Source organism: Streptomyces flavotricini (genome assembly GCF_020639365.1).
GTDB lineage: Bacteria > Actinomycetota > Actinomycetes > Streptomycetales > Streptomycetaceae > Streptomyces > Streptomyces flavotricini.
Window position 1 is genome coordinate 2355705 of sequence record NZ_JAINUL010000001.1, and the last position, 47342, is coordinate 2403046.

Here is a 47342-nt window from a genome sequence, read left to right on the forward strand (position 1 = left end):
CCCCCATGCGTCGGCGCCGCGGACCCAGGTGAATCGTAGGGGGCGCGGGCGTCGAATCGAAAGCCGGACTCCCGCTTCCTGTACGGGAGTTGACTGTTCGACCCGAATGGACGACACAAGATGGCGCGCCTCGACCGCTTCTGTGCGGTCGTGCCAGGAAGATGCCCGGTCCGGGCCGTCGCCGAACACCGGCTACCGGGACCGGCCGCTCAGGGCGTCCACTTTTCGGTCAAGGGCGGCCAGGGCGGCTCGGAGGGCTGCGATGTCGGACTTGTCCGCCGATTGTTCGGGTTCCGCCAGCTGGACCACCAGGGCGCCGCCCGGTTCCAGGGTGACCTCCGTGGTCTCCGCGACGTCGTCGCCGCCCTGGTGGCGGACCGCCGCGTCCAGGTCCGCCCGGCGCAGGCCGTTGCGCCGGATCACCGGGGTGAGCCAGTGTCCGTCGCGGGCCAGGGTGGTGGGGGTGCCCTCCAGGAGGCGCCCCAGCCATTCGTAGCGGGCGGCCGCCCGGACGACCACGTTGTTGACCGCGAGCAGTACGGCGGCTCCGAAGGCCGCCCCGAGGACCGAGTCGTCCGGGCCGATCACGGCGTTCTGCACGACGTTGGCCAGCAGCAGCATGACCACCAGGTCGAACGTGCTGAGTTGTGCGAGCTGGCGCTTGCCGACGATCCGCAGCAGCAGGAGGATCAGTACGTAGACCCCGATGGTGCGGAGCGCCTTCTCCAGGTACGGGATGTCGCCGTGCAGGAACGGCGTGAGGGCGTCTTGGGCGGCGTGCACCCCGTCCACGCTGGCACATCCGCCGCGGCCGGTGTCAGCGACCCGCCGTGTTCGAGCGGAGCAGGACCTCGGCCGCGGTCAGTCCGCTCTGCCCGCCCCAGGTGAAGGTGAGGCCGCGCTCCTGCGCGGCCTCGGCCAGCCCGCTGCCCAGGACCTCCGCGGCCAGGGCCAGGGCCTGGATCCCGTCCACCCCGTGGATCTCGTACGTGCTCTCGGACAGGCCCTCGAGCCGGCACGGGCAGATCCAGTCGCCGGCCGGGTCCGGATCGGGGTACGGGGCGCCCAGCTGGAGGGTGACCGGGAAGGTCTCGCCGTCCCGTGTCACCGCTTCCAGGTGGCGGGTGGCGATCACCAGGTGGTTCTTCATGCGTTCGGCCTTCGGTCGACTTCGGTGGGGCCAGTCTGACCTGGTACGCGTCGGTTCCCCGTAGGGGCGGCCGCCCGACCCGCCGGGGGACGGGCGGCCTCGTGCGTCACGGCTTCGGCAGGGTGCAGCCCGCGCGGGTCAGGTCGATCTTGTTGCCCGCGCCGATGCACGGGACGATGATGTACGTCTCCTGGGCGTAGTTGATGCCCTGGCGGACGGTGACCTTGCCGGTCTCGTCCACCTCGCACGGGTTGTTCTCCGTGCAGCGCTGCCCGTCCTCATTGCCCGTGTTGTTGACCGCGACGACCTTGCCCGTCGTCGTGTCGATCACCGGGGAGCCCGAGGTGCCGCCGATCGTGTTGCAGGACGAGGTGTAGCGGACCGAGTCCTTCCAGGTCCACTCCCCCTCCTTGAGCCGGTACGCGAAGCCGTCCACGTTGCAGCTGTAGATCCGCTTCCAGTACCCCGACACGACCTTGATCGCCGTGCCCTGCACCGGGCGGGCGTCGTTCAGGGTGAGCGCGGCGATGCCGTACTGGCTCTGGATCTGCGCGTACGTCTTGGTCAGCTGGTAGATCGAGATGTCCGTGTCGGTCATCGTCGCGTACGCGATCTTGCTCGCCCGGAGCGTCGCCACGCGCGAGCCCGACGCGTTGAGCAGCGAGAACGAGCGGCTGGACGACTGGTCCTTGACGACCTCGCCCGGCCCCGGGAAGCCGGATTCGATGCAGTGCCCGTTGGAGAGCACGAGCGCGGGGTCGTCCGGCTGGGAGCCGGGGGCGCGGACGACGGAGCCGGAGCAGTTGCTGAGCGCGACGGTGCCCGCGTAGTTCACGGTGACGGCCGGCGCCGCCTTGTCCCGGGATGTCGAGGCCACGGCCGGTGCCGCCGCCGCTCCTATCAGGAGCAGCGACAGCACGGCGCCGACGAGAGGCTTGCGCATGTGGGGGTTCCCCTCTGATGACGATGCAACCGAAGATCCTCCGGTTGTCATGTGCATTGTTGGGACCTGCGCATCAACAGGCAAGGATGTGGCCAGAGTTGGCGGGTTTCGGGTTTCGAAGGGCTCCCGTCAGCGCAGGAGGCGGTCCCGGAGCCGGGCCGCCGTCGCCGGGGTGATCCCGACGCGCTCGGCGAGGTATTCGGCCGGGGAGCCGTAGCGCGTGGTCAGGTCGGCGAGGACGAGGGACAGGATCTGCGCCGGGGCGCGGCCGTACGAGGGCCAGCGCATCGTGCGGCCCGGGTTGGCGGCGTGCCAGTCGGCCGTGAGGCGGGTGGTGGCCAGTTCGGTGAGCGCGAAATCGGCCAGGACCTCCTCCTCGGACACGTCGAGGAGAATCAGCACGAACGCGGCGATCAGGCCGGTGCGGTCCTTGCCGGAGGTGCAGTGGAAGACCGTCGGACCGGGGCCGGCGGCGATGAGCTCGATGGTCCGGCGGATCTCGTCGACGCCGTCCTCGGTCACCTCGGCGAACCGGTCGGCCAGATACCGCCAGGGGTCGGTGTCCGGATCTATCGCGGCCTGGTCGTACGGGCGGTGCTCGATGCTGAGGTTGGCGTACGCGAACCGCTCGGGCTCGGGGATCCGGCCCTTGGCCTCGATCTCCCAGGGGTAGCGCAGGTCGATGACCGTGCGTATGCCGAGGCCGAGGAAGCGGTCCCAGTCCGCCCGGGCCGCGGGCCCCGCCAGCTTTCCGAGCGAGTCGGACCGGTAGAGCGCGCCCCAGGCGACGGTACGCCCGTCGGCGGAGCGGTACCCGCCCAGGTCGCGGAAGTTGTGCAGGCGGTCGAAGTCGACGTGGCGGTGGCGCGTGGGCACGTTCGGGTCGGGCAACTGGGGCTCCTCGTAGGACGGTCGAGTGCCCCAGGATGCCCGATCGCTCCTCAGCGCTTGCGTGCGAGCGTGAGGCCGTCCGCGATCGGGAGCATCACCGACTCCATGCGCCCGTCGGCGCGCACGTGCGCGTTGAACTCCCGGATGGCCAGGGCGTTGCCCCGGGCCCCCGCGTCCACCGCCTCTCCCCCGTACAGGACGTTGTCGGCGGCGATCACCCCGCCGGGCCGCAGGCGGGGCACGAGCTCGTCCCAGTACGCGCGGTAGCCGGGCTTGTCCGCGTCCAGGAACACCAGGTCGATCACCGGCTCGTGCGGGAGCGCGCGCAGCGTCTCCAGCGCCGGGGCGATGGCGAGCTCGATCCGGTCGCCGACCCCGGCCGCCTTCCAGGCCTCCTGCGCGATCGACGTCCACTCCTCGGAGACGTCGCAGGTCAGGACCCGCCCACCCGGGACCAGACCCGCCGCCAGGGCCAGGGTGGAGTAGCCGGTGAAGGTGCCGACCTCCACGATCCGGCGGGCCCCGAGCATCTTGCCCAGCAGGGTGAGGAAGACGCCCTGCTCGTGCGGGACCTGCATCTGCGCCTCGCGGCCGAGCGCGCGGGTCCGCTCGACGAGCTCCTCCTGCACGCGGCCCGGCGGCTCGGCCTGAGCGACCAGGTACGCGTACACCTCGTCGGTGAGGTGCACCGTCTTCACTTCGTCGATGTCCCTGTCCATGCCGTACGTCCCTTCGCGCGTCCCGTGCGTACGCCTTCGGGACTGCCCAACGACGGCGCCCCGGGACGGCAACGGCCCGCCCCGGGCCGGGCCGTCAGGCCACCGGGTGGAGCGCCGCGTACTCCAGGGGGGCCGACGGGTCGATCGTGAGGGTGAGCGGGGCGGGCGGTGCGTCCGCGCGGACCAGGAGGTCGCCGATCGCCGCGATCATCGCGCCGTTGTCCGTGCACAGCGTCATCGGCGGCACCCTCAGTTCGATCCCCGCCGAGGCGCAGCGCCGCTCCGCCAGGGCCCGGACGCGCGAGTTGGCCGCCACCCCGCCGACCACCACCAGCGTCTTCACGTCGTGGGCCGTGCAGGCCGCGACCGCCTTGCGGGTCAGCACGTCGGCCACCGCCTCCTGGAGCGAGGCCGCCCCGTCGGCGACCGGCAGCCGCTCCCCGCGCTGCCGGTGGCCCTCGGCCCAGCGGGCCGCGGCCGTCTTCAGCCCCGAGAAGGAGAAGGAGTACGCGTACGGGTCCTCCCCGCGCGGCCCGCCGGTCAGCGGGCGCGGGAACGGGACCGCCCTCGGGTCGCCGCCGCGCGCCGCCCTGTCGATGGCCGGCCCACCCGGGTACGGCAGGCCGAACACCCGGGCCACCTTGTCGAAGCACTCCCCCGCCGCGTCGTCCAGGGTGTCCCCGAGGTGCAGGATCGGCTCGCGCACGAGGTCCCGTACCAGCAGCAGCGAGGTGTGGCCGCCGGAGACGATCAGCACCACGCACGGCCGGGGGAGCGGCCCGTGCTCCAGGGTGTCGGCGGCGACGTGCCCGGCCAGGTGGTGGACCCCGTACAGCGGTACGCCCAGCGAGTAGGAGAGGGCCTTGGCCCCGGCCAGTCCGACCTGGAGCGCGCCGGAGAGGCCGGGGCCGGTGGTGACGGCCACCGCGTCGAGCTGGTCGGCCCGCAATCCGGCCCGGTCGAGGGCCTGGCGGACCACCGGGTTCAAGGAGTGCAGGTGGGCGCGGGCCGCGATCTCGGGGACGACTCCGCCGAAGCGGGCGTGCTCGTCCATGCTCGACCCGACGACGTGCGCGAGGAGCCGGCCGCCCTGCACGATGCCCGCGCCCGTCTCGTCGCAGGAGGACTCGATGCCGAGCACCACCGGAGAAGCAGCCATCCGACCCGCACACCCGACCCTTATTGCGAATAGTTCGCAATAAGGGTACTAGGGCGTGTCCGGCGGATCAGGGTCGGGTGGGCCCTAGCCGCGCGGGACCACCGTCGCCAGCACCGAGGGCAGTGGGTACCAGTCCGCCGAGGCGATGGACGCGTGGTGCGCGGCCATCAGGCCCACCCGCTCGCGGGCCTGGGCCTCGGTCGGGTGCACCCCGTCGATGGCGGGCGCCACGCCCTGGGCGTCGGTGGCGATCAGCAGGTAGTGGTTGCGGTCGTACCAGGCGGTGTCGATCGAGCCGCCCGCGTACGCGCTCGCGTCCCCGTCGAAGACCACGAACCACGGACGGAGCGTCGCGTCCGCGTACCGGGCGCGCGGGTCTCCGGCCTCGGCCCGGTGCACGGCGGGGAAGGCGGCCGCCTGGCCGAGCCGGCCCGCGGCGGCGAGGGAGCGCAGGTACTGGCCGTACTCCCGGTCCGTCCACAGCGTGTCGCCCGTGTTGCCCTCCTCCAGGGTGCCGGGGATCAGCTCCACCAGGAACCTCCCGGCCATCGCGGCGCGGCTCGGCCAGGCACCGGCCCGGGCGGCGGTGTCCAGGTCGGGGTGGCCGGCGGCGAGCTGGCCCGGGCGGTAGACGGCGTCGCCGAGCTTCGAGTTCAGCAGCGCGTCGAGTTCGGCCGGGCCGCGCCCGAGGTTGGCGGCGAAGCCGTCCTTGAGCTCCAGCTTGAGGACGACCGGGCGGTGGCCGGGGTGCGCGTCGTGCCAGCTGCGGATGTCGGAGAGGCAGCCCGCGAGGTTCTGGTTGCGGGACTTGGTGCGCAGCTGGGCGGGGCTGGTGGCGTTCTCGCAGTTGTTGTCGTTGCCGAAGGGGTTGTCGTGCGAGACCCGCCAGGAGCTGCCGAAGAAGTTGGTCCACACGTCGAGTTCCAGCATCGCCGCGCCTGAATCGAGGGCGTCCGCGAAGTACGGGTACTTGGCCTTCTCGTACGCGTTGTGCACGCCGACGCCGGTCGATCCCGCGTACGGGAGGTCGGCGCCTGCCCCTGCCGCCCCGGCCGGGGCCGTACCGAGTACGAAGGCCAGTGCCGCCAGACCCGCCGTCACCGCGCCCGCCATCCGGTTCCGTAATCTCATGCTTTCGGCTCCTGTCCGCCCAGTCGGTGCGCCATGGTTCGACTCGCCGGGAGAGTAGGCGAGTTGGGTGACGGGCGGAAGGACGCCGGATGACGGGGACGGCCGGACGCCCCCGGCTGTGAGGACGGACACGTTCCGGTCCGGAACTGCCGCCGCCGCGCCGTCCGTCGAACAGGGAGCCGGTCGGGACGCCGATCGGAACGCCGATCAGCGTTTCCGGGCGGGAGTGCCACATGTTCACCAAGGTCCGCGGGCGGATCGTACGGGTCTGCCTGCTCGTCGGCGTCGGCTGCGCCGTGCTGATGGGGTGCGCCGGGCTCCTGTGGAAGCTGCACGGCATGGCGGCGTACGTGGCGGACGGGGATCCGGCCGGGGGGAGCTACGCACAGGACCCCGAGCAGGCCGACCGCGCGGCGGCGGCCGTACTGGACGGCCCGGCGCGGGAGGTCCCGGCCCGGGCGCCGCGGGCCGCGCAGGGCACGGGCGGCCCCCCGGCCGGCGTGCACTGGCGGTCCGGCGGCTGGCAGCCCTCCGACCCGCTGGTCGCGCGGCCCGCCGCGGCGGAGCCCGCGATCGGGGCGCTGTTCTCCCCCGGCGAGGACGCGGACCAGGACCACCATTGCTCGGCGAGCGTGGTCCACTCCCCCGGCGGCGACCTCGTCGCGACCGCCGCCCACTGCGTGTACCGCGGCGTCCTCGGCTTCCGTACGAACCTGGTCTTCGCCCCCGGCTACCGGGACGCCACGGCCCCGTACGGGGTCTGGGTGCCCACGCGGATCGACGTGGACCCCCGCTGGATCGAGGACCAGGACCCCGACTACGACGTGGCCTTCCTGAGGATGCGCCGGCCGGGGCACCCCGGCGAGCGGCTGGAGGACGCCACCGGGGCCCAGACGATCCGGTTCGGGCCCGGGCTGCCCGCTCCCGCCCGGGTCGTGGGCTATCCGAACGCCACCGAGTACCCGGTGGAGTGCTTCAACACCGCCCGTGCCGAGGGGCCCACGCAATTGCGGCTGGATTGCGCGGACGTACCCGACGGCACGAGCGGTGGTCCGGTGCTGACCGACGCGCACACCCTGATCGGGGTGGTCGGCGGCCGCGACGGGGGCGGCGACGAGACGACCTCGTACAGCAGCCTGTTCGGCGACGGGGTGCGGGCCGTGTACGAGCGCGCCGTGGCGGCCCGCTGAAGGGTGTCCCTACGCCCCCGAGTCCGCCGGGGCGTTGTGGTGCGGCGGGTAGTCGGCGGTCTCCGGGGCCGTCGGCAGGCGCCACTTGGACAGGACCCGTATCACCGTGCCCGGGCTCAGCAGGACGTTCGGCGCGAGCGCCAGCGACAGCACGCCGAAGAAGGGCCGGGAGATCTCCGGGTCGGCGTTGGCGCCCACGATCACCCGGGACATGTAGGCCTGCAGGACCTTGGTCGCCCGGTCGGGCGGCGGCCCCTCGGTCTCCGGGTACCGCATGTCCTCGCTGGTGGCGATCTGCCAGGCCACGTCGGAGGCGGCGGCCGTGCGCCGCTGGATCCGCCGGGCGGCCGCGGCGATCTCCCGGGGCGCGAGCCCGCGGATGGCCCCGGCCAGCGCGTCCGCCGCGAGCGCGGCCACCGTCATCCCCTGCCCGTACACGGGGTTGACCCGGCAGACGGCGTCGCCGAGGACGACGAATCCGGCCGGCCAGCGGTCGAGGCGCTCGAAGTGCCGCCATTCGTTGGCGGTGTTGCGGTAACCCGTCGGCGTCGAGAGCGGTTTGGCGTCCCGGAGCGCGTCGTACAGCACCGGCGAGCGCAGGGTCCGGGTGAAGTCGAGGAACTCCTCGTCCCCGGTCGGGGGGGCGTGTTCGCCGTTGCCGGTCAGCGTCACGAGCCAGCGGCCGTCGTCGAGGGGCACCAGCACGCCGCCGCGCGGATTCTCGGGGCGGCCCTGGACGTAGATCCCCTGCCAGCGGCGGGCGGGATCCGGCGGGATCTCGTAGTAGCGGCTGGAGTAGCCGAGGCGGGAGTCGTAGCGGGTGGTCGCCGGGGCCGGGTGGCCGAGGGCGGCGAGCCAGGCCGGGGCCCGGGAGGTCCGCCCCGTCGCGTCGACCACGAGGCGGGCCGGCAGCGGGTCGCCCTCGCGCAGCCGTACGCCGGTGACGGAGCGGCCGTCGGGCCCGGCGACGAGCCCGGTCGCCGTCGAGCCGGAGCGGACCCGGATGCGTTCGTCCCGCAGCACCTCCCGGCGGACCGTCCAGTCGATCAGCTCCCTGCTGCCGATCAGGATCCGGGACCCCGGAACCGGGTGGAACCAGTCGGCCGGGCTCAGCCACAGGAAGTCCCGCGGGGTCTCCATCAGCGCCGCACCGGCCGCCAGCAGTTCGCGGGTCACCCCGGGCAGCAGCCCTTCCATCAGCTCCAGGCCCCGCGACCACAGCACGTGCACGTGCCGGGACTGCGGCACGCCGGGCCGGAAGGCCGGTCCGGTGTCCGGCAGTTCGTCCCGTTCCACCACGGTCACGCGCGCGAACCGCTGCGCGAGTGCCCGCGCCGCCAGTAGCCCCGCCAGGCCTGCGCCGAGGACCACCGCGTGATCGTGGGCTTCGTGGACTTCTGGGTGGTTGTCCGTGTCGTCGTCCATGGCGCCGAGTCTCCCGCGCCGGCGCCGCGGCGGATCAGGTCCCGCCCGGGGCGCCCCGAGGCACCCCGGGGGCGGACGGGGGGCTCACGCGGGGGCGCCCCCGCCGGACCCGTACCCCCGCCCGCTCAGCGGGCGGGGATCCCGTACGGGACGGAGGTCAGCTTCTCCGAGAGCGCCCAGAGCCGTTCGCCGGACGCGTCGTCCAGGGTCCACTTCGCCCGCCAGGAGCGGGCCGGCGCCCCGCGCCAGCCGAGCCGCGGTCCGTAGAAGGCGTCGGGCCGCACCCCCGGCGCGGTGGCCGCGTACAGCGTGGGCAGCGCGCCGGAGGCGGCGGACTGGGCGAGTACGGCGGCGCCGAGGCCCATCAGCCGCGACATGGGCCGGTGGCCCTCCTGCCGCGAGGCCCCGGCGTGCAGGTTGGTCGAGGCGTAGCCGGGGTGCGCGGCGGCTGCGACGATCCCGGAGCCGCGGGCTTCGAGGCGCCGGGCCAGCTCGTGCGTGAAGAGGAGGTTGGCGGTCTTGGAGCGGCCGTAGGCGATCCAGCGCCGGTAGCCGTGCTCGCCGTTCGGATCGTCGAGGTCGACGTCGCCGAGCGCGTGGAAACCGCTGGAGACGGTGACGATCCGGGCCCCCGGGGCCGCGGCCAGCAGCTGGGGCAGGAGCAGTCCGGTCAGCGCGAAGTGGCCGAGGTGGTTGACCCCGAACTGGGTCTCGAAACCGTCGGCGGTCCGCCCGTACGGCAGCGCCATCACGCCGGCATTGTTCACGAGCAGGTCGAGGGAGGTGCGGCGCTGCCCGTGGACGTGCGCGAACTCCCTTACGGAGGCCAGGTCGGCCAGGTCCAGCGGGATGAACTCCACCTCGGCGCCCGGGACTTCGGCGCGCAGCCGGACCACGGCGGCCCGGCCGCGCGCCGAGCTGCGGCAGGCCAGCACCACGTCGGCGCCGCGCCGGGCGAGCTCGCGGGCGGCCACGTACCCGATGCCGCTGTTGGCACCCGTGACGACGGCGGTGCGGCCGCTCTGGTCGGGGATGTTCTCGGCGTTCCAGCCAGTCATGTGAGCTCCCTCGCGACGTGGGGTCAAGACGGTCGAGCCGTGGGGCGTGGGGCCACGGTCTCGGTCACCGTGGGGTTACCGAGGGTAGACCTCTCCCTTCGCGGGGGTGGAGCCGGGGGCCGGTACCCCGGCCAGTAGGCTGCGGGTCCACCCGCCCGCTCCCCTTCCCGTTCCCGAGGTACCGCGCAGTGAGCTCCGCACCGCCGCCCCCCAGACCCGTGTCGGTCGTCGGCCTCGGCGCCGACGGCTGGGCCGGGCTCACCGCCGCCGCGCGGTCCGCGCTGACCGGCGCCGAGGTGCTGATCGGCGGGCCGCGCCAGCTGGACCTGCTGCCGGCCGGCGACTGCCCGGGCGAGCGGGTGGCCTGGCCGAGCCCGCTGCGGCCCGCCGTGCCGAAGCTGATGGCCGAGTACGCGGGCCGCCGGATCGCGGTGCTCGCCAGCGGCGACCCCATGTTCTACGGGATCGGCCGGGCGCTGGCCGAGGAGCTCGGGCCGGACGCCCTGCGGGTCCACCCGCACCCCTCCTCGGTCTCGTACGCCTGCGCCCGCCTGGGCTGGCCGGTGGAGGACACCGAGGTGGTCACGGTGGTCGGCCGCCCGGTGGCCCGGCTCGCGGCCGCGCTGTACGAGGGCCGGCGGGTGCTGGTGCTCAGCGCCGGAGCGGTGACCCCGAACGAGATCGCCGCTCTGCTTCGAGAGCGGGGCTTCGGCCCGAGCCGGATGCGGGTGCTGGAACAGCTCGGCTCCGAGCGCGAGGACACGTACGAGGGACGGGCCGAGAGCTGGGACCACGCGCCGGGCGACCCCCTCAACGTGGTGGCCGTGGACTGCCGCCGGGACGGGCACAGCGCCGTCCCGCGGCTCGGCGCGACCCCCGGCCTGCCCGACACCGCGTACGAGCACGACGGCCAGCTCACCAAGCGCCACGTCCGGGCCGCCACCCTGTGCGCCCTCGCGCCGGCCCCCGGAGAGCTGCTGTGGGACATCGGCGGCGGCTCCGGCTCCATCGGCATCGAGTGGATGCGGACGCACCCCTCCTGCCGGGCGGTGGCCGTGGAGCGCGTCCCGGAGCGGGCCGCCCGCATCACCCGCAACGCCGCCGCGCTCGGCGTCCCGGGGCTGCGCGTGGTCACCGGCGCCGCGCCCGGGGCGCTGGCCGGGCTGCCGGTCCCGGACGCGGTGTTCATCGGCGGCGGGCTGACCGCGCCGGGCCTGCTGGACGCGGCCTGGGCGGCGCTGGCCCCCGGCGGCCGGCTGGTGGTCAACACCGTGACGCTGGAGTCGGAGGCGGTCCTCACCGAGCGCTACCGGCGCCACGGCGGCGACCTGGTCAAGCTGGCCGTCGCGCACGCGGTGCCGGTCGGCGGTTTCACGGGCTGGCGGCAGGCGATGCCGGTCACCCAGTGGTCGGTGACGAAGCCCTGGCCTCGGACGGACCGGCCCGCGGCGGCCCACGAAGAGACCGAGAAGACCGAACAGACCGAAGTGACCGCGAAGGACCAGGAGACGACATGACCGTGTACTTCATCGGCGCGGGCCCCGGCGCCGCCGACCTGATCACGGTGCGCGGTGCCCGGCGGCTCGCCGCCGCCCCGGTCTGCCTGTACGCGGGCAGCCTGGTCCCGCGCGAACTGCTGGCCGAGTGCCCGCCGGACGCCCGCCTGGTCGACACCTCTCAGCTGAACCTCGACCAGATCATCGCCGAGTGCGTACGGGCCCACGCGGCGGGCGAGGACGTGGCGCGGCTCCACTCCGGCGACCCGTCGGTCTTCAGCGCGGTCGCGGAGCAGATGCGGCGGCTCGACGCGGCCGGCATCCCGTACGAGGTGGTGCCCGGCGTCCCGGCGTTCGCCGCGGCGGCGGCGGCGCTGAAGCGGGAGCTGACGGTGCCGACGGTCGGCCAGACCGTGATCCTGACCCGGATCGCCCAGCAGGCCACGCCGATGCCGCCCGGCGAGGACCTGGCCACGCTCGGCCGCAGCGGCGCGCTGCTCGTGCTGCACCTGGCCACGCGCTACGTGGACCGGGTCGTCTCCGAACTGCTGCCGCACTACGGGGCCCAGTGCCCGGTGGCGGTGGTGGCGATGGCCAGCCGCCCCGACGAGCTGATCCTGCGCGGCACTCTGGCCGACATCGCCGCCCAGGTGAAGGAGGCGGGCCTGGTCCGCACCGCGGTGATCATCGTGGGCCGTACGCTCGGCGCCGAGCAGTTCCGCGACAGCCACCTGTACTCCCCCGAGCGCGACCGGCATGTCTGCTGATCCGCCCCGCCACGTCCTGATCCTGGGCGGTACGACGGAGGCCCGCCGCCTTGCGGAGGCGCTGGCCGGGGATCCCTCGTACCGCGTGACCACCTCGCTCGCGGGCCGGGTGTCCGCACCCGTGCTGCCGCCGGGCGAGGTGCGGATCGGCGGCTTCGGCGGGGTCACCGGGCTCGCGGGCTGGATCGTCGCCCACGACGTGACGCACGTGGTCGACGCCACCCACCCGTTCGCGGAGCGGATGAGCTTCCACGCCTCCGAGGCGCAGGCGTTCACGGGGGTCCCGCTGCTGGCGCTGCGCCGTCCCGGCTGGTCCCCCGGTCCCGGGGACGACTGGCACTTCACCGACTCGCTCGCCGAGACATCCGTACGGCTGCCGGAACTGGGCGGCCGGGCCTTCCTGACCACCGGCCGCATGGGCCTGCACGCGTTCGCGCACCTGGCCGACACCTGGTTCCTGGTGCGCTCGGTCGATCCGCCGGACGCACCCGTGCCGCCGCGGCTCGAAGTCCTGCTCGCCCGGGGTCCGTTCACCCTGGACAGCGAGCGGGAGCTGCTGGCCCGGCACCGGATCGACGTGCTGGTCACGAAGGACAGCGGCGGCTCCGCGACCGCCCCCAAGCTCACCGCGGCCCGCGAGGCCGGCATCCCGGTCCTGGTGGTCCGCAGGCCCCCCGTACCGGAGGGCGTTGCGGAGGCGCAGTGCCCGCGGGCGGCCCTGGAGTGGCTCGCGCGAACCCCGGGGTAGGTCCTGCCCGGACGTTGTCAGAGGAGTCTCCTACTCTCCTCGGCATGAGCGACACCACTCTGCTGATCCACAGCGGCTCCGCCGCACCCGATGCCCCGGTCACCCGCGTCGGCGGCCTTCCGCTGGCGCCCGCGGGCACGCAGTGGCCCACGTGTACGGCCTGCTCGGGGCCGCTCCAGTTCATCGCGCACATGGTCCTCGACGGCGGGCGCGGGGTCCTCGCCGTCTTCATGTGCGCGAACGATCCGGGCAGTTGCGAGGAGTGGAGCGCAACGTCCGGCGGCAACAGGGCCTACCTCTTCCCGCCGACCGGGCTGGTGCCGGTACCGCTGCCCGCCCTCCCCACCGCCGAGGACGCGGACGAGGACGAGCACGAGCACGAGCACGACGAATACGAGGACGAAGACGAAGACGAGGACGTTCGGCAGCTCGGTGCGGTCCGTACCGTCGAGCGGGTGACGGTGGCCGAGCCGGAGTACCGGACCGCCTGCAAGGCCTGGTCCGGGCAGAGCGGGCGCCCGACGCGCCACGTCCTCGGACAGCTCGGCGGCGCCCCCGACTGGCTTCAGAACGACGAGACGCCCGACTGCACGGACTGCGGCAGGCCGATGGAGTTCGTCGCCCGGCTGGAGGAGGGTCCGGACCCCCTCACCGCCCCCAACTTCGGTTCCGGCAGCGCCTATGCGCACGCCTGTGAGCCCTGCGGCCGGGCGGCGTTCCTCTGGCAGTGCTGAGGAGGGCCGCCCGGCCCACCGGTCAGGCCTCCGGGTAGCGGCGCGGGGTCCACGTCACGCGGGTGCCGTCCGGGCGCTCGGTGACCTGGGTCTGCGAGGAGCCGATCAGCAGGATCGTGCGCATGTCCACCTCGGACGGCTCCAGTTCGCCGAGCGCAAGGACGCGGACCGACTGCTCCGGACCGCCCACGTCCCTCGCGACGACCACCGGGGTCCGCTCCGAACGCAGCTCCAGCAGCAGCTCCTTGGCCTGGGCCACCTGCCAGGTCCGGCTGCGCGAGCCCGGGTTGTACAGGGCGAGCACCAGGTCCGCCGCGGCGGCGGCGCGCAGCCGCTCCGCGATGACCTCCCACGGCTTGAGCCGGTCCGACAGGGAGATGGTGGCGTAGTCGTGGCCGAGCGGGGCCCCGGCCGCGGCCGCTGCCGCGTTGGCGGCGGTCACCCCCGGCAGGACCCGTACGGGCACGTCCTTGTACTCGGGCTGCCCGGCGACCTCCAGGACGGCGGTGGCCATGGCGAAGACGCCCGGGTCTCCACCGGAGACCACGGCCACGCGCTTGCCGCGGCGGGCCAGGTCGAGCGCGAACTCGGCGCGCTCCGACTCCACCTTGTTGTCGGAACCGTGCCGGATCTGGCCCGGCTTCGCGGGGACCCGGTCCAGGTACGTCGTGTACCCGACGAGCACCTCGGCGTCGGCCAGGGCCCGCCGCGTCTCGGGGGTGAGCCAGAGCGGCCCGGCCGGTCCGGTGCCGACGACCACGACCTCGCCGGGGCCGGACGGCACGCTGCCCGGGTTCCCGATGCGGCTGGGCACGACGGCGACGGCGAAGTACGGGACGCTGTCGGGGTCGGTGTCGGCGAGGACGCCGGTCCGCTCCCCCGCCATGGTGGCGCGCTCCACGTACCGGGCCTCCGCGAGGCGGCCGCTGCCCTCCATCGCCCGGCGTACGGCCGGGAAGGTGCGGCCGAGCTTCATCACGACCGCGGAATCGGTGGCGGCGAGGCGGGCGGTGAGCTCCTCCTCGGGCAGGGTGCCGGGCAGGATCGTCAGCACCTCCTCGCCCTCGACGAGCGGGGTGCCGAGGCGGGCCGCGGCGGCGCTCACCGAGGTCACGCCGGGGATCACCTCGGCCTCGTACCGGTCGGCGAGCCGCTTGTGCATGTGCATGTACGAGCCGTAGAAGAGCGGGTCCCCCTCGGCGAGCACGGCCACGGTCCGGCCGGCGTCGAGGTGCGCGGCGAGGCGGGCGGCGGAGGCCTCGTAGAACTCCTCCATCGCCCCCTGGTAGCCCCCGGGGTGGTCCGTGGTCTCGGTGGTGACCGGGTAGACCAGCGGCTCCTCGATGTGGTCGGCGCGCAGGTGCGCGGCGGCGATCGAGCGGGCGATGGAGCGGCCGTGGCGGGCACTGTGGTAGGCGACGACCTGTGCCTCGGCGATCACCTCGACGGCCCGCAGGGTCATCAGGGAGGGGTCGCCGGGACCGAGCCCGACGCCGTACAGCTTTCCGGTACCGGCTGCGGTGCTCATTCTTCCTCGCTCGCGATCGCGTTGACGGCGGCGGCCGCGATGGCGCTGCCGCCGCGCCGGCCGCGCACGATCAGGTGGTCGAGCCCGGAGGCGTGGGCGGCGAGCGCGTCCTTGGACTCGGCGGCGCCGATGAAGCCGACCGGGACGCCGATGACGGCGGCGGGGCGCGGGGCGCCCTCCTCGATCATCTCCAGCAGCCGGAACAGCGCGGTCGGCGCGTTGCCGACGGCGATCACGGAGCCCTCCAGCAGACCGCGGTCACGCCAGACTTCGAGGGCGGCGGCGCTGCGCGTGGTGCCCATCTTGGCGGCGAGGGCCGGGACGGCGGGGTCGGAGAGGGTGCAGATCACCTCGTTGTCTGCGGGCAGCCGCTTGCGGGTGACACCGCTGGCGACCATCTGCACGTCGCAGAGGATCGGCGCGCCGGCGTGCAGCGCGGCCCGCGCGCGGAGCACGACGTCCGGGGTGTAGCCGAGGTCCTGGGGCAGGTCGGTCATTCCGCAGGCGTGGATCATGCGCACCGCGACCTGGGCGACGGAGGCGGGCAGCCCGGAGAGGTCCGCCTCGGCGCGGATCGTGGCAAAGGACTGGCGGTAGATCGCCGCGCCGTCCTTCTCGTACTCGAACACTGTGTACTCGCTCATTTCTTCGCTGCGTCGTGGGAGGTGGTGCGGCGTACGGCCGCGAGGGCCGCGGGAAGTTCGGAGGCGGGGACGCCGCGGTGCGGGGCGTGGCCGGTCGCGGTCAGGTCGTACCCGTCGGCGGTGGCGACCACGTCCGCCCAGGCGGTGCCGCGGGGGTGCCCGCACCGGCGTTCGCAGCCGGACCAGTGCACGGGCAGCGGTCGGATCCCCTGCGGGTGCGCGTGCGGCTCCTGGGGTTGTGGCCGCGGCCGCGCCAGCGCCACGACGGCACGCGCGTCGGCGCGTACGTCGGCGCGGGATTTCGCGCAACCCGGCCGCCCCGTACAGGCGGTGACGGACCGCCAGGGATCGTCGGGGTCGGTCACGAGCCCGGCTCCGGCGAGCCCGGCGAGGGCGTCCCCGGCGGCACCGGCGGGCAGACCGGGAACGACGATCCCGCGCCAAGGGGTCAGACGGACACGGCCCGTGAGGCGGGCCAGGTGGCGCCACTGCGCGGTGGTCAGGCGGCCCAGCGGCGCCAACACGCTGAGCGCCGCGGTGCCGTCGGGCCCCTCCACCACGCCCGGTTCGGGGGCCGTACCGCTCGGGGCGGCGGAGCCCCCCACGACGCGGGACGGGATCCCGGAGGCGGTCAGCCGATCCCCCAACCCGCCGGAACACAGGGCCTGTTCGGCGGGCAGCTCGGACACCCGCCAGGCCCGGGTACCGGCCCGGCGGACGGCGTCCAGGAAGTACGAGGCGGCGACGAGCGCGGCCTTCGGTCCGTCGGCGGCGGCGACGAGCAGCGCGTCCGCGGGGTCGGCGGTCCACAGCAGGGCCCGTTCCCCGTCCGGGACCGCGGCCAGGTTCACATCGGCGTCGAGCGAGGTCACGTCCCCGCGTCCGTCGTCGAGGGCGAACAGGAAGCGCCCGGACAGGGCGGCCGCCGCCCCGCTCGCGCACAGCAGCCGGTCCAGCTCCGCGACCCAGGGAGCCACGTCGGGCAGCCCGCGCCGGTCCAGGCCGGTCAACGGCGAGGCGACGATGTTGCGGACCCGCTCGTGGGTGGGCGCGGGCAGCAGCCCGGCGCGTACGAGCACGCCCTGCAGCTCACCCCCGCAGCTCGCGCCGAGTCCGCGCAACTGGGCGTTGCCGCGCGAGGTGAGGTCGATGTGCCCGTCGCCGAGCCGGTCCGCCGCGTCGGCCAGCAGCAGGGCCGCGTCCGCTTCGAGCATCCCGCCGGGTATCCGGATCCGGGCCAGGTACCCGTCGTCCGCCGCGTGCAGCCGCAGCGCACCGGGGCAGGCGTCACCGCGGTCACGTATGACCGGTTCGTCCGGCGATGCGGCGGAAGGGGGCTGGGGCGGCATGGCGGCGAGCATACCCACGATTCCCCGACCCCGGCCTGTGTCCGTCACCACCCGCCCCGTGCGCCCCGTCCTCCGCCCGACCTGCCCCGATCCGCTCCCCGGGCGCGGCCACCCCCACTCCCGGCCGGAGAGAACGCCACCTAAGATGACCACCGGCGGAGCCACGTGGCCCGCTGGGAGGAAGCCCGGTGCGAATCCGGCGCGGTCCCGCCACTGTGAACCCCGCGGAGCGATCCGCCGGGTGAGTCAGGAACTCCCGCTGTCCTCACTGCCCGGGGCGCGGAAACCCCGAGGAAGGCATGCCGCCGCATGATCCTGCTGCTGTCGACGTCCGACACCGATCTGCTCAGCGCCCGCGCCGCGGACGGCCCCGTGCCGTACCGGTTCGCGAACCCCTCCCGCCTTCCCCTCGACGACCTCCCCGCCCTGCTCGACGGCGTCGACCTGGTCGTCGTACGCCTCTTGGGCGGCCTGCGCGCCTGGCAGGACGGGCTCGACCTGCTCCTGGCGCCGGCCCAGACCCGCCCGGTGGTCGTCCTCACCGGCGAACAGGCCCCGGACGCCCAGCTGATGGAGGCCTCGACGGTCCCGATCGGCATCGCCGCCGAGGCGCACGGCTACCTCGCCCACGGCGGCCCCGCCAACCTGGACCAGCTGGCGCGCTTCCTCTCCGACACCGTGCTGCTCACCGGCCACGGCTTCGAGCCGCCCGCCGCGGCGCCCACCTGGGGCCCGCTGGAGCGCACCCCGGTGCGCCCGTACGGCCCGCGCATCGCGGTGCTGTACTACCGCGCCCACCAGATGAGCGGCAACACCGCCTTCGTGCACGCGCTCTGCGACGCGATCGTGGAGACCGGCGGGACGCCCGTACCGCTGTACGTGTCCTCCCTGCGCACCCCCGAGCCGGAGCTCATCGCCCAGCTGGAGTCGGCGGACGCGATCGTCACCACGGTGCTCGCGGCCGGCGGCACCAAGCCCGCGACGGCCTCGGCCGGCGGCGACGACGAGTCCTGGGACGCGGGCGCGCTGGCCGGGCTCGGCGTACCGATCCTGCAGGCCCTGTGCCTGACGGGCTCGCGCAGCGCCTGGGAGGAGAACGACGAGGGACTGTCCCCGCTCGACGCCGCGACGCAGGTCGCCGTGCCCGAGTTCGACGGCCGCCTGATCACCGTCCCGTTCTCCTTCAAGGAGCTCGACGAGGACGGCCTGCCCGCGTACGTGGCCGACCCTGAGCGTGCCGCCCGCGTGGCCGGCATCGCCGTCCGGCACGCCCGGCTGCGCCACATCGAGCGGCGCGACAAGAAGATCGCGCTCGTCCTCTCCGCATACCCCACCAAGCACTCCCGCATCGGCAACGCGGTCGGTCTCGACACCCCGGCCAGCGCCGTGGAGCTGCTGCGCACCCTCATCGCGGGCGGATACGACTTCGGTCCCGTCGAGGACGTCCCCGGCCTGGTGTCGGGCGACGGCGACGAGCTGATCCGCGCCCTGATCGAGGCCGGCGGCCACGACCAGGACTGGCTGACCGAGGAACAGCTGGCCCGCAACCCGGTCCGCATCCCGGCCGCCGACTACAAGCGGTGGTTCGCCGAGCTCCCCGCCGAGCTGCGCGAAAGCGTCGAGGAGCACTGGGGCGAGGCCCCCGGCAACATGTTCGTGGACCGCTCGGCCAACCCGGAGGGCGACATCGTCCTCGCGGCGCTGCGCCGCGGGAACCTGCTCATCCTGATCCAGCCGCCGCGCGGCTTCGGCGAGAACCCGATCGCGATCTACCACGACCCGGACCTGCCGCCCTCGCACCACTACCTGGCCGCGTACCGCTGGATCCAGGCGAGCGCGCAGGACGGCGGCTTCGGCGCCGACGCGATGATCCACCTGGGCAAGCACGGCAACCTGGAGTGGCTGCCGGGCAAGAACGCCGGCCTGTCGGCGGCCTGCGCGCCCGATGCCGCGCTCGGCGACCTGCCGCTGATCTACCCGTTCCTGGTCAACGACCCGGGCGAGGGCACCCAGGCCAAGCGGCGCGTGCACGCCACCCTGGTCGACCACCTGGTGCCGCCGATGGCGCGCGCGGAGTCGTACGGCGACATCGCCCGCCTGGAGCAGCACCTCGACGAGTACGCGCAGATCTCGGCGATGGACCCGGCGAAGCTGCCGGCGATCCGCGCGCAGATCTGGACGCTGATCCAGGCCGCGAAGCTCCACCACGACCTGGGGCTGGAGGAGCGCCCGGACGACGAGGGCTTCGACGACTTCCTGCTGCACGTGGACGGCTGGCTGTGCGAGGTCAAGGACGCCCAGATCCGCGACGGCCTGCACGTCCTGGGCGGCGCCCCGACCGGTGAGGCCCGGGTCAACCTGGTCCTCGCGATCCTGCGCGCCCGCCAGATCTGGGGCGGTACGACGGCCCTGCCCGGCCTGCGCGAGGCGCTCGGCCTGGACGAGTCCGCGGCCACCCGTACGACCGCCGACGAGGCGGAGGAGGCGGCCCGCGCGCTGGTCCAGGCGATGGAGGACGCGAACTGGGCTCCGGAGGCGGTGGCTTCGGTCGCGGCCGGTCACTCGGCCGACGTGGCGGCCGTACTGGACTTCGCCGCCCGCGAGGTGGTCCCGCGGCTGGCCGGCACGACGGACGAGATCGCGAACGTGGTGGCGGCCCTCGACGGCCGCTTCGTCCCGGCGGGCCCGTCCGGTTCCCCCCTGCGCGGGCTGGTGAACGTCCTGCCCACGGGCCGGAACTTCTACTCGGTCGACCCGAAGGCCGTCCCCTCCCGCCTCGCGTGGGAGACGGGCCAGGCCCTGGCCGACTCCCTGCTCACCCGCTACCGCACGGACAACGGCGAATGGCCGGCCTCCGTCGGCCTGTCCCTGTGGGGCACGAGCGCGATGCGCACCTCCGGCGACGACGTGGCGGAAGCGCTCGCCCTGCTGGGCGTCCGCCCGGTCTGGGACGAGGCCTCGCGCCGCGTCACGGGCCTGGAGCCGATCCCGCTCGACGAGCTGGGCCGTCCCCGCATCGACGTGACCCTGCGCATCTCGGGCTTCTTCCGGGACGCGTTCCCGCACGTCATCGGGCTGCTGGACGATGCGGTACGGCTGGCGGCGGGGCTGGACGAGCCCGCCGGCCAGAACTTCGTCCGGGCCCACGCGCAGGCGGACCTGGCCGAACACGGCGACGAGCGCCGCGCGACGACCCGCATCTTCGGCTCGCGTCCGGGCACGTACGGCGCCGGCATCCTCCAGCTGATCGACTCCCGCGACTGGCGTACGGACGCCGACCTCGCGGAGGTCTACACGGTCTGGGGCGGCTACGCGTACGGCCGCGGCCTGGAGGGCCGCCCGGCCCGCGCCGAGATGGAGACGGCGTACAAGCGGATCACGGTGGCCGCGAAGAACACGGACACCCGCGAGCACGACATCGCCGACTCGGACGACTACTTCCAGTACCACGGCGGCATGGTGGCCACGGTCCGCGCCCTGCGGGGCACGGCCCCGGAGGCGTACATCGGCGACTCGACCCGCCCGGAGACGGTCAAGACCCGCACGCTGGTGGAGGAGACGTCCCGCGTCTTCCGCGCCCGTGTGGTCAACCCGAAGTGGATCGAGGCGATGCGCCGCCACGGCTACAAGGGCGCCTTCGAGCTGGCGGCGACGGTGGACTACCTCTTCGGCTACGACGCCACGACGGGCGTGGTGGCGGACTGGATGTACGACAAGCTGACGGAGACGTACGTCCTGGACCCGACCAACCGCGCCTTCCTGGAGGAGGCCAACCCCTGGGCCCTGCACGGCATCGCGGAACGCCTCCTGGAGGCCGAGTCCCGCGGCATGTGGGAAAAGCCGGACCCCCAGATCCTGGAATCCCTCCGCCAGGTCTACCTGGACACGGAGGGCAACCTGGAGGCCGACTCGGAGTAGCCGCGCCCGGTAAAAGGCCGTCCTCCTCACCTGTGACAGGTGAGGAGGACGGCTTTTTCCGTAGCGGGGAGACGATGCCCCTGCAGCGTCAGCTGAGCCCGACGGTCACCTCGACCGCGACTCCGATACATCCGAACAACGCAAGGCCTGCTCCGATGAACCGGTACACACCGGTCTGGTAGGCGTCAAAGACACCGAACGTCACGGTGGCCATCAGGTCATTGAACCGGTCTGCGATTCCCTTGACATTGAGTGCCAGCAGGAGCCCGACCGCAGCGAACAGTGCCATGAAGACGATGGAGGGCACGCTCGCCTCGGAAGACACCCGTCCTGCCGTGGTGATCATCGCGTGAGCCTCGTCCGTCATGTATGCCACTCTACTTTCACCTCCAGTCCATGGTGAACAGGTGCCCGATCCTGGTGCCGTAGGTCTGACTGACGCCTACCTCCGCACCGACACCTGCACCCGCGCTGAAGCTGGTGGTTCCCACGGGCTCGTTGCGGCTGTTTCTGGAGCCGATCGACCTCTCATGGGCCGTCGAGACCGACAGCCCGTAGGACACCGTCGCGGTACCGCCCCAGCCGTCACCTCGCAGCTGCTCGAAGTCCGTCGCATTACTGCGCATACCCGAAATCTGCAGGTTGCCTCCGAACGAGGCGGCCTCGGTGCCCTTGCTGAAACTCACTCCGTAGTCGGTCTTGCCGTCCGGGCGGTCGGTCGCAAGCAGGCAGACAGAGGCATTGCCACCTCCGCCGAGCCCGAGCGAACCGCCCAGACATACCCCGCTGGTGTCGTTCGCCTCAAGAGGCAGGACGTACTTGTCCCACTTGTCACTGAACCACCCCGTTGCCTTCTCCCACAGGCTTCGGCTGTCGCTCTGCGGATGGGGTTCGGAGGCCGCGAGCACCACGACCGGGGGCGGCGGCGGAGGCGGCGCCTGGGTGCCGTTGCCGGACCGGCCGCTCGAACCGCCGGAACGCCCGCTCGAACCGCCGGAGCGTCCTGAGCCGCTCGAGCTGGAGCATGCCAGGTTCTGGCACCCGTAGTGCTTGTAGCGGACATAGTCCTCCGACACGGTGCCGCCGACGGATTCCACGATGGTCTCGTAGCGGTTGCCGTAGTCGTACGGGTCGTTGCCGTTGTGGCACTTGTACATGCCGCTGGCGCACTCTTCGAGTTGCTTGCCGGTGGGGTCCCAGAACGTGAACGGGTTCTGGTTGGAGTAGGTGTATCCGTGGAGCTGCTGCGAATCCTTGAGGTCCATGATCGGGTCGACGGATATGAACCGTCCGGTCACGGGGTCGTAGTCGCGGGCGCCGATGTGGGTGAGCCCGCTGTCGGTGTCCTTGGTTCCGCCGACGAACGTCTTGTCGCCGACCCAGCCGGCCGGCTGGCTGCCGCGGGCCTCGCCGAACAGGCCGGTCTTGCGGCGGGTGACGGCCTGGGTGGTGTCCGCGGTGATCTGGGTGGTGCCGGTTCCGTGGTGGTCGGTGAGCGTGAAGGTGAGCTTGCCGCCCTCGCGCATGGCGACGCCGTCGTAGTAGCGGGTGCCGGTGACCTTTCCGGTCTTGTCCAGGTGGAGTTCATTGCCGCTCGGAAGGTAGAGCGTGGTGCTCTTGGTGTCCTTGCGGAGCAGGCGCTGGCCCGCGGCGTCGTAGAGGAAGGAGTTGCCGGCCGTGCCCTGGGTGAGGGTCTTCAGGTGGCCTTCGGTGTCCCAGTCGAGGTACTGGGTGTCACCGGTGCCGCTCTTGCGGGTCTTGGTGTTGCCGCTCTCGTCGTAGGTGAACGTCTCGTCGTGGACGTCGGTGCCGGTCTGGGTGACCTTGGTGAGGTCGTGCTTTCCTGTGGTCGGCGCCGCGTACGTGCGGACGGTGTCTGCGGTCGGGCCCGAGGCCGTCTTGTGCTTGGTCTCGGTCTTGCGGTTGCCGACCGCGTCGTAGGTGTACGTGGTCCAGTACGGGTCCTCACCGCCGACGACCGTCGCCGACGGGGTTGCCGCGCAGGCTTCGCCCTTGTTGGTCCACGCCTCGGTGATGCGGCGCAGGGCGTCGATGTTGACGCACTGGGTGTCGGTGGTGCGGGCGGCGTCCTGCCCGTACGCCGTGGCGATCGAGGTCAGGTTGCCAGCGGGGTCGCTGGTGTACTTGGTGTCCTCGATCCGCTGGGGGGCGAGGTCACGGTCGGTGTAGGAACGGCTGACGGCGCCGGTGTGCTCGTCGTACTCGGTGGAGCGGTACAGGCGCTGGCCGACGGCTCCGAGTTCCTGGCGGGTGCTGCGGCCGTAGTGGTCGTAGGTCATGGCCGAGACGAGACGGCTGCTGCCGGCGGCCATGGAGTTGAGGAGCCCGGAGACCGACTTGTAGGTGCTGCCGACCGTCTCCGCCGGGAGGTCGCCCATGGCGGGCTGCTTGGTCGTCAGGAGCTGACCGGCGATGTTGTAGGTGTTCGTCCACTGGTAGGTGCCGGCCAGCGCCCCGGTGTCCGGGGTGGAGGGGATGGTCACCTTCGTGGCGAGGGGCTGGTAGAGGTTGTTGTAGGAGAGGACCTCCGACTCGTACGCCTTGCCGTCGACGAAGCGCGTGGACTTCGTCACCTGCCCCTTGACGACCGTGTCGTAGACCTGAGCGGTGAGGGTCGTCGCACCCTGCTTCACCGTGGTGGGGCGGCCGAGTTCGTCGTAGTCCGTGTGCACGGTGATGCCGCGGGCATCGGTCACGTCGGTTGCCCGGTCACCGCCGTCGTAGGCCGTCTTGGTGACGCCCTTGTCCGGGTCACTGTCCTCGATCCGGCGGCCGCGGACGTCGTAGGTGTACGTCCACTTCGCGTTGGCCGGGTCGGTGACCTGAGCCAGCTGGCCCAGCTTGTTGAAGCTGTACAGCGTGGACTGCGAGGTCGTGCGGGCGGCGTTGGTGTACTGCTTCGTCTCCACCGTGCGGCCCAGTGCGTCGACGACCGTGGTGGTCGCGGTCCCGCCCTGGGGCGGGATCACGGTGGTGGTGTCACCGGTGTAGCTGGTGGTGGCCCGCTTGGTCTCGGTGCCGAACTTCTTCGAGATCACCGCGGTGGGCCGTCCGGCGCCGTCGAAGACGGTGTCGGTGGAGGCCGGGTAGTTGAGCTCCTGTCCCGTCACCAGGTCGGGCGAGGGCGCACCGTCGGCGTAGTAGGAGCCGGAGCTCCGCCATGCCAGGCCGCGGGTGTCGTAGAACGTCTCGGTGACCAGACGCCCGGACAGGTCGGGCGACTGCGTCTGCGTCTGGCGCTCGCGCAGCAGACCGTCCCGGATGGAGTAGACGGTGGAGTACTTGTAGTCGTGCGTCAGCGTCTTCGACGTGACGACGCTGGGTCCGTCATTGCGGACCGTGTACTCGAACACGCGGCTGGGCGCGTTCGGGTTCGTCTCGATCGGCCAGTTCGGCAGCCAGACCTTCACCAGCCGCCCGAGGGCGTCGTACTCGGTACTCGTCACCTTGCCGTTGGCGTCAGTGACCTTGGTCGGCTGCGAGTGAAGCGGATCAAGGTCCGACGTCGTGGTGTGACCCAGCGGGTTCGTCACCGTCATCGAGGACGCCGCCTCGCCCGAAGCCGGACTGTAGGCCGTCGTGGTGACCTTGCCGTAGGCGTCCGCCGTGGCGAGCGCCCGACCGTAGACGTCGAAACACAGCTCGTTCTTCGCGGAGCCACATGTCGACGGCACGGTGGAGACGGTGTCGTAGCCGTCGCCCTTGCCGTTGATCTTCTCGGTCTTCGTCACCAGGCCCGAAGCCGGAACGGTGCCCAGCGCGCCGTTGTCGAAGTAGGTACGGGTGTCGGAGACCACGTCGACGGGGCGGCTGACGGCCGTACCGCAAGGCACGCCCACCGTCTCGACACGGCTGTGCCTGTCCAGGATCCAGCTCGCGGTGTTGCGCGCGTAGGTGGTCGTGGTGCAGGACTCGTCGCCCGTCTTCGCGGTGTCGCCGGCATTCGACTCCCAGTCGACCATGCCGTACTCGTCGAAGTGACGGGAGGTCTCGGTCGTTCGGGTACCACCGGTCACGGTGGTGCGGGTGGCCTCCTTCTCCGTACCGGTCTTGTACGCGACCAGGTCGGGCAGGCCCGAACGGACCCGCTTGGCCACGAGGTCCGACCGCCAGGGCGTCTTGGAGGTGGCGCTGATCAGCTTGGCCGTGTCGTCGCCCTCGTAGGTGGCCGACTCGCGGACCATGCCGGCGAACTCGGGCCGGTCGGTGACCGCGACGCCCGCCGAGTCCTTGGCTTCCTTGCCGTCCAGGCCACGGAAGTACCGGGTCTCCGACAGCGTCTTGGGGTCGGAGGCCGCACCCGTGCGGGTCTGCACCAGCCCGTAGCCACGGGCGACGGAGTGCACGCGGTCGTCGGCCTTGGTGAACTCGCTGGTGTCCTTGTCCCAGGCCGCCCCACCGACGTAGGCGTACGAGGTCACCTTGTCCGGCGTCGAGGCGAGGTTGTCCCCCTCCACGATCTCGGTCACCACATAGCTGTTGAACCAGTCGACCTTCGACGTCTCGCCTTCCCAGGCCCACTTGACCGGGTAGCAGCGCGTCGTGTTCGTCTCGTCCGGCTTCGGCAGCGTGGTGGGCGTGCAGTCGGGCTGCGAGTAGGTGACACCGATGGTGCCACCGCTCTCCGTGGTCACCTGATACATCCGCAGCCGGATGAACGGCGCGAGCCCGTCACCGGTGGCATCCACACGGTTGGGCCGCTGCTCACCGGCGAACGTGACCGGGGGAAGCGGGATGTCCGTCGCGGAACCCGACTTCGCCGTGCGGGTGATGGACTTCAGCCACATCGGGGTGGAGATGCCGTCACCCGCGGGCGGGAAGTTCTGATCCAGGGTCCAGGAGTCGACGTCCTGGTACGCGCCACCGGTGAGGACCTTGGTGTTGATCCCCGTCAGGCGCTTTCGCGACCAGAAGGTCGGCGACCACTGGCCCTTGCACTCGGTGGACCCGTCCTTGCAGAACAGGTCGAACGGCACGTCCGGCCAGTTCTTCGAATTGGTCTCGTCGAAGGTGCCGCAGGTGCTCAGGCAGCGCTCGGAGACGTCGAAGGTGACCTGGCCCATCGCCTTGGCGGTGTAGACGCTGTCGGAGCGCAGGCCGTAGTCGATGTGGTCGAGCCAGCCGCCGCGGATGTACGGGGTGACCGTGCCCTTGCCCGTCGTCGACGACACGTTGCGGGTGTAGTTGTTGGTCTCGGTCTTCCAGTAGTACGCCATCGCGGCTCCGCCGGGGGCGACGACGTAGTCGAGCTGCCAGCGCCAGGCCTGCTGGCACCAGCCGCTCGCGAAGGAGGCGTTGTAGCAGGGCTCCCCCGCCTGGTTGCCGAACACCGGGACCGTCCACGCGGAGTTCGTCGTCGGCGTGGACGCGTCCTTCCAGCCCGGCAGCCGGTTCAGGCCGAAGAAGTACTGCGTACCGTCGGTCGTGGTGATCTTCCAGTGCTCACCGTCGTTGTCGCCGTTGTTGGCACCGGTGAGCTTCTCGACCCTCTCGCCCGAGTCCGTGGCCGGGTGCCAGCCCTTGCCCTGCTCATAGACCAGCTCGGTCGACTTGCCTCCCAGCGACATGGTGGCGTTGTCGTTGAACCAGCACTGGTCACCCACCTTTGTGGTGTTCGTGCCGCCGGTCTTGTCGTCCTCACAGGACTTGTACCGTCGCTCGATGAACCCCGGCTCCCAATTCCAGCCGTCACCGATCCAGGACGCCTGGCTGTTCGCCGCGCTCATCCGGCCGTCGACCGACTGCGAGCTGTAATCCAGCCCGATCTGCGGAGCCTGACCGCCCGCAACAGTGGGGACGTTGATCCCGTACGACCAGTTGAAAGCACCGGTGGAGCCGCCCGAGGACCAGGAGCCCGAGGGCTGGAGCGAGGTCGCCTTGTAGTCACCCGTCGGGCCGGCGTCACCCGCCGTCGCCGCGAGGACCGTCGCGCCCGCAGAGCCTGCAGCAGCCGGAGCAGCCTTCGCTCCCGCCGACTTCGCCGTGCTGCCCGGCGTCATGACCTGCGCGGACAGCTTGCCCGCGCGCGTGTCGTTCTGCGTCTGCAGCGGCTTCTGCGTACGGCACTCCGCACGCTCCGGCGTCGTCAACGCACACGCCGGAAGCTCCACCAGGTGCAGACGCGAGGCGTAATCGCCGCCGTACGCGCCCCGGAAGGAGTTGTAGTCCACCTCGACCTTGGCCGACCCGGACCGCGCCGAGCCGTCAGAACGGCCCACCGACAGCAGCACGCCGTCGATACCGGCCTTGCGCGCCGCGTCCTTGCCCGCGACGGAGACCTTCACCTTCGACGGCGCCTCGGCCGCCTTGCCCGGAGCGGTGTACACCGCGACCGGGAGCTTGCCCGCCCGCTGCGCCCCCGAACCGACGACAGGAGACTGAGCCGCGCCGGAGAGGAACAGCTTCCCCACCGGGCCGGGAGCCGGGGCCAGGTCGACCTCCGCCGAACCCGCCGCAGGCCAGGAGACCTTCGGAGCCTTCCACGGCGTCGCCGCGTCATCGGCCTTCTTCGCCCCACCAGCACGGACCGGCTTGACCGGCACCGCCTTCGGCTGCTTCAGCTCCGACAACGAAGGCCCCGATTTGCTGTCCGCTACCGCAACAGCGCCAGGGAGCATGCCCGAGAGGACCGCTGCGGCCAACGCCACAGAAAGTCCTCGCATGCGAGATTTTCTCACACCCCACCCCCACCATCCATAAGAATTTACCGGCGCAGACTAACAGGGCAAATTCACCACTCCGGGCTCTCATTGACGGATTCCATAGGGCTACCGTAAACGGCAATTCCCGCAAAGTGGATCTTGCGGAACAATGAGGGCAGCACGCCTAAGACTGACATAAAAGATGCAGGTCAGAGTGGGCAGATGTGGGCGCGCCACGTAGAGTCGTCCCGGAATATCCAACAGTTGGAGTGTGCGTGAGAAGAAATAAGGCCCTCCCCGGTTCGCCGGGCGGGCGGGGGGTTTCGAGGGTCATTTCCGTGGCCCTGATAAGCGGAATGGTCGCCACCGGATTGGCTGTAATGCAGCCTCCGACTACCGCCGTCGCCGCGACCGACCCGGTCGCCGACGGCTCCATGAGCCCGGCCGACTTCGCGCTCGCCAAGGCGAAGGAAACGGGTCAGCCCTACGAGCTGACCTCGGCGCGGACCGAGACCTCGGACACCTGGGCGCTGCCGACGGGCAAGTGGACCGTCAAGCGGTACGGGACGACGGTGCGCGTGCGGCGGGCCGGCGCGTGGGTGGCGACCGATCCGACGCTGCAGTTCGCGGCGGACGGCACCGTGGCCCCGAAGGCGTCGGCCGTCAGCATCGCCTTCTCCGGCGGCGGCACCGGGCCCCTGCTGACCGGGGTCAGGGACGGCCGTACGCTCTCGCTGACCTGGCCGAAGGCGCTGCCCAAGCCGACTCTGGCCGCGAACGTGGCCACCTACGCCAACGTGCTGCCGGACGTGGACCTGCAGCTGAAGGCCGACGTCGAGGGCTTCTCGGAGCTGCTCGTCGTCAAGACGGCCGAGGCCGCCAAGCACCCCGACCTCGCCACTCTGAAGTTCAAGCTCGACACCGTGGGCCTGAACGTCTCGTCCAATGCCACGACCGGCCTGCTGAGCGCCGTGAACCCCGCGGGCCAGACCGTGTTCACCGCGTCCGCGCCGATGATGTGGGACTCCACCACGACCGGTGCCGCCGCCGCTCCGCAGGCCAAGACGGCGGCCCGTTCGCTCGCCGCCGCGGCGGACGGCGGCGAACCCCCCGCGCCCGCCGACGCCTTCGTGACCCCGTCCGGGGCCAAGGACGCGCAGATGCCCACCGCCGTGACCGCCGGCAACCTGGAGATCAAGCCCGACCAGGCCCTCCTGACCGGCGCCACCACGAAGTACCCCGTCTTCATCGACCCCTCGGTCGCCTGGGGCGAGCGCCAGAACTGGGCCTGGGCGTACCGCAGCTGGCCGAAGAACTCGTACTGGAACACCAAGCAGGACGTCCGCGTCGGCTACGAGAGCGACACGAACGGGCTCTCGCGCTCCTTCTTCCAGCTCGACACCGCCAACCTCAAGGGCGCCCAGGTCACCAAGTCCACGTTCCGCATCAAGGAGACGTGGTCCTGGTCCTGCACGCCCACCCCCGTGGAGCTGTGGACCACCGGCCCCATCTCCTCCGCGACCACGTGGAACAGCCAGCCCGGCAAGGGCACCAAGCTGGCGACCGTCTCCGCCGCCAAGGGCCGCCCCGACTGCGGCGCCGGCAACCTCGAATTCGACGCCACCGCGGCCGCCCGGGAGTCCGCGTCCAAGGGCTGGTCGAGCGTGACGCTGGGCCTGTACGCGTCCAACGAGGGCGACCAGTACCAGTGGAAGCGCTTCGACCCGAAGACGATCACTCTGGAGACGGAGTACAACAACCCGCCCCGGACCCCCGCCGACCCGGGCACGTCGCCGTGGGTGCCCTGCGTCGAGGGCGGCAAGATCGGCAACACCACGGTCAGCCTCTACTCGACGGTCTCGGACCCCGACTCCGGGAACCTGAGCGCCGAGTACCAGGTCTTCAAGGCGGGACAGAGCACTCCCGTCGCCACGCAGACCGTCCCCGCCAACAACGGCAAGGTCGCCACGTGGAACGTCCCCGACGCCAGCCTGCCCAACGGCGACTACACCTGGAAGGTCCGCGCGACCGATCAGGACAACGCAACTTCCGCCTGGTCGCAGACCTGCAAGTTCTCGGTCGACCGCAACCGGCCGACCAAGGCGCCGAAGATCAGCTCGACCGTCTTCCCCGACGGCAAGAACGGCTGGCCCGCCACTACCGGCAAGGCGCGTACGCCGGGCTCGTTCACCCTCGCCGCCAACGGCGTGCAGGACGTGACCTGGTACGGGTACTACACCGACTGGAACCCCGAGCTGAAGAGCTCCACCGTGGCCCCCGGTGCCTCGGTCAGCGTCCAGCTGACCCCGCCCGGAGCGGGTCCGCACTTCGTCTACGCCTTCAGCCAGGACGCGGCCGGCAACCGCTCGGACACCACGGCGTACCTCTTCTACGCCACCCGCTCGGCTGCCCTGGACGCCCCCGGAGACCTCAACGGCGACGGGAACCGCGACATCTGGAGCAGTGACTCCTTCGGCAACCTCCTCACCTACGCCGGCCAGGGCAACGGCAAGTTCACCCCCGGGACCAGGGCCGGAAAGAACTTCAACGGCGCCCGCATCGACGCGCTCGGCGACTGGACCGGCGACGGGTACAACGACCTCGTCTCCCTCGAACAGCCGGCCGGTATGACGGCCAAGAAGCTCTTCAGCTACGCCAACGACGGCCAGGGAGCGGTCAGCGACCCCGTCGAGATGACGGTGGCGTGCCCCGTGAAGAATCCCGGCGCCGGATGCGACTACGGTCCGGACTGGAACGGTGACGACCACTGGTTCAACGCCGAGCAGGTCCTCGCGCCCGGCGACCTCAACGGGGACGGCACGCCCGATCTGCTGGTCAAGCAGGGCAAGCAGCTCTGGGCGTACTACGGCAGCATCTTCGGCACCCTGGACGACAACGGGAAGCCGGTGCTCGTCGGCAACACCGACTGGGACAAGTACACCGTCGTCGCCCCCGGCGACGTCAACGGGGACAAGGTTCCCGACCTCTGGCTCCGGGACAACGCCACCGGCGACGTCCTGCGCACCTACGGCAAGAAGAGCCCGGACGGCACCACCGCCGTCGACCTCGCCACCTGGGGCACCCAGACCCGCACCAAGATCGGCAGCGGCGTCACCCAGGCCGCCTTCCCGCAGATCGGCTCGGTCGGCGACGTCTCCGGTGACGGCGTGAGCGACCTGTGGGCCCGTCAGACGGACAACACGGTCCTCGGCTGGAACGCGGTCGCCTCGGGCGGCACCGTCACGTCCTTCTCCGGCTCCTACCAGATCGACTCCGTGCCCGGAGCGAAGATCCCGGCCGGCACCACCCTGGCCTCCGGCGAGGAGTTCAACTCCGGCAACGCCAAGCTCGTCATGCGGGCCGACGGCAACCTGGTCCTGACCACCAAGGACAACAAGCAGATCTGGTCCACGAACACCGGCGGCAACAACGGCGCCATGGCCCGTATGCAGAACGACGGCAACTTCGTCGTCTACGCCGCCAACGGCACCACCGCCCTGTGGAGCAGCAAGACCGGCACCCCCTACTCCTACGCCGTGCTGCAGAGCCGCGGTGTGCTGGCGATCTACAACGGCTCCGGCCAGAGCCTGTGGACGAGCGGCTCGCAGAGCCGGCCCGACTACAACGGCGACGGGTTCACCGACGTCCTCGCGCGCGATCCGCACGGCGACGTGTGGGTCTACCAGGGGACCGGTGGGACCGGCACCGGCACGCTCGGCAGCCGCTACTTCATCGGCAACGGGTTCTGGCGCGACTACTGGACGAACCTCTACACCGCCGACCTCAACAACGACGGCCGCACGGACATCGTCGGCCGCACCAAGGAGGGCGACCTCTACCTCTTCCCGGGTACCGGCGGAACCGACACCAACTCCTTCGCTCCCCGCTACCTCATCGGTGTCGGCTGGAACGGCTACGACCTCGGCTTCGGTGACGTCAATCTCGACGGCCGCACCGACGTCTTCGCCCGTGACGGGAACGCCGACCTGTGGGTCTACCCGGGCGCCGGCGGAACCGGCACCAGCACGCTCAGCGCACGCACGTTCATCGGCAACGGGTTCTGGCCCGGCGGATGGGAGACCCTGCGGTACGCCGACATGAACGGTGACAGCAAGATCGACATCGTGGGGCGCACCGACAAGGGAGACGTGTACCTCTTCCCCAACGCCACCGGTGCGGACGGCAAGATCTCCTTCGGTGCCAAGACCTTCGAGGGCAACGGCTGGTGGGTCGGCGGATGGACCCCGTACCCCACCGACCTCAACAGCGACGGCGCCGCGGAGCACGTCGGCGTGCTCGACAACGGGGAGCTCTACGATTTCCTGCCGAACCAGGGCCGCGTCCTGATCGGCAACGGCTGGAACGGCTACGACGTCATCCTCTGACGGCACCGCCGGGAACGCTGAACGTTGAGGGGTGAGGTCCCGTACGGGACCTCACCCCTCAGCCGTGCCGCGCGAACGGCATCCGATTCACCTGAAGCGGTGAACTCTTCCTTGTATCGACGGCGGGAGGGGCAGGGTCCTGCTGATCTCGTGCGGGGGGCCGCAGGCAGGAGCCCCCGCGCCCTCGGACGAAAGGTCCAGCCCGCCGTGACACAGCCGTTTCAACTGCCGGATTTCTATGTGCCGTATCCGGCGCGCCTGAATCCCCATCTGGAGGCCGCGCGAGCGCACACGAAGCAGTGGGCCCGCGGCTTCGGGATGCTGGAGGGGTCGGGCGTCTGGGACGAGCGGGACCTCGACGCGCACGACTACGCGCTGCTGTGCTCGTACACCCACCCCGACTGCGGCGGCGACGCGCTCGATCTGGTCACCGACTGGTACGTGTGGGTCTTCTTCTTCGATGACCACTTCCTGGAGGTCTACAAGCGGACCCAGGACCGCGAGGGCGCCAAGAAGTACCTCGACGGGCTGGCCGCCTTCATGCCGATGGATCTCGCCGACGGGTTCCCCGAGCCGACGAACCCGGTCGAGGCGGGCCTCAGGGACCTGTGGTCGCGGACCGTGCCGTCGATGTCGATGGACTGGAGGGAACGGTTCTCCGAGTCGACGCGGAACCTCCTCAACGAGTCGATGTGGGAGCTCCACAACATCAACATCGGCCGTGTGGCCAACCCGCTCGAATACATCGAGATGCGCCGCAAGGTCGGCGGCGCCCCCTGGTCCGCCGGGCTGATCGAGTACGTGTCCGCCGAGGTGCCGGCCCGCGTCGCGCACGCGCGCCCGCTGCAGGTGCTCCGCGACGCCTTCTCCGATGCGGTGCACATCCGCAACGACATCTTCTCCTACCAGCGCGAGGTGGAGCAGGAGGGCGAACTCTCCAACGCCATCCTGGTCCTGGAGACCTTCCTGGACTGCACCACCCAGGAGGCCGCCGACCTGTCGAACGACCTGCTGACCTCGCGGCTCCAGCAGTTCGAGTACACGGCCCTCGCCGAGGTCCCCGCGCTCGCCGCGCAGCACGGGCTCGACCCCGTCGAGATGGCGTCCGTACTCGCGTACGCGAAGGGCCTGCAGGACTGGCAGTCCGGCGGTCACGAATGGCACATGGTCTCCAGCCGCTACATGAACAAGGAGGCCAAGGGGGCGGCCGCCGCCCCGCTCACCCTGCCCTTCCTGCCCACCGGACCGGGCACCGCCGCGCTCGACCTGCGCGCGCTGTTCACGCCCCGCTCCATGGAGCTGCGCCGGCGCAGCTTCACGCACGTACCGTTCCAGAAGGTGGGCCCGTCCTTGCTGCCCGACTTCTACATGCCGTTCCCGCTCACCCTCAGCCCGCACCTGGACCTGGCCCGCCGCGAAATCGTGCGCTGGTCGAGGGAGATGGGCCTGCTGGATCCGCAGCCCGGTGACCCGGGCTCCGACATCTGGGACGAGGACAAGCTGGTCGGCATGGACTTCGCCCTGTGTTCGGCGGGCATCGACCCCGACGCCACCGCCGAGGCGCTGTGCCTGAGCGCGCAGTGGCTGACCTGGGGCACGTACGCGGACGACTACTACCCCAGGGTGTTCGCCGGGGCGAAATCCCCGGGAGCCGCCCGGGCGGCGACCGACCGGCTGATCTCCATGGTCCCGGTCGATCCGGCCGAGGCCCCGGAGCCGGTCACCGCGATGGAGCGGAGCCTGAAGGACCTGTGGGCCCGGACCGTCGCCGGGATGGGCCCCGCGATGCGCGCGGAGTTCCGCGGGCACGTCATCGGGATGCTGGACAGCTGGGTCTGGGAGGTCGGCAACGCCGTCGTGAACCGGATTCCGGACCCGGTCGACTACGCCGAGATGCGCCGCTTCACCTTCGGTACGTACCTGACGATGTTCCTGGCCAAGTTCGGCCATGAGGACGACGGCGTGCCGCCCGAGGTCTACCGGGACGGGGTGATGCGCTCGCTGGAGAGCGCGGCGGCGGACGTCGGGTGCATCACCAACGACCTGTTCTCGTACCAGAAGGAGATCGAGGTCGAGGGCGAGGTGCACAACCACGTCCTGGTCACCCAGAACTTCTTCGACATCGACTATCCGCAGGCGTTCGCGATCGTCGCCGACCTGATGGCGCAGCGCACGAAGGAGTTCGAGCACATCCGCGACCACCAGCTGCCGGTGCTGTACGAGGACCACGGGCTCGACGCGCGGGCGCGGGCCTCGCTCGACGCGTACGTACGGGAGTTGGAGGACTGGATGGCCGCCGTCCTCAACTGGCACCGGAGCGTGCGCCGTTACCGCGACGAGGACCTGCACCCGAAGTCCGCCGGGGGCGTCCGGGGGGCGCGGCTCGGCCAGAGCTCCTCGTTCGGCATGGCGGCGGCCCGGATCTCCCTGCCCGCCTGATCCCCCGGAGCCCGGCGGCGGGGGCGGTCCGCTCGCCCGCCCCCGCTGCCGCCGTCCCCGTCGCCGGGCGGCCCCGTACGCCTCAGAACTCGTCCGCCGTGTGCGGCAGCAGCGGAGTGCTCAGGGCCGCGTCGAGGGCCGCCGCCGCTCCGGGTGTCCGCTCCGCCACCAGGCCCGCGGCGGCCAGCTCGGCGACCCGCGTCCCGCCCAGGTAGCAGGCCGCGAGGTCGCGTACCTCCAGCTCCAGGTCGGCGGGGGCCGCGGCGGGCTCGTACGTCGCCCCGCCCGGCCCCGCCTTCAGCCGGAACCGCCCCGCGTTCCCCGGCAGCCGTACGTCGGCCAGCTCCAGCACCACTTCCACCGGCGCGGCCCAGGACCGCCGGGTCAGCGCCGCCCGTACGTCGACCAGGCGCAGCCAGAGCGCCGGGAACTGGGCGGTGACCCTGACCTGGTCCCGGTCGGCGGCGAACCGCAGCAGCGGGTCGTCCGGCGGCCGGCCCCACGCGCGGACCTTGCCGGTCAGATCGAGGCCGGCCAGGCAGTCCCACAGGGCGGCGGCCACCGCCGGGGTGTCCGCCTCCAGTTCGTCCACGCGGACCAGGCCGGGGCTGCGGGCGGGGCCGCCGTCGCCCTCGTGCTTCGTGCGGTAGAGCACGTACCCCGCGATCGGCTTGCCCGGATCGCCGATGACGATGATCCGGGGCGGGCCCAACTCCTCGTCCTCCTCGTCCTGTTCGCAGAGCCAGGACTCGTTCCAGCGCACCGCGTCGCGGGTCGGGCGGCCGGCCCGCCCGGCGCGGGCGGCCTCGTGGTACGGCCCGATCACCGCGAGCGCGTCCCGCGGGTCGACCAGCCTCAGCGGGCGCGGGTCGGGCTCGATGCGCAGGGCCAGCGGGCGCGTGGAGTCGATCTCGATGGTGGCGCCCTGGGTGGCGCAGCCGTAGCCGAAACGGCCGTAGATGGCGGATTCGGAGGCCCACAGGGCGGCGATCGGGGCGCCCGCGGCGCCCGTGCGCCGCAGCTGCTCGTCCATCAGCGCGGTGAGCACGCCGCGGCGGCGGTGGGTGGGGGCGACGCTGACGAAGGTGAGCCCGGGGCAGGGCAGGTCCGCCCCGGGCACCGAGAGCCGGAACTCGTGCGCGGCCATGAACCCGACCAGCGCGTCCCCGTCGTACGCGCCGAGGCGCGCGCAGTGGCTCAGGAGGGCGTGGTGGCGTTCGCGGCCCTCCTCGTCGGGGCGGTCGTGGAAGACCAGGTACGCGAGCTCCAGAGCGCGGTCGATGTGGGCTTCGGGTACCTCACGGATGTCCACCATGATCCGGAGACTAATCGGTCATCGAGGACCGGTCACCCCATAAGGGCCACGGTGGCCGGAGGGCGCCGCTACCGCGGGCCCGTCCAGCCCGCGGGGACGTGGCCGAGGCGGACGCGCTGCGGGTGGTCGCCGACGGGGACGGACACCCGCTTGGTCCCGGTCGCGAAGTCGATGGCGGTGACCTGGTCCGCGCCGCTCTCGGAGATCACGCAGGCCGTGCCGTCCCCGTCGACGGTGGCCCAGTACGGCTTGTTCGCGGGCACCAGCGGCCCCTCGGTGAGGGAGGCGCGGTCCACGACGGTGACGTAGTCGTCCATGGTGCCCGCCACGCAGAGCCTGGCCCCGTCCGGGCTCATGGACATGCCGTGGTGGCGGGAGTCGTTGACCCAGGTGGTGCGGTCCGGGTTGGTGGCGGGGTTGCGGGGCAGCTCCTTGATCCGGGTGATCCGGTCGCCGGCCACGTCGTACTCGACGACCCCGTTGAAGAAGGACACCTGGAAGTAGAGCTTCGACTCGTCGGGGCTGAAGGACATCGGGCGGACGGCGTCGGAGAGGTCCGGGCGGCCGAAGGCGTCGAGCCGTTCGCGCATGTCGATCACGCGGACCGTACGGAAGGTCTGCGCGTCGACGACGGTGATCTTCCGGTCGCCCTTCGTCCAGTCCAGCCACGACGCGTCGAGCGCGGAGGTCACGTCCCCGATGGAGCTGTTCCACAGGAAGCGGCCGTCGCGGCTGAAGGTGTTCTCGTGGGGTTTGTCGCCGGTCGGGAAGGAGCCGAGCTGCCGCCCGGTGGCGATGTCGAGGACGTGCACGGTGTTCGCGGTGGAGGCGGAGACCGCGACCCGGGTGCCGTCCGGGGAGACCGCCATGTGGTCGGAGCGGAAGCCGGCCACGGGGAAGCGCCAGTTGATCCGGCCCGTGCGCACGTCGATCGAGACGACGTCGGCGAAGCTGGGGCGGGAGGCGACCACGGCGGAGCCGTCGGGGGTGGTGTACATGTCGTCGACGAACTGGTCGTGGCCCTCTCCCGCGCCGCCCCGGATGCCGAGGAAGAAGGCGAGCTTGATCGGGTTGAGGTAGATCTCCCGGAGCCGCTCCTCCTTGTCGGGGATCATGTCGAGCCGGCCGATCTTGGCGAGGTCGCCGGTGGAGGCGAGCACGTCGGCGGTGCCCTCCCAGTTGTTCCCGACGAAGAGCACCTCGCGGGCGCCGGGGCCGTCGGCCGCCGCGGGCCCCGCCACGAGCGCGGCGGCGGCCAGCACGGAGCCGGCGAGGAGCGTACGTGCGAGGGTGCGGGCGGTGCGGGCGGTGCGGGCGGTGCGTACGGTCCGGGACATCCGCTCAACTCCGTTAAAGGAAGGCGCTGTTACCGGCCGGTAAAATAGGCGGGACGGCGAAAGGGCGCAACCCCCGCGGGGTTGCGCCCCAAGTCGTCCTCCAGCGCCTTTCCGGCGCCGCCCTTCAGGCGACCGAGCCGATCCTGCCGATCACCGTCTTCGAGGTGTCCGGGTGGATCGGTATGTGCGCCCCGGTGAGCGCCGCGCCCGAGCCGCCGCGGCGGTTGGCGACGATCTCGGCGGCGATGGACAGCGCGGTCTCCTCCGGGGAGCGGGCGCCGAGGTCCAGGCCGATCGGGGAGCGCAGCCGCGCGAGCTCCAGCTCGGTCACGCCGACGTCCCGGAGCCGCTTGTTGCGGTCCTCGTGGGTGCGGCGGGAGCCCATGGCGCCGACGTAGGCGACGGGCAGCTTCAGGGCCAGCTCGAGGAGCGGGACGTCGAATTTGGCATCGTGGGTGAGCACGCACAGGACGGTCCGGCCGTCCACCACGCCCGCCGAGGACTGGGCCTCCAGATAGCGGTGCGGCCATTCGACGACGATCTCGTCCGCCTCGGGGAAACGGTTCTTCGTCGCGAATACGGGCCGGGCGTCACACAGGGTGACGTGGTAGCCGAGGAACTTGCCGATCCGCACCAGGGCGGACGCGAAGTCGATCGCGCCGAAGACGATCATCCGCGGCGGCGGCACGCTGGACTCGACGAGCACCTTCAGCGGCTCTCCGCAGAGCCGGCCGTCGGCGCCGATCTCCAGCACGCCGGTCCGGCCGGCGTCGAGCATGGCGCGGGCCTCCTCGGCGATGGTGCGGTCCAGCTCGGGGTGCCCCCCGAAACCGCCCTCGAAGCCTCCCTCGCCCCGGACGAGCACGGCCCGGCCCAGGAGCTCGGCCGGCCCTTCCGCGATCCGGGCGACCGCCGCGGCCTCGCCGCGGGAGGCCGCCGCCAGCGCGGCCGCCAACACCTCCCGGGCGGGGGATCCCACGGGCACCGGGGTGATGAGGATGTCGATGATCCCGCCGCAGGTCAGGCCCACGGCGAAGGCATCGTCGTCGCTGTAGCCGAAGCGCTCCCGGACGGTCTCGCCGTCCTCCAGCGCCTGCCGGCACAGCTCGTACACCGCGCCCTCCACGCATCCGCCGGAGACCGATCCGATGGCCGTGCCCTCGCTGTCGACGGCGAGCGCGGCTCCGGGCTGCCGGGGCGCGCTCCCGCCGACCGCCACCACGGTGGCGACGGCGAAGTCTCGTCCCTGCTCGACCCACCGGTTCAGTTCTTCGGCGATGTCCAGCATTGCGGCCTCCTCGGAGGGGTTCGGTTACCAGTATCGGATGCGTGGAGGGTCAGGGCCGGATCACCGGCGCCGCCTCACTTCACCCCGAGCCATGCCTCGATGGGGTGCTCCGCGAAGAAGACCACGAAGATCACGGTCAGTGCCCACATGAAGGCACCGATCTCACGGGCCTTGCCCTGTGCGATCTTGATGGCCACGTACGAGATCACGCCGGCGGCGACACCCGCAGTGATCGAGTACGTGAAGGGCATGAGCACCACGGTCAGGAAGACCGGGATGGCGGTCGCGCTGTCGGCCCAGTCCACGTGGCGGGCGTTCTGCATCATCATCGCGCCGATGACGACCAGGGCCGCGGAGGCGACCTCACCCGGGACGATCTGCGTGATCGGGGTGAAGAAGAGGCAGGCCGCGAAGAAGAGACCGGTGACGACCGAGGCGAGGCCCGTACGGGCACCCTCGCCGACACCGGTGGCGGACTCGACGAACACGGTCTGGCCGGAGCCGCCGGTCAGGCCGCCGATGGCACCGCCGGCGCCGTCGATGAACAGCGCCTTCGACAGGCCCGGCATGCGGCCCTTGTCGTCGGCCAGCTTGGCCTCGGTGCCGACGCCGATGATGGTGGCCATCGCGTCGAAGAAGCCGGCGAGCACGAGGGTGAAGACGATCATGCCGATCGTCATGGCGCCGACGTCGCCCCAGCCGCCGAAGGAGACCTGGCCGAAGAGCGAGAAGTCCGGCATCGAGAGGGCGGACCCGTCCAGGGTGGGGGCACCGTTCTTCCAGGCCTTCGGGTCGACGTCGGCGACGGCGTTGACGATCGCGGCGACCACGGTGCCGCCGACGATGCCGATCAGGATCGCGCCGGGGACCTTGCGGGCCTGCAGCATGAAGATGGCGAGCAGGGTGATGCAGAAGATCAGGACGGGCCAGCCGGCGAGCTGGCCGACCGGGCCGAGCTGGACCGGAGGAGCGAACTCCCCGCCGTTGCCGACGAAGCCGGCCTTCACGAGGCCGATCAGGGCGACGAACATGCCGATCCCCATGGTGATGGCGTGCTTGAGCGCGAGGGGGATCGCGTTCATGATCATCTCGCGGAGGCCGGTGACGACCAGGAGGCAGATCACGACGCCGTACATCACGCACATGCCCATGGCCTGCGGCCAGGTCATCTGGGGTGCGACCTGCGAGGAGAGCACGCCGGAGACCGACAGCCCGGCGGCCAGGGCCAGCGGGACCTTGCCGACGAAGCCCATGAGGAGCGTGGTGAGGGCCGCGGCGAAGGCCGTGGCGGTGATGAGAGCCTTCTGGCTCATGGTGTCTCCGGCGACGTCCTTGCCGGAGAGGATCAGCGGGTTGAGCAGGAGGATGTACGCCATGGCCATGAAGGTCGTGACTCCGCCACGAATCTCATTGCCGACGTTGGAACCTCTGTGCGTGATGTGAAAGTACCGGTCGAGCCAAGAACGCCCGGCGGGGGTGCGAGAGCCGTCGCCGGCCTCTTCCGCGCTGGTCTTGGGCTCCACAGACGACTGGGTCATGGTGCCTAACTCCCAAGGTTCAAAGGGGCACCCGCATGAAGATTGGAGACGCGGGATTTGGGAAACTCCGTTTGGCTGCACGACCCGGGGTGACGGCCCGAGGCGACGCGAAATGCACTGCGTGTACTGCGGGTACTGCGGGGGTTCTGCGGTACTGGTGTGGTGCTGGTGACGGCTCCGGGGTGCCGGGGCCGCCGGGTGTTGCGGTGGGGGTACTGCCGGTGGAACGACCGCGAGCGGTGCGGTTTTCGTACTCCGGACTTCTGGCTCCGGGCGGTGGACAGGAAGTGTGACGTTCCCGGTGCCACACCGCCCGGAGAGTCTGTGGGGGTCCGGGGGCCTCGCGGCCCCCGGACCAGGCCGTCCTAGAGGGTGCCGGTGAGGGCTTCCGGACGGATCGGCGTCTTGTTGATCTCCAGACCGGTCGCCGCCCGGATCGCCGCGATCACGGCCGGGGTGGACGACAGGGTGGGGGCCTCGCCCATCCCGCGAAGGCCGTACGGCGCGTTCGGGTCGGCGAGCTCCAGGACGTCGACCGGGATGGTCGGGGTGTCGAGGATGGTCGGGATCAGGTAGTCCGTGAAGGAGGGGTTGCGCACCTTCGCGGTCTTCGGGTCCACGATGATCTCCTCCATGATCGCGACGCCCAGGCCCTGGGTGGTGCCACCCTGGATCTGGCCGACCACGGAGAGCATGTTCAGGGCCTTGCCGACGTCCTGCGCCGTCGCCAGCTCGACGACCTTCACCAGGCCGAGCTCGGTGTCCACCTCGACCACCGCGCGGTGGGCGGCGAAGGTGTACTGGACGTGGCCGTCGCCCTGGCCGGTCTTCAGGTCGAAGGCGACGGTCGGCCGGTGCCGGAACTCCAGCTCCAGGTCGATCGCGTCCTCGCCCTCCAGGACGTCGGCGAGGTCCGCGAGGACCTCTCCGCCGTCGGTGACGACCTTGCCGCCTTCGAGGAGCAGCTCGGCGGTCGCCCACGCGGGGTGGTAGGACCCGTTCTTGCGGCGGCCGATCTCCAGGACGGCCTCGCGGACGGCCTCGCAGGTGTTCTTCACGGCGCCACCGGTCATGTACGTCTGCCGCGAGGCGGACGTGGAACCGGCGGAGCCGACCTGCGTGTCGGCCGGGTGGATGGTCACCTGCGTGACGCCCAGCTCGGTACGGGCGATCTGCGCGTGGACGGTGACACCGCCCTGGCCGACCTCCGCCATGGCCGTGTGGACCATCGCGACGGGCTCGCCGTTGATGACCTCCAGGCGCACGCGGGCGGTGGAGTAGTCGTCGAACCCCTCGGAGAAGCCGACGTTCTTGATGCCGACCGCGTAGCCGATGCCGCGCACGACGCCCTCGCCGTGGGTGGTGTTGGAGAGGCCGCCCGGCAGTGCGCGGACGTCCGCGCCCTCGCCGGCGGTCTCCCACTGGCGCTCGGGCGGCAGCGGGCGGGCCTTGACCCGGCGCAGCAGCTCGGCGACGGGCGCCGGGGAGTCCACGACCTGGCCGGTGGGCATGATCGTGCCCATCTCCATGGCGTTGAGCTGGCGGAACTCGACCGGGTCCATGCCCAGCTTCGCCGCGAGCTTGTCCATCTGGGCCTCGTACGCGAAGCAGGCCTGGACGGCGCCGAAGCCGCGCATCGCGCCGCAGGGCGGGTTGTTCGTGTAGAGCGCGATCGCCTCGATGTCGACGTCCTCGAGGACGTACGGGCCGACCGACAGCGAGGAGGCGTTGCCCACGACCGCCGGGGAGGCGGACGCGTACGCGCCGCCGTCCAGGACGATCTTGCACTTCATGTGCGTGAGCTTGCCGTCCTTGGTGGCGCCGTGCTCGTAGTACAGCTTCGCCGGGTGGCGGTGCACGTGGCCGAAGAAGGACTCGAACCGGTTGTAGACGATCTTGACCGGCTTGTTCGTGGCCAGGGCCAGGAGGCAGGCGTGGATCTGCATCGAGATGTCCTCGCGGCCGCCGAAGGCACCGCCGACGCCCGAGAGCGTCATGCGGACCTTCTCCTCGGGGAGACCGAGGACGGGGGCGATCTGCTTGAGGTCCGAGTGCAGCCACTGGGTGGCGACGTAGAGGTCGACACCGCCGTCCTCGGCGGGCACGGCGAGGCCGGACTCCGGGCCGAGGAAGGCCTGGTCCTGCATGCCGAAGGTGTACTCGCCCTCGACGATGACGTCGGCGCGCTTGCGGGCCTCTTCCACGTTGCCGCGGATGATCGGCTGGCGGTGCACGATGTTGGGGTGCGGGACGTGACCGGAGTGGTGGTCGTCGCGGCCCGGGTGGATCAGCGGGGCGTCCGCGGCGAGGGCGGAGGCCTCGTCCGTGACGACCGGCAGCTCCCGGTAGTCGATCTTGATCTTGGCGGCCGCGCGGCGGGCGGTCTCCGGGTGGTCCGCGGCCACGAGGGCGACCGGCTCACCGTGGTGGCGCACCCGGCCGTTGGCGAGGACCGGGGTGTCCTGGATCTCCAGGCCGTAGTTCTTCATCTCGGCCGGCAGGTCGTCGTACGTGAGCACCGAGTAGACGCCCGGCATCGCGAGGGCCTCGGAGATGTCGATCGAGGCGATCTCGGCGTGGGCGACGGTGCTGCGCAGGGTCTGGCCCCACAGCATGTCCTCGTGCCACATGTCCGAGGAGTAAGCGAACTCACCGGTGACCTTGAGGGTGCCGTCCGGGCGGAGCGTGGACTCGCCGATGCCGCCCTTGTTGTGCTTCTGGGTGACGTTGGTCGGCGTGCCGGCCGGTACCGTGCGGGTGTTCTGAGCCATGGTCAGACCGCCTCTCCCTGACGTGCGGCCGCCAGGCGGACCGCGTCGAGGATCTTCTCGTAGCCCGTGCAGCGGCAGAGGTTGCCGGACAGGGCCTCACGGATGTCCTGGTCGGACGGGGAGCTGTTCTGTTCGAGCAGCGCGTCGGCCTGCACCAGCAGACCGGGGGTGCAGAAGCCGCACTGCACGGCGCCGGCGTCGATGAACGCCTGCTGGATGTTGGAGAGCTCCACGCCCTCACCGGTCTGCGAGTCGGCGGCCCGCGAGCGGAGCTCGCTGTTGGGCCCGTGCGCCTGCCACTGCTTCGCCGCGTCCAGGGTGACGCCGGCCTTGGAGCCGCAGCCGCCGCCGGTGCCGCAGGCACCGCCGTGACCGTGCTCCTCGCGCTGCTTGGCGAACTCCGCCAGGCCCTCGACGGTCACGACGTCGCGACCCTCGACCTGTCCGGCTGCCACCAGACAGGAACAGACCGGCACGCCGTCGAGACGGACGGTGCAGGAACCGCACTCGCCCTGCTCACAGGCGTTCTTCGAGCCCGGCAGGCCGAGCCGCTCGCGCAGCACGTAGAGGAGGGACTCGCCCTCCCAGACATCGTCGGCTTCCTGCTGACGGCCGTTGACGGTGAAATTGACGCGCATGATTACGCAGCCCCTTCGAGCGAGCGGCCGTGGCCGGTTCCGCGGTACTGCTCCCAGGTCCAGACGAGCTGGCGGCGAGCCATGATGCCGACCGCGTGACGGCGGTACTTCGCCGTGCCGCGGACGTCGTCGATCGGGTTGGCCGCGCCGGTGGCGAGGTCACCGAACTGCTTGGCGATCGACGGGGTGATGACCTTGCGGGACTCCCAGAAACCGCCCTCTTCGAGCGCGGCGTTCAGGAACTCCTCGGCGGCCTTCGCACGGATCGGGGTCGGCGCGGCCGATCCGATGCCCGTACGGACCGTGCGGGTCTCGGGGTGCAGCGCCAGGCCGAACGCGCAGACGGCGATGACCATCGCGTTGCGGGAGCCGACCTTGGAGTACTGCTGGGGACCGTCCGCCTTCTTCACGTGGATGGTCTTGATGAGCTCGTCGGCGGCGAGCGCGTTGCGCTTCACGCCGGTGTAGAACTCGTCGATCGGGATCAGGCGGGAGCCCCGTACGGACTCCACCTCGACCTCGGCACCCGCCGCGAGCAGCGCGGGGTGGGAGTCGCCGGCCGGCGAGGCGCAACCGAGGTTGCCGCCGACGCCGCCGCGGTTGCGGATCTGCGGGGACGCGACCGTGTGCGAGGCGAGCGCGAGACCCGGGAGCTCCGTCCGGAGGTTCTCCATGATCTGCGTGTACGGAACGGAGGCGCCCAGCCGGACCACGTCCTCGCCGACCTCCCACTCCCGCAGCAGACCGATGCGGTTCAGGTCCAGGAGGTACTCCGGCCGACGGTGGTCGAAGTTGATCTCGACCATGATGTCGGTGCCACCCGCAATCGGCACAGCTGTGGGGTACTCGGCCTTAGCGGCGAGTGCCTCCTCCCAGCTGGCGGGGCGAAGGAAGTCCATGTGCGGCTCTCTTCTTCTTCATCGTGTCGTTCACTTCAAGCCAGGAGGCCCTCGGGCCCTCGACTGGTCGTTCACGTGCTGTTAACGCGGTGTGGAGTCAGTACACAAGCCGTGCGTCCTTCGGGTGCAGTCACCGAAACCATGAAGGAGTTGGCTGGCGGCCTCCCTCGTCTTGTAGATTCGTATGAAAGGCAGGATGCAACGACCTGCCCGATTTCCAACGGCAACATTCGAGACAGATCGGCGGCGACACCATGCGGCTGCGCGCACTGCTGGAAACCGAGGCGCTGGGGCTGCGGCTGCTGGGCGGCGAGGACGAACTCGACCGGACGGTCCGCGGCGTCATGACGACCGACCTACGAGACCCCAGCCGGTACCTCACCGGGGGCGAACTCGTCCTCACCGGCCTGGCCTGGCGAAGAAATTCGGCCGACTCCGAGCCGTTCGTACGAATCCTCGCGAGCGCGGGCGTCGCGGGCCTCGCGGCCGGCGAGGCGGAGCTCGGGGACATCCCCGACGATCTCGTTTCAGCCTGTCGGCGCAACCGGCTGCCGTTGTTCGCCGTGAACGAAGACGTTGCATTCGCCACGATCACGGAGTACGTGGTGCGGCAGGTCTCCGGAGAGCGCGCCGGCGATCTCGCGGCCGTGGTCGACCGGCACCGCCGCCTGATGACGTCCGGCCCGGCGGGCGGTGGACCCGATGTGGTGCTCGATCTGCTCACCACCGACCTCGATCTGCGCGCCTGGGTGCTGTCCCCCACGGGCCGGCAGATCGCCGGAGCGGGCGAACCCCTGGCACCGGGCATCTGCGCGGCCCTGGCCGGAGAACACCTGGCGGCGGTCCGCACCGGGCGCAGGGGCCCGCACCGGATCTCCATCCAGGGTATTACCTACTCCCTCTTCCCGATCAGGGGAGCGGGCCGCGGCCCGGGCGCTCCCGGGGCCCGTGACGTGCGCGAGAGCGTGCTCTCGGACTGGCTGCTGGCCGTCGAGGCGGACGCCGGGGACTGGCCCGCCGAGCGGCTCGACCTGCTCCAGGGCGTCACCCAGCTGATCGCCGTCGAGCGGGACCGGCGCGATGCCGCCCGCACGGTGCGCCGCCGCCTCGCCCAGGAGGTGCTGGAGCTGGTCCAGACGGGTGCCCCGCCCGCCGAGATCGCCGCCCGCCTGCGGGTCGCGGCCCCGGTGCTGCTGCCCGGGCTGGGCAGCGCCCCGCACTGGCAGGTCGTCGTGGCGCGGGTCGACTGGGACGGCGGGGACATCCCCGGCGGCCCGGTGGCCCAGTCGCTGCTGGAGGAGATCCTGGTCGACCAGTCCGTCTCGGGGCCCGAGCCCTCGGACCGGATCGCCGTGGCCAACGCGGGCGACGAGGCCATCGCGCTCGTACCGCTGCCCGCGCTCGCCGCGGAGGCCGGCGAGGAGAAGGGCCCGGACCGCGCCCTGCACGCCGACGAGCTGCTCACCGTCGTACGGGAACCCCTGCAGGCGGGGCTGGCCGACGACGGCCGGCTCACCCTGGGCGTCAGCGCCGCCGTGCACTCCGCCGAGGGGCTGCGCGGGGCGCTGGAGGAGGCCCGGCACGCCCGCCGGGTCGCCGCGGCGCGCCCGGGCCGGGTCTGCGCCGCGGGCCACCACGAGCTGGCCTCGCACGTCCTGTTGCTGCCGTTCGTCCCGGACGACGTGCGCCGCGCCTTCACGGCCCGCCTGCTGGACCCGCTGCGGGACTACGACCGCCGCCACCGCGCGGAGCTCATCCCGACGCTGGAGGCGTTCTTGGACTGCGACGGCTCGTGGACGCGCTGCGCGACGCGGCTGCACCTCCACGTCAACACCCTGCGGTACCGGGTCGGGCGAATCGAGCAGTTGACGGGACGTGACCTCTCGCGGCTGGAGGACAAGCTCGACTTCTTCCTGGCACTGCGGATGAGCTGAGCGGATCCGGCCGGGGAGCCGCCCCGCGCGGCCGGGAGCCGGCGCGAGGCGGCGAGAGGGCGCCTGACACGTCGTCCGGACTTTGTGAAAGAGTTCACCCGACCCCTTGGCCGAAGGCTCCGATCCGTGCTCTCATTTCGCCCCAGGGCTCAACGACGTGCTGCTTGGTTGCTTTGGGGAGGGCAATGTGGCGGATACCGCCATGTCCGGTGCCGGATCTACCGGGGGAGACGACCCCCTCCAGCGGGCGATATGGCGGCTGCGCTCGCGCGGCTGTTGGACCGACGCGGCAGCCCTGCTGACGCCTCACCTGCACGACGCCGGCGCGGCCGTGCAGCGGACCGCGCTGCTGGTCGAGCGGTGCCTGTTCACCGGGCAGGGGTGGGCCGAGGCCGAGGACGCGCTGCGGGTCGCGGAGGCGGTGGCCCACGACGACGACGAGCGGGGCGCGGCGGCGTGCGAGCGCGGGCAGTTGGCGTACGCGGCGACCGTGCTCGGCGTCCGCGACCGCTCGGACGAGGCCCGTTCCGCACTGGGCCGGGCGGCGGCGCTGCTGTCCCCCGGGTCCCGGACGCGACCGCTGCTGGACTTCCGGCGGGGGCTGGTCGCGGAGCACCTGGCGGACGCCCCGCAGTCGGCCCGTCCGGCGTACCGCCGGGCCCACGCCGGGGCGCTGGCGCACGGGGACACCCTGCTGCTGTCCTTCACCTGGCGCCACCTGGCGGCGCTGTCCCTGCGGGACGGGGAGGTGGCGGAGGCCCGCAAGGGCTTCGCGGAGTCCCTGCGCATCCGGGAGGACCTGGGGTTCCTGATCGGCACGGCTCCCGCGCTGGCGGCTCTGGCCGAAGCCGAACCGGAACCGGAGGCGGCCCGCCTGCGCGCGGAGGCCCGCCGGCTGTTCCACCTCCTGGGCGGCATCCCGACCTGGCTGGCCGACCAGCTCCACCCGGACAAGTCCAGCCCCGCGGGCGTCTGAGGCGCGGGGGCTCAGCCCACGCCGAAATGAGGGCGCAGCAGCTGCTCCACGAGCGGGAGGTCGCCCGCGATCAGGGCCTCCAGCAGGGCCGTGTGCTCCGCCGCGTCCCGCACGAGCTCCGCCCGTCGCGCCCTCGGGGCCCCCGGCAGGGGCCACTGGGACCGGCGGTGCAGCTCCTGCGCCACGGAGACCAGCTGCTCGTTCCCGCCCAGGGAGAGCAGCTCCCGGTGGAAGGCCCGGTCCGCGTCCGCGTACCCCGCCAGGTCCCCCGCCGCGGCGGCCTCGGCGGCGGCGGCCGCCGCCGGCCGCA

General features: G+C 71.8%; 32 protein-coding genes and 1 riboswitch. Of the genes, 10 read left to right on the forward strand and 22 right to left on the reverse strand.

Annotation, left to right across the window (positions count from 1 at the left end; genetic code table 11):
- Nucleotides 1–192: 192 nt before the first annotated feature.
- From K7B10_RS10680 to K7B10_RS10710, 7 genes are all read right to left on the reverse strand, one after another.
- Nucleotides 193–783, reverse strand: coding sequence for a DUF421 domain-containing protein (locus K7B10_RS10680; RefSeq protein WP_229335880.1), 591 nt, complete (start codon nt 781–783; stop codon nt 193–195).
- Between the two features lie 34 nt (nt 784–817).
- Nucleotides 818–1150, reverse strand: coding sequence for a DUF6968 family protein (locus K7B10_RS10685; protein ID WP_229335881.1), 333 nt, complete (start codon nt 1148–1150; stop codon nt 818–820).
- A 106-nt stretch (nt 1151–1256) separates the two neighbouring features.
- The gene (locus tag K7B10_RS10690; RefSeq protein ID WP_229335882.1) at nt 1257–2093 is read right to left on the reverse strand and encodes a S1 family peptidase; all 837 of its coding nucleotides are present in this window, start codon (nt 2091–2093) and stop codon (nt 1257–1259) included.
- A 129-nt stretch (nt 2094–2222) separates the two neighbouring features.
- Nucleotides 2223–2984 carry a tyrosine-protein phosphatase gene (locus tag K7B10_RS10695; protein WP_229335883.1) on the reverse strand — a complete coding sequence of 254 codons (762 nt, stop codon included), beginning with the start codon at nt 2982–2984 and terminating at the stop codon, nt 2223–2225.
- Between the two features lie 50 nt (nt 2985–3034).
- Complete coding sequence (locus K7B10_RS10700; RefSeq protein ID WP_229335884.1) at nt 3035–3703, reverse strand: O-methyltransferase; 669 nt, start codon at nt 3701–3703, stop codon at nt 3035–3037.
- Between the two features lie 94 nt (nt 3704–3797).
- Nucleotides 3798–4862: a tRNA (adenosine(37)-N6)-threonylcarbamoyltransferase complex transferase subunit TsaD gene (gene tsaD, locus K7B10_RS10705; RefSeq protein ID WP_229335885.1), complete on the reverse strand. Its 1065-nt coding sequence runs from the start codon at nt 4860–4862 to the stop codon at nt 3798–3800.
- An 84-nt stretch (nt 4863–4946) separates the two neighbouring features.
- The gene (locus tag K7B10_RS10710) at nt 4947–5993 is read right to left on the reverse strand and encodes a phosphatidylinositol-specific phospholipase C domain-containing protein (RefSeq protein WP_229335886.1); all 1047 of its coding nucleotides are present in this window, start codon (nt 5991–5993) and stop codon (nt 4947–4949) included.
- Between the two features lie 233 nt (nt 5994–6226).
- Between K7B10_RS10710 and K7B10_RS10715 the strand changes: the two genes are divergently transcribed.
- Nucleotides 6227–7183 carry a trypsin-like serine peptidase gene (locus K7B10_RS10715; protein WP_229335887.1) on the forward strand — a complete coding sequence of 319 codons (957 nt, stop codon included), beginning with the start codon at nt 6227–6229 and terminating at the stop codon, nt 7181–7183.
- A 9-nt stretch (nt 7184–7192) separates the two neighbouring features.
- Here the strand turns inward: K7B10_RS10715 and K7B10_RS10720 are convergent, their stop codons facing one another.
- Together K7B10_RS10720 and K7B10_RS10725 are read right to left on the reverse strand one after the other, a co-directional pair.
- Nucleotides 7193–8608, reverse strand: a complete 1416-nt coding sequence (locus K7B10_RS10720) for an NAD(P)/FAD-dependent oxidoreductase (RefSeq protein WP_229335888.1) — start codon at nt 8606–8608, stop codon at nt 7193–7195.
- A 125-nt stretch (nt 8609–8733) separates the two neighbouring features.
- The gene (locus K7B10_RS10725) at nt 8734–9666 is read right to left on the reverse strand and encodes an oxidoreductase (RefSeq protein WP_229335889.1); all 933 of its coding nucleotides are present in this window, start codon (nt 9664–9666) and stop codon (nt 8734–8736) included.
- A gap of 188 nt (nt 9667–9854) precedes the next feature.
- On the opposite strand from K7B10_RS10725, the gene cbiE reads away from it, so the two are divergent.
- Genes cbiE through K7B10_RS10745 form a run of 4 tightly spaced genes read left to right on the forward strand, consistent with a single transcriptional unit; the run spans nt 9855 to nt 13411 of the window.
- Nucleotides 9855–11183 carry a precorrin-6y C5,15-methyltransferase (decarboxylating) subunit CbiE gene (cbiE, locus tag K7B10_RS10730; RefSeq protein ID WP_229335890.1) on the forward strand — a complete coding sequence of 443 codons (1329 nt, stop codon included), beginning with the start codon at nt 9855–9857 and terminating at the stop codon, nt 11181–11183.
- On the forward strand, nt 11180–11929 hold the full coding sequence (gene cobM, locus K7B10_RS10735; RefSeq protein ID WP_229335891.1) for a precorrin-4 C(11)-methyltransferase: 750 nt from the start codon (nt 11180–11182) through the stop codon (nt 11927–11929). Before cbiE ends, cobM begins: the two co-directional genes overlap by 4 nt.
- Nucleotides 11919–12677 (forward strand): cobalt-precorrin-6A reductase, encoded by a 759-nt coding sequence (locus K7B10_RS10740; RefSeq protein ID WP_229335892.1) that lies wholly within the window; start codon nt 11919–11921, stop codon nt 12675–12677. The genes cobM and K7B10_RS10740 overlap by 11 nt, the downstream gene beginning before the upstream one ends.
- Nucleotides 12678–12721: 44 nt before the next feature.
- On the forward strand, nt 12722–13411 hold the full coding sequence (locus tag K7B10_RS10745; RefSeq protein WP_229335893.1) for a hypothetical protein: 690 nt from the start codon (nt 12722–12724) through the stop codon (nt 13409–13411).
- A 22-nt stretch (nt 13412–13433) separates the two neighbouring features.
- Here the strand turns inward: K7B10_RS10745 and K7B10_RS10750 are convergent, their stop codons facing one another.
- Genes K7B10_RS10750 through cobG form a run of 3 tightly spaced genes read right to left on the reverse strand, consistent with a single transcriptional unit; the run spans nt 13434 to nt 16932 of the window.
- The gene (locus tag K7B10_RS10750) at nt 13434–14939 is read right to left on the reverse strand and encodes a precorrin-2 C(20)-methyltransferase (protein ID WP_229335894.1); all 1506 of its coding nucleotides are present in this window, start codon (nt 14937–14939) and stop codon (nt 13434–13436) included.
- Entirely contained in the window at nt 14936–15583 is a 648-nt protein-coding gene (locus K7B10_RS10755; protein ID WP_229335895.1) for a precorrin-8X methylmutase, read from the reverse strand. The genes K7B10_RS10750 and K7B10_RS10755 overlap by 4 nt, the downstream gene beginning before the upstream one ends.
- On the reverse strand, nt 15580–16932 hold the full coding sequence (gene cobG, locus K7B10_RS10760) for a precorrin-3B synthase (RefSeq protein WP_229335896.1): 1353 nt from the start codon (nt 16930–16932) through the stop codon (nt 15580–15582). The genes K7B10_RS10755 and cobG overlap by 4 nt, the downstream gene beginning before the upstream one ends.
- Before the next feature lie 138 nt (nt 16933–17070).
- Nucleotides 17071–17207: riboswitch (cobalamin riboswitch) on the forward strand.
- 34 nt (nt 17208–17241) lie between these two features.
- On the opposite strand from cobG, the gene cobN reads away from it, so the two are divergent.
- A complete protein-coding gene (cobN, locus tag K7B10_RS10765) occupies nt 17242–20850 on the forward strand; it encodes a cobaltochelatase subunit CobN (protein ID WP_229335897.1) in 3609 nt (1202 codons plus the stop codon).
- Nucleotides 20851–20938: 88 nt separating this feature from the next.
- Here the strand turns inward: cobN and K7B10_RS10770 are convergent, their stop codons facing one another.
- Nucleotides 20939–21217, reverse strand: a complete 279-nt coding sequence (locus K7B10_RS10770; protein WP_229335898.1) for a hypothetical protein — start codon at nt 21215–21217, stop codon at nt 20939–20941.
- Nucleotides 21218–21233: 16 nt separating this feature from the next.
- Nucleotides 21234–27440, reverse strand: coding sequence for an RHS repeat domain-containing protein (locus tag K7B10_RS10775; RefSeq protein WP_229335899.1), 6207 nt, complete (start codon nt 27438–27440; stop codon nt 21234–21236).
- 452 nt (nt 27441–27892) lie between these two features.
- Between K7B10_RS10775 and K7B10_RS40805 the strand changes: the two genes are divergently transcribed.
- A complete protein-coding gene (locus tag K7B10_RS40805) occupies nt 27893–31897 on the forward strand; it encodes an FG-GAP-like repeat-containing protein (protein ID WP_267501368.1) in 4005 nt (1334 codons plus the stop codon).
- 207 nt (nt 31898–32104) lie between these two features.
- On the forward strand, nt 32105–34336 hold the full coding sequence (locus tag K7B10_RS10790; RefSeq protein WP_229335900.1) for a terpene synthase family protein: 2232 nt from the start codon (nt 32105–32107) through the stop codon (nt 34334–34336).
- 82 nt (nt 34337–34418) lie between these two features.
- On the opposite strand, the gene K7B10_RS10795 is transcribed toward K7B10_RS10790, so the two are convergent.
- The 7 genes from K7B10_RS10795 to K7B10_RS10825 all read right to left on the reverse strand — a co-directional run bounded on the left by K7B10_RS10795 (nt 34419) and on the right by K7B10_RS10825 (nt 44122).
- The gene (locus tag K7B10_RS10795; RefSeq protein ID WP_229335901.1) at nt 34419–35651 is read right to left on the reverse strand and encodes a GNAT family N-acetyltransferase; all 1233 of its coding nucleotides are present in this window, start codon (nt 35649–35651) and stop codon (nt 34419–34421) included.
- Between the two features lie 68 nt (nt 35652–35719).
- The gene (locus K7B10_RS10800; protein WP_229335902.1) at nt 35720–36988 is read right to left on the reverse strand and encodes a YncE family protein; all 1269 of its coding nucleotides are present in this window, start codon (nt 36986–36988) and stop codon (nt 35720–35722) included.
- Nucleotides 36989–37112: 124 nt separating this feature from the next.
- Complete coding sequence (locus K7B10_RS10805) at nt 37113–38276, reverse strand: XdhC family protein (RefSeq protein WP_229335903.1); 1164 nt, start codon at nt 38274–38276, stop codon at nt 37113–37115.
- Nucleotides 38277–38350: 74 nt separating this feature from the next.
- Nucleotides 38351–39814, reverse strand: coding sequence for an NCS2 family permease (locus K7B10_RS10810; protein WP_229335904.1), 1464 nt, complete (start codon nt 39812–39814; stop codon nt 38351–38353).
- A gap of 365 nt (nt 39815–40179) precedes the next feature.
- Nucleotides 40180–42585 (reverse strand): xanthine dehydrogenase subunit D, encoded by a 2406-nt coding sequence (pucD, locus tag K7B10_RS10815; protein ID WP_229335905.1) that lies wholly within the window; start codon nt 42583–42585, stop codon nt 40180–40182.
- A 2-nt stretch (nt 42586–42587) separates the two neighbouring features.
- A complete protein-coding gene (locus tag K7B10_RS10820; protein ID WP_229335906.1) occupies nt 42588–43223 on the reverse strand; it encodes a (2Fe-2S)-binding protein in 636 nt (211 codons plus the stop codon).
- 2 nt (nt 43224–43225) lie between these two features.
- Nucleotides 43226–44122: an FAD binding domain-containing protein gene (locus K7B10_RS10825; RefSeq protein ID WP_134070163.1), complete on the reverse strand. Its 897-nt coding sequence runs from the start codon at nt 44120–44122 to the stop codon at nt 43226–43228.
- Between the two features lie 254 nt (nt 44123–44376).
- On the opposite strand from K7B10_RS10825, the gene K7B10_RS10830 reads away from it, so the two are divergent.
- Nucleotides 44377–46056, forward strand: coding sequence for a PucR family transcriptional regulator (locus K7B10_RS10830; RefSeq protein ID WP_229335907.1), 1680 nt, complete (start codon nt 44377–44379; stop codon nt 46054–46056).
- 187 nt (nt 46057–46243) lie between these two features.
- Entirely contained in the window at nt 46244–47032 is a 789-nt protein-coding gene (locus K7B10_RS10835; protein ID WP_229335908.1) for a hypothetical protein, read from the forward strand.
- A gap of 11 nt (nt 47033–47043) precedes the next feature.
- On the opposite strand, the gene K7B10_RS10840 is transcribed toward K7B10_RS10835, so the two are convergent.
- Nucleotides 47044–47342 (reverse strand): FCD domain-containing protein (locus tag K7B10_RS10840; RefSeq protein WP_229335909.1); only part of this gene is annotated, 299 nt, incomplete at its 5' end.

What these genes read in the sequence shown, in the direction of transcription:
- K7B10_RS10685 (WP_229335881.1), bottom strand. Translation starts at nt 1,150, where the DNA reads ATGAAGAACCACCTGGTGATCGCCACCCGCCACCTGGAAGCGGTGACA.
- K7B10_RS10690 (WP_229335882.1), bottom strand. Translation starts at nt 2,093, where the DNA reads ATGCGCAAGCCTCTCGTCGGCGCCGTGCTGTCGCTGCTCCTGATAGGA.
- K7B10_RS10700 (WP_229335884.1), bottom strand. Translation starts at nt 3,703, where the DNA reads ATGGACAGGGACATCGACGAAGTGAAGACGGTGCACCTCACCGACGAG.
- tsaD (WP_229335885.1), bottom strand. Translation starts at nt 4,862, where the DNA reads ATGGCTGCTTCTCCGGTGGTGCTCGGCATCGAGTCCTCCTGCGACGAG.
- K7B10_RS10710 (WP_229335886.1), bottom strand. Translation starts at nt 5,993, where the DNA reads ATGAGATTACGGAACCGGATGGCGGGCGCGGTGACGGCGGGTCTGGCG.
- K7B10_RS10715 (WP_229335887.1), top strand. Translation starts at nt 6,227, where the DNA reads ATGTTCACCAAGGTCCGCGGGCGGATCGTACGGGTCTGCCTGCTCGTC.
- K7B10_RS10720 (WP_229335888.1), bottom strand. Translation starts at nt 8,608, where the DNA reads ATGGACGACGACACGGACAACCACCCAGAAGTCCACGAAGCCCACGAT.
- K7B10_RS10725 (WP_229335889.1), bottom strand. Translation starts at nt 9,666, where the DNA reads ATGACTGGCTGGAACGCCGAGAACATCCCCGACCAGAGCGGCCGCACC.
- cobM (WP_229335891.1), top strand. Translation starts at nt 11,180, where the DNA reads ATGACCGTGTACTTCATCGGCGCGGGCCCCGGCGCCGCCGACCTGATC.
- K7B10_RS10740 (WP_229335892.1), top strand. Translation starts at nt 11,919, where the DNA reads ATGTCTGCTGATCCGCCCCGCCACGTCCTGATCCTGGGCGGTACGACG.
- K7B10_RS10745 (WP_229335893.1), top strand. Translation starts at nt 12,722, where the DNA reads ATGAGCGACACCACTCTGCTGATCCACAGCGGCTCCGCCGCACCCGAT.
- K7B10_RS10750 (WP_229335894.1), bottom strand. Translation starts at nt 14,939, where the DNA reads ATGAGCACCGCAGCCGGTACCGGAAAGCTGTACGGCGTCGGGCTCGGT.
- K7B10_RS10755 (WP_229335895.1), bottom strand. Translation starts at nt 15,583, where the DNA reads ATGAGCGAGTACACAGTGTTCGAGTACGAGAAGGACGGCGCGGCGATC.
- cobG (WP_229335896.1), bottom strand. Translation starts at nt 16,932, where the DNA reads ATGCCGCCCCAGCCCCCTTCCGCCGCATCGCCGGACGAACCGGTCATA.
- cobN (WP_229335897.1), top strand. Translation starts at nt 17,242, where the DNA reads ATGATCCTGCTGCTGTCGACGTCCGACACCGATCTGCTCAGCGCCCGC.
- K7B10_RS10770 (WP_229335898.1), bottom strand. Translation starts at nt 21,217, where the DNA reads ATGACGGACGAGGCTCACGCGATGATCACCACGGCAGGACGGGTGTCT.
- K7B10_RS40805 (WP_267501368.1), top strand. Translation starts at nt 27,893, where the DNA reads ATGCAGCCTCCGACTACCGCCGTCGCCGCGACCGACCCGGTCGCCGAC.
- K7B10_RS10795 (WP_229335901.1), bottom strand. Translation starts at nt 35,651, where the DNA reads ATGGTGGACATCCGTGAGGTACCCGAAGCCCACATCGACCGCGCTCTG.
- K7B10_RS10800 (WP_229335902.1), bottom strand. Translation starts at nt 36,988, where the DNA reads ATGTCCCGGACCGTACGCACCGCCCGCACCGCCCGCACCGCCCGCACC.
- K7B10_RS10805 (WP_229335903.1), bottom strand. Translation starts at nt 38,276, where the DNA reads ATGCTGGACATCGCCGAAGAACTGAACCGGTGGGTCGAGCAGGGACGA.
- K7B10_RS10810 (WP_229335904.1), bottom strand. Translation starts at nt 39,814, where the DNA reads ATGACCCAGTCGTCTGTGGAGCCCAAGACCAGCGCGGAAGAGGCCGGC.
- pucD (WP_229335905.1), bottom strand. Translation starts at nt 42,585, where the DNA reads ATGGCTCAGAACACCCGCACGGTACCGGCCGGCACGCCGACCAACGTC.
- K7B10_RS10820 (WP_229335906.1), bottom strand. Translation starts at nt 43,223, where the DNA reads ATGCGCGTCAATTTCACCGTCAACGGCCGTCAGCAGGAAGCCGACGAT.
- K7B10_RS10825 (WP_134070163.1), bottom strand. Translation starts at nt 44,122, where the DNA reads ATGGACTTCCTTCGCCCCGCCAGCTGGGAGGAGGCACTCGCCGCTAAG.
- K7B10_RS10830 (WP_229335907.1), top strand. Translation starts at nt 44,377, where the DNA reads ATGCGGCTGCGCGCACTGCTGGAAACCGAGGCGCTGGGGCTGCGGCTG.